This is a genomic window from Terriglobales bacterium, assembly GCA_035567895.1.
Lineage (GTDB): Bacteria > Acidobacteriota > Terriglobia > Terriglobales > Acidobacteriaceae > Gp1-AA112.
Map to the genome: position 1 here is coordinate 115,343 of DATMPC010000022.1, position 57,671 is coordinate 173,013.

Below are 57,671 nucleotides of genomic sequence, written 5' to 3' on the forward strand. Positions count from 1 at the left end.
GCTCGTGTAGTACTTGTAGTCGCGGCGGCCTTTCTGGTGATATCACTCATTGCCTTCTTTTTTGTTGGTGGTGAGTTCATGCCGGCATTGGAAGAAGGTAACTTGTGGATTCGCGCAACCCTTCCACAGGATATTTCTCTGGAAGCAGCCTCCGACCTCGCTCAACGCTTCAGCGCTGAGATTCGCAGTTTTCCTGAAGTGACACAGATAATTTTTCAAGTGGGAAGGCCCGATGATGGAACTGACGTAAGCGGCTTCAACAACGTTGAGATCTCTGCCGATCTCAAACCTTTAGGCGAGTGGCCGCACGGAGTGTCCAAGTCGAGCCTGATTGCGCAAATGGAGAAGCGGCTAGCGATCTATCCAGGCGTTGACTTCAACTTCTCCCAAAACATTCAAGATAACGTTGAAGAAGCAATGTCAGGGGTGAAGGGTGAGAACTCGCTCAAGCTGTTCGGCGACGACTTTGATGCGCTCACACAAAAGGCGAACCAACTGGCGAAGATCATGGCGCAGGTTCGTGGAGTGCAGGATGTCGGCGTGTTCCACGTAAATGGCCAACCCAACCTCATCATCTCCCTGGACCGGAGTAAGGCAGCCCGTTATGGCATCCTGCCCGCGGACGTAAATGCCGCTGTGCAAGCGACGATTGGAGGCAGTCCGGTAACGCAAATCATCGAGGGCGACCGCCGCTTCGACATGACAGTGCGCTACTTGCCTCAGTATCGCGACTCACCTGAATCGATCCGAAATATCCTGCTGCCTGCGCCCGATGGCTCGCGAGTTCCCCTTGCTCAGGTTGCGGACGTCTACCTGAAACAGGGTGCGTTCCAGATTTATCGCGAAAACGACAAACGTTATATTCCCGTGAAGTTCAGCGTGCGTGGTCGCGATCTCGCGGGTACCATTCAGGAACTCCAAAGCCGCATCGAGTACGAGGTAACCCTGCCTCAGGGCTATTCCTACGAATGGGCAGGAGAATTCGATAGCCTTCGCCGCGAGCAGAAGCGACTCAGTCTGATCGTCCCCATCAGCCTGGCCTGCATCCTCGTCTTACTTTTCATTCAGTTTCACACCTGGCAGGACTCACTCATCGTAATGGCGATCCTTCCCTTCGCTGTCACCGGGGGAGTATGGTCACTCCTGCTATCTCGCACTTCTTTCAGCATCTCCGCCGCCGTGGGATTTACCTCGCTTATTGGAGTCGCAACTCTTGGTGCGGTGGTGTTTCTCGCTGGAGTACGCAGGGCACAACTCGAGTCAGGCAACGAGCGCGGGCTTGAGGAAGGTTGCCGCGAAGAGATGCGACCAGTGCTCATGGCCTGCATGGCAGCCGGTCTGGGATTGCTGCCTGCCGCGATCTCGTCCGGAATCGGAGCCCAGGCACAACAACCACTTGCCCGCGTCGTGGTTGGTGGAATGCTCACTACGCTACTCGCAGTACTGTTCGTCCTTCCGTTGTTTGCGAGGCGCCAGCGAGGCTCACAACGCGATCAAATGCCATCCACCCCGGAACCAGAAGAGCTGCGCGTCTAAGAAGTGGCTTCCGCAAGCTTGCATTGGCACTTTCCTTGCACCACAATCAAAGTAAGTTTTTACTTACTTTCATGAATCCAGTCTCCAACCGAGGGAATCCAAGCACCATTCAGGTATTGGCCTAACGCTGATGTTCTGTCACGCCCGTCGTTGTTTACCCGGAAAAATCGGCTTGGCCATCAGGCATCTATCTGTGTTTGCGCTCCGTTCGCGCTGAGCTTAAAGCTTTTCAGCACAAACAACTTAGACAATGACTGGGAGGAAGAATGAAAGGGTCTGGTTCTATTTCGCAAGGCATTAGAGCCGGCCGCTGCATCGCCGTCTTGTTAGTCGTCATGGCTGAGGCGAGCACGACTTATGCCCAGCTTGGTCAGGAGGCGCCTCGACCGGTCACGGCCGCAGGTACCGTTCAAACTGCCCCTCCTTCAGTGCTCCTGTCCCCTGCGCCTACTGCAACCTCTGGGACCTCTGCGGATCCGTTCAGCGGGAGTGTCATATCTGGAAAAGCCACCGACGAGGTAATTTCGGTATCGCTCAGAGACGCCATTAATCGAGGACTTAAGGCAAATTTGGGGGCGTTGTTGACGGAACAAGGGATTACCGGCGCACGTGCTCAGCGCTGGCGCGCGTTGCAAAGCATGTTGCCGGATGTGACTGCGCGAGTTGGCGAGAGCGTCCAGCAGATCAACCTTGCCGCACAGGGAATCAGATTCCCAGGCGTACCGGCGATTATCGGTCCCTTCTCGAACTTCGATGCTCGTGCATTTCTCACTACTAATGCTGGCCTCACTCAGTACGAGAGCATCCGTTCTTCAGTTGAGAATCTAAGGGCATCACAGTTCTCCTATCGCAATGCCTTGGAACTAGTTGTGTTTTCTGTCAGCAATGCCTACTTGCAAGTGCTCACCGCGGGCGCAAACGTGGTCAATGCGCAGGCGCAAGTGCGAACCGCACGAGCGATCTTAGATCAGGCCAAACAAATGCATCAGGCAGGCGTAAGCGCCAAAATCGATGAGTTGAGAGCAACGGTCGAGTTGCAAGCACGACAACAGGATCTGATTGTTGCTAAGAATAATCTCGATAAATCCAGAATTACCCTGGCACGAACGATTGGACTGCCTTTGGAACAGAAATATGAGCTAGCTGATGCCTTGCAATTCATTCCTGCGCCACCTATGACTCAGGAGGAGGCGCTGCATCGCGCGCACCAAGGCCGCTTTGACTATCGTCAGGCGCAGGCGCAAGTGCGCGCAGCCGAGTTGTCGGAACGCGCCGCACGCTTCGAGCGGCTTCCAATTCTCTCCTTTAGCGGAAACTACGGTGACATAGGCATTAGCCCGGGCAGCTCGCACGGCACCTTTGTTGCCGCTGGAGGTATTCAGGTTCCAATATTCGAAGAAGGGCGCATTCGCGGAGACGTTTACCAGGCGCAGGGGAACTTGAAGCAAAGTAAAGACCTGCTGGCCGATCTCGAGGGTCGTATCAACGCAGAGATCCGGACTGCATTCCTGGACATAAACGCTACGTCGGAGCAGGTGCAGCTCGCCGACTCTACCGTGAAGTTGGCAGAGGAAGAGCTTGCAGAAGCGCGCGAGCGGTTCGCCGCAGGCGTGACCGATAATCTCGAAGTCGTCCAGGCACAAGGCTCTTTGGTGAACGCGCAAAATCAGTATGTCTCCAGCCTCTATGTTCACAATTTGGCGAAGCTGACATTGGCTCGGGTTGTAGGCGAAGCCCGGCAGAACGCGGCAACCTATCTTGGAGGAAAGTAATGGCTGCAACGCAAGACGAACGGTTAGAGACCATTGAGGAACAGAATCGCTCCACAGATGGTGGCGCGCGCCGGTTGCAAGCTGTCGAGACTCCAGTGCGGCCAAGCGCAACCCTGGCTCCTGATGATCAGGAGAAGCCGCGCGAAGAAGAAGAAGCCGCAGCACGGACCGCACAACGCAAAAATCGGCTGAAGAGGTTCGCACCGCTCGTCTTGGTGATAGCGGCACTAGGCACGCTGCTCTGGTGGCTGCACGCACGGCAATACGAAGACACCGATGACGCGCAGGTAGACGGTCACATCAGCCAGATCGGATCTCGCGTCGCTGGCTACGTTAAGGCCGTGAACGTTGAGGACAATCAGGAAGTTCAGGTCGGGCAGATATTGGTCGAGATCGATCCTCGCGATTATCAGGTCGCTCTCGATCGGGCGAGGGCGGAACTCGCCGACTCACAGGCACAAGCGGTAGCAGCGAACTATAGCGTCCCTATCACGTCGGTTGCGACCAAGAGCCAAATTGAGTCGGCTGAAGCGGACGTTAGAAACGTGCAATCTGGAGTTGCAGCAGCTCACAAGAACCTCGATGCCGCGCGCGCCAAGCTGCAGGGCGCCATCGCCAACAACGTGAAAGCGCAAAACGACGTACAGCGGTACAAGGGTTTGGTCGAGCGCGACGTAATCTCCAAGCAACAGTACGACGCTGCTGTAGCTGCTGCTGAAAGCACTTCCTCCGAAGTTCAGAGCTCTCAAGACAATGTAGTCGCCGCTCAAGAGGCGGTTACGCAAGCCGAGGCCCGCGTTGTACAGGCGCAAGCCAACCTACGCAATGCCGGTACCGGCCCAAGGCAGGTGAGCGTAACCCAGGCTCGAGCTACCTCAGCTCAATCGACAGCCGCCAAAAACCATGCAGAGCTGGAGCAGGCGCAGCTGAATCTTCAGTACACCAACATCATTGCACCAAGTCACGGAATTGTCGGCCACCGCACTGCGGAGGTCGGACAGTACGTGCAACCAGGGCAGGCGCTGATCTCGCTCGTGGACATCGACAACGTCTGGATTACAGCAAACTTCAAAGAGACGCAATTGCGACACATGAAGCCTGGACAGCCTGTCGAGGTCAAGGTCGATGCCAGCGGACGCAAATACAACGGCACAGTGCAAGCGATTGGCGGAGCCAGCGGATCCCGTTTCAGTCTGTTTCCTCCCGAAAATGCAACCGGCAACTACGTGAAAGTCGTGCAGCGAATTCCGGTTCGCATCGTGCTCGATGCTGACCAGAACAAGGATCACCTGCTGCGTCCGGGAATGTCAGTCGTACCCAGCGTGAGGGTCAGGTAGAGACGCAGCATGCTGCGTCTCCACCATGCAGCTGAAGTAAACCTTGGGTCCCTGGTTTTCCCATATGTCCTCTTCAGACGCAGCGTGCTGCGTCTCTACCAAAGCTACGGCTTATGAGCACAACCTCACAGGATCTTGAAATCCAGCAGTTCGCGGCGCCGGCACACGCAGAGTGGCGCCCCACCCACAACCCCTGGGCAATTGCGCTGGTGGTCACCATGGCGACATTCATGGAGGTGCTCGACACGAGCATCGCCAATGTCGCTCTGCCGCACATCGCCGGCACTCTCTCAGCCACAACCGACGAGAGCACCTGGGTGCTGACTTCCTATCTGGTCTCGAACGCTGTAGTGCTGCCAATCAGTGGATGGGCGTCAGACATGATGGGACGCAAGCGGTTCTACATGACTTGCGTCGCATTATTCGGCATTAGTTCCCTGCTCTGCGGCCTTGCTCCCAGCCTTCCGTTGCTCATCTTCTTTCGTGTGCTGCAAGGCGTAGGCGGCGGCGGACTAGCTCCGAGCGAGCAGGCAATCCTCGCAGACACGTTTGAGCCACGAAAACGCGGCGTGGCATTTGCGGTGTACGGCATGGCCGTAGTGCTGGCCCCCGCTATCGGTCCAACGCTCGGTGGCTGGATCACCGACAACTACAACTGGCGCTGGATTTTCTTCATCAATGTTCCCGTCGCGATCGTGTCGTTGTTCCTGACCAATCGACTGGTCGAAGACCCACCGGAACTTGCCCACAAGCGCAATTCGGGAATCAAGATCGATTACATCGGACTGGCGTTGGTTGGAATCGGGCTGGGCTGTCTTCAGGTCGTTCTCGATAAGGGGCAACGCGACGACTGGCTGCAATCCGATTTCATTCTGTCCTTCTCGATAATCGCCGGCCTCACCATCGTTGGAGCAGTCATTTGGGAGTACTTTCAAAAAGATCCCATAGTTGACGTGCGCATGTTCAAGAACCGCAACTTCGCGCTCGCCTTTGTCATGATGACAATGCTGGGCTTTGCGCTGTTCGGTACCACGGTGCTCATTCCGCAGTATCTCCAGACCCTTCTCGGATACACCGCACAGCGCGCGGGGATGGCGCTCTCTCCCGGCGGTCTTACCGTTATGGCGCTTATGCCGCTGGTCGGCTATCTCGTTTCGCATTACGACGCACGCTGGCTGATCGCCATGGGATTTCTTGCCTGCTCCGCCGCCCTGTTCCACATGATGGAGATGAACCTTGGTTTGAGCTTCGGAGAGGCCGTGCAGCTCCGGGTCTTCCAGGCGGCGGGTATTGCCTTCCTCTTCGTGCCCATCAACACGATGTCCTACGTTGGAGTGCCGCGCGGAAAGAATAACCAGGTGTCGGGCATGGTGAATCTGGCCCGAAACGTGGGTGGAAGTGTCGGGATCTCAATCATTGAGACCATGCTGGACAGGCGCTCACAGAAGCACCAGAGCGACCTGGCGTCGCATCTCACTAGCAGTAGTCCGGCGTTCCAAAGCCAGATCTCAGCCATGACGCAGGCAATGGTTAATATGGGCTACAGCGCTGCCGACGCATCCCAGCGCGCCTACAGCATGGTGTACCAGCAGGTGCAGCGGCAGGCGGCTGCTCTGGCCTACAACGATGTGATCTTTGTGTTTGCCATAGCTTGTGCCATCATGGTGCCACTCGCATTCTTAATGCAGAAGAACAAGCCCGGCGCTGGCCCTGGCGGAGTGCACTAGGTTGGCCGGACTGCACGCGAGGTGCAGCATGAACATTCGCAACATCACAATCGACCGGGAAGTCGGATGTGGCGGAGTAGAAATCGCAGCTCATATCGCCCGCCGCCTGAACTGGAAGCTCATAGACAAGTGCCTGATATTCGACATCGCCAAGATGGCGAACGTCGACGTGGAAGCCGTTAAGAAGCTAGACGAACATCCTGATCCCTTACTCACCCGTATGAGCCGTCTCTTCTGGGGCGGAGGCGCCGAGCGCGGCATGGTGAATCCCGATCACTTCGACTGCAAAAAGATGACGGAACTCACGCGGACAGTGTTTCTGAAGGCTGCGGATGAGGGAGACAGGGTGATTGTTGGCCGCGGGGCTCCCTATATCCTTGCCGAACGAGAAGACACGTTTCATGTCTTTCTCTATGCACCGCGCGACTACAAAATTCAAAGAGTTCGCAAATACTGCACTTGCGACGACCACGCAGAACAAGTGATCGATACCGCAGATAACGAACGGGCGGCGTTTATTCGTCAGCACTTCCACATCGAGTGGCCGGAACGGCACGTCTATGACTTGATGCTGAACACGACGGCTGGCGAAGACTGGGTGGTTGACACAATCCTTCAAGCCGCGAGGCTCACACAGCCGGAGCCCGCGCTAGTCGGATAGCGTTACAGTTGCGCAGCCCTGACTTTCCCCTTACACTGCCCGAATGCCCAAAGCAAGTGTGCTCGCCGCTCTAGTTGTGCCTTTTTTGTGTGTATCGTTGATTGCGCAGACCTCATCCGACCAGGCAAGCACAACAGGAAATTCTGGCCAAACTGATTCTTCAAAGGCGAAACACAAAAACCCTCTCAGTCTCGATCTCCCGAATTCGCTGGTGGTCGAGGGACGCGACACGAAAACCACTCCGCTCACGACGGGGCAAAAATTTGCACAAGTCCCGAAGAATTTTTTCAACCCATTTACCTTTATCGCCGTCGGAGCTGAAGCGGGGATTGATCAAGCCGCTGACTTCCATCATGGATACGGGCAGGGCGCCGAAGGATTTGGTAAGCGTTATGGTGCCGATCTCGCGGATACTGCCACAGGTCAGCTTTTCGGAATTGGAGTATATCCGTCGATCTTTCACACAGATCCGCGTTACTACCGTATGGGAAGCGGCTCATTTTTTTCGCGGACAACGTATGCCGGGACCCGGGTCCTTGTAACCCGTACCGATTCGGGTCGCCGAATCCTTAATTTCCCTGAGATCCTCGCCAGTGCCACCTCGAGCGGAGTTGCACGATCGTATTATCCCGACGACGAGCGCACCGCTGGTGATTTTGCCGTGTCAATGGGGACAAGGATTGCTTTTGACGCGGCGTACAACTTCGCCAAAGAATTCTGGCCCGACGTTCGCAAGCATCTCTTCGGCCATAAGTAGCCTGTAACGTAGTCGCAGTCTCCGAATCCCATCCTGCAGAAAGCTGCGATGAGCGAACCAAAACAGGAAATCTGGCTCATACGTCACGGCGAAACCGAGTGGTCTGCCTCGGGCGCGCACACATCCCGTACCGATCTACCTCTGCTTCCGAGCGGAATCAAGCAAGCAGAAGAACTCAAAACGAAACTACGCGGACGCAGATTCGCGCTGGTGCTCGTGAGTCCGATGCAACGCGCGCGCGAAACGGCCCGCCTTGCCGGCTACGCCGATCAAGCTGAGATCACCGAAGATCTGAAGGAATGGGACTACGGCCAATACGAGGGCAGCAGCACTGCACAGATTCGCCAGGAGCATCCGAACTGGTCTCTATGGCACGATGGTGTTGCAGGAGGCGAGTCGGTGGACCATGTTGGACTCCGAGTGAAGCGCGTCATCGATCGATGCACGAAAGTGAGCGGCGATGTTGCCCTCTTCGGACACGGCCACGTCCTTCGAATATTGACTGCGGTCTGGCTGGACCTTCCCCCCGCCGACGGAAGATTGTTCGCCCTGAATACTGCGACCATCAGCGTCCTGGGATATGAACACGATTACAAAGTGATCCGCCGCTGGAATTGTCCAGGCGTTTGATGCACCGGTACTGTCAATTGCCCCAGTAACCTCGCGAGGGCAATTGCCAAGCTTCCTGATGCCTTCCAAGTCTTTGTCGAGCTAGCTAAACCATTGCGTCTATTAATTCCTAATTTATCCACAGAAAATATACCTGTTAATCAGATCGACAACACAGAGCGCTGGACAGTTACCCCGCTCATGATTTTCCTTGGGGTTTACGCAAACTAAGGTTTACTTTGAGTTAAATACTGGGATGAGACGGTCATTAACTATTTAGCGGACCGATCGAAGCGCGACGTCCACCAGATCACTTAGAAGGAGCTCCCGCGTCAATCAAGCAATCGGAAATTATTTTCGAGCCAGCCGAGAAGCCCGGATTCCTCTTTTGGACCGGATCGCAATACGCCTGGCGAAGCTCTGCCACTAAGTAGAGACGCAGCATGCTGCGTCTCTACCATGGTGCCATTCATTTCCTGCGACCTTAACGCGCACCTATCCGTCTAAAATGGACATAGTCGCGCAATGGCAGATTCCCATCCGGAAGAAGAGGTACTAGGAAAAGCGTATGACAGCCGTTTGATGAAGCGGCTGCTCACCTACCTCGCTCCGTACAAATGGCAAACGCTTGTCGCGATCGCGGCCATTCTAATCAAAGCTGGCGCTGACGTTCTCGGACCGTACCTCACAAAAGTCGCTGTCGACAAGTACCTGGCAGACAAGCACGCCGCTGTACGTCCTCATTTCCTTGATTCCTGGCTAAGCTTGCGGCCATTGGTTGGCATCGGACAAATTGCGGCGCTCTATCTATCGCTTCTTCTCGTTAGTTACTGCATGGAGTTCCTGCAGACCTACTACATGCAATGGGTGGGACAGAAGGCGATGTTTGATTTGCGCAGCCAGATCTTCGCGCATTTGCAGCGGCTGCATGTGGGATTCTTCGATCGCAATCCGGTTGGACGATTGGTCACCCGAGTTACCACGGACGTGGATGCAGTGAACGAAATGTTCACATCGGGTGTGGTGTCAATCTTCGAAGACGTGTTTGTGCTTGCCGGCATCATCGGGTTCATGTTGTGGATGAAGTGGTGGCTCGCATTGATTACTTTCGCGGTGCTGCCTCTTATCTTCTGGGCGACGATGATCTTTCGTCGCAAAGTGCGCGAATCTTACCGTCGGATTCGGACGGCGATCGCTCGCATTAATGCTTATCTGCAGGAGCACATAAGCGGAATCGTTGTGCTCCAGCTCTTCAACCGTGAAAGACGCGCCTATAGAAACTTCGAAGAAGTGAACGCCATGCACATGGAGGCTTTCAAAGACGCCATCATGGCGCATGCTGTTTACTACCCGGTTGTCGAAATCTTGTCAGCGATTGCTATCGCCTCGGTAATCTGGTTTGGCGGAGGGCGAGCCCTGGTGGATGCTGCCCTTCTGGGGACAGTCGTCGCTTTCATCCAGTATGCCCAACGCTTCTTCCGCCCAATTCAGGATTTGAGCGAAAAGTACAACATCCTGCAATCCGCCATGGCCTCGAGCGAACGCATATTCAAACTGCTCGATACCGCTCCCGCAGTGGTGAGCGCAGCCAGGCCGCGCCGCGTCGATGGCCCCGGACGCATCGAGTTCGAGAATGTCTGGTTCGCTTACAGCCGCGAGCAGCCCAAAAAGCGCGACACCAATGGCCAACCCCATAGCGAACTAGCTCCCGAAACGCCGGCAGACCCTGAATGGGTGCTGCGCGACGTGTCCTTCACTATCGAGCCAGGAGAGACGGTGGCGATTGTCGGCCACACCGGAGCGGGAAAGACCACGATCATCTCGCTGCTGCTGCGCTTCTACGACATTCAACGCGGCGCAATCCGCATCGACGGCGTCGACATCCGCGACATGGACCTCGCCGAGTTGCGCCGCCGCTACGGCGTTGTACTCCAGGATCCATTCCTCTTCTCCGGCACTATAACCGACAACATCCGCCTGGGTTCAAAATGGGTCACTGACGAGATGGTGGAGCGTGCCGCCGAAGACGTAAACATCGCCGACTTCATCCGCACTCTTCCCCAGGGCTTCCGCGAGCCGGTACGCGAACGCGGCAGCACGCTCTCCACCGGCCAAAAGCAACTCATCTCGTTCGCACGCGCACTCGCACATCAACCTCGCATCCTCATCCTCGACGAAGCTACCTCCAGTGTCGATACCGATACAGAACTCCGCGTCCGAGAGGCCCTGACCCGCATGGTCGAAGGCCGCACCTCGATCATCATCGCCCACCGCCTCTCGACCGTGCAGCGCGCCGACAAGATTATCGTCATGCACAAATCCCAGCTCCGCGAGATGGGATCCCACCAGGAGCTGCTCGCCCAACGCGGAATCTACTGGAAGCTTTATCAACTGCAGTACAAAGACCAGGAGCTTCCCACTGTCTCTGGCACGCTTATCGGCGGCGAAACAGCCCGCCAGCGGTAGCCTGTGGGTGAATCGGAACTTCGAGGACCGCCTGCCGCTTGCACCCCATCTGCCACAGAATCGGCGTCGCCGGGGGCTTTGTATTGGCCGCTCACTTCACTCCAATCACCCTGTGGCTCGATCACCCGATTCCCCCATTGAGTGTCTTTCACTCAACTTTAACCATCTCCCTCTTGACAGCTGAAACGCCCGCTCTTACAATTAGCACTCGTTAGGCATAAGTGCTAACAGCGTCCTGTGTCCTCCTCGTTGCAGACGCTGCTGCGCTTAGAAATCGCCGTGAACGATAACACAAGCTCTCATAGTTTCAACAACTTGGAAGTACAACTTCAATACTTAGACAATTCACAAGGAGTCGAATACAGACATGGCAAAGTTGACCCCGTTGCATGACCGCATCCTGGTTCGCCGCATTGACGAGGGCGAAACCGTTCGTGGCGGCATCATCATTCCCGACACTGCGAAAGAAAAGCCGCAGGAGGGTGAGGTGATCGCCGTTGGCGCAGGTAAGAAGAACGACGAAGGCGAAAGGCAGCCCGTCGATGTGAAGGAAGGCGATCGCATTCTCTTCGGCAAGTACGCTGGGAACGAGATCAAGATCGACAACGAAGAATTCCTGATCATCCGCGAAGAAGAAGTACTCGGCATTCTGACCGGTGCAGCGAAGTCGGTAAAGAAGGCAAGCTAGGCGCGCTTCGCGCGAGCAGTCGGCACTCAGCATTCAGCCAGTGAAACATTCTGGCGTGAGCTGAGCAGCCTAGAAGCTTAGGAGCTCAGAAGCTCCGCAAGAATTGCCGCTTCGGCGGCACGAAAGTAAAAGTATAGGAGATAAGCAATGGCTAAGCAGATCGTACATGGCGAGGAGTCGCGTCAGGCGATTCTCCGCGGCGTCAACGTATTGGCTGACGCAGTGAAGGTGACGCTCGGTCCGAAGGGCCGCAATGTCGTCATCGAGAAGAAGTTTGGTTCGCCGACCATCACCAAGGACGGCGTGACCGTAGCAAAGGAAATCGAGCTGAAGGATGCGCTCGAGAACATGGGCGCGCAGATGGTGCGCGAGGTCGCTTCCAAGACCTCCGATGTTGCCGGCGACGGCACCACCACCGCGACTGTGCTGGCGCAGGCGATCTTCCGCGAAGGCGTGAAGACGGTGGCTGCCGGCGCCAACCCGATGGCGCTCAAGCGCGGCATTGAAAAAGCCGTCGCCGCCGTCGTGGGAACCGTCGATGAGGAAGGCAACCGCAAGGGCGGGGCTCTTAGCCAGTTCTCGAAGCCGGTCACAGGCGACATGATCGCTCAGGTCGGCACCATCTCTGCCAACAACGACGAGACCATTGGCAAGATCATTGCCGAAGCGATGAAGAAGGTCGGCAAAGACGGCGTAATCACGGTCGAAGAGTCGAAGACGATGGAGACTCAGCTTGAAGTCGTGGAAGGTATGCAGTTCGACCGCGGCTATCTTTCTCCGTACTTCGTCACCGATCCGGAGCGCATGGAAGCCGTGATGGAGAACCCCCTCGTTCTCATCTACGAGAAGAAGGTCAGCTCCATGAAGGACCTGCTCCCGTTGCTCGAGCAGGTAGCCAAGAGCGGCACCCCGCTGCTTATCATCGCGGAAGACGTGGAAGGCGAAGCGCTCGCGACCCTCGTGGTCAACAAGCTGCGCGGTACCCTGAACGTCGCTGCCGTGAAAGCTCCTGGCTTCGGCGATCGCCGCAAAGCCATGTTGCAGGACATCGCAATCCTCACCGGCGGCAAGGCCATCACTGAAGACCTCGGCATTAAGCTCGAGAATGTTCAGGTCGGCGACCTCGGCAAGGCAAAGCGCATCACCATCGACAAAGACAACACCACCATCATCGAAGGCAAGGGCAAGACCAACGAGATCGAAGGCCGGGTGAAAGAAATCCGTGCTCAGATTGAGAAGACCACCAGCGACTACGATCGCGAGAAGCTCCAGGAACGTCTGGCGAAGCTCGTGGGCGGCGTGGCGGTGATCAAGGTCGGTGCCGCTACCGAGACCGAGATGAAGGAGAAGAAGGCCCGCGTTGAGGACGCTATGCACGCAACTCGCGCAGCCGTTGAAGAGGGCATCGTTCCCGGCGGTGGCGTGGCGCTCGCGCGCTGCATCACGGCCCTCGATGAACTCGCTAAGACCCTGAGCAGCGAAGAAGCGATCGGCGCACAGATCGTAAAGCGCGCGCTTGAAGAGCCTCTGCGTCAGATCGTCGGCAACGCCGGCGAAGAAGGCGCCATCGTGATCGGCAAGATCCGCGAGTCGAAGGACAACAACTTCGGCTACAACGCCCAGACCGGCAAGTTCGAAGACCTGGTCAAGGCCGGCGTGATCGATCCCACAAAGGTCACCCGCACGGCTCTGCAGAACGCTGGCTCCATCGCTGGCCTCATGCTCACCACCGAAGCCCTGGTAAGCGAACTTCCGGAAGAGAAGAGGGAAGCTCCCGCTCCAGGCGGCCACGGCGGCATGGGCGGAATGTACTAAAGCAATTGGCCGGTTTGCCAACCAAAAGCCCCGCAGAAATGCGGGGCTTTTTATTGCGGACGTGCTTCCGGCGGCGTCTCCGGTTTTCGGCAGCTTCCCACCGTGACAAAAAAAACCTTCTCTCCGACGGTATTCGTTGGTAGCGAAGGAATTGGAGGGTTGCGTGAACCCAGATATCCGTCGGGTCAGGATCAATGAATCGCATGCAAGTAGCCACGGACAGGTTCCCTGCTATTTCCCTGCTAATTGCCTGGTCAATTGCGATTCCCCTGTATTTATGCGGCTCGCGCGATTGAAGATTTTTTTCGCGGGAAAAATTCCCTGCCATCTTCCCTGCTTCGGGAATTATCGTTTCAGTCGCAGATCGCCCGATGCTCGGCCGGGAACAGCGAGGTCCCTTCGTTACGCTCCCTCATTTTGCACAGGTTTCTAGCTGGTACATGTCCTTTAGTACACCGCACTTCCGGCATCTCTGCGACAATTCACAAAACCATCATCATCATGAACCGAGAGGCTGCATGCCCCCAGTAACAGCCGGTCCGAAAACGGTTCTGTGTGTCGACGACACACCATATGTCCTACAGATGCTGGACATGTTCTTGACTGCTGTGGGATATCGCGCGGTTCCCGCGTCGAACGGGCGTGAAGCCCTGGAACTCGCCAATAAGATCTCGCTCGACGCCGTAATCCTCGACTACGAAATGCCCGAGCTCAATGGACTGGAGGTTGCGCAGATCCTGAAGGCCGCGCACCCTTTGTTGCCGATTCTGATGTACTCTGCCCGCCATCCACAGACGGAAGCCAGCGCTCCGGGAGTTGTGGACGCGTACGTCGAGAAGGAACACCCGCAAGCTCTGGTGATGGCGCTTGCGCGCGTCTTGAACGATCCCCCTCCGGTACTCGTGCGACGGAGATTTCCCCGGTTTGCAACATCATCGAGAACCTTTACGTTGCGCTTCCCTGATCGGGAAACAGAGAATGCCGCGTTTGAAGGTACGCTGAGAGATCTTGCCGAGGGTGGTTGTGGCGGACAGGTGGATGCCCAGATGGTGCCGGGCGAACTGGTCTCTCTTGCCTTTGGAATCCCGGAATGCGAGATCACGCTGGAGTTGCGGGCACGAGTCCGCTATCAGAACGCGGACTCGCACGGGTTTGAATTCGTGGATCTCACAGCGGCTCAACAGAAAGACTTACAGCGTTGCCTGCACGTGATTGCAGCTGCCTGAGCTGCGGGGCGAAGGAACTTGGATCTGTTCAGCTCGCGTGTGGAAGGCGCTCTTCGGGAACTGGAGCCGGCCTTCTCAGGATTAGAAATGTTGCGGTGCCGAGGATGATCAGCAAAGTCACGCCAAGTGACAGCCACAGATACTGCCCGGGATGTCGCATGTAGCGAACGATGCGGCGGCCGTAGTGCGCAGCTATGAGCGTGAGCAAACCGTAACGGATGGCGCGACCCAGGAACACAGTAAGAAAGAACTTGCGCAGCTTGTATCCGAATGCGCCGGCAGCCAAAAGAAACATCGACGTGGGACACGGCGGCGGCGATACCGTGGATACGAAGATCGCGCCTGATCCCCAACGCTCGAGAGCGTACTGCACCTGGTGCGAGCGGCGCGCACCGAACTTCTTCTCAATCCAAGCGAGGCCGGTTTTCTGCCCGAGCTTGTACGTTAAGTATGACCCGATCATCGCTCCCAAAGTGGCCATGCTCGCGTAGTACAACCACAGATCGCTATGCCGCGCGGAGAGATACGCAGTGAGAATGTCGAGGCTGCCGAAGGTCGGAAGCGGGGAGCTATCGAGGATCGCGAGCGGAACCAGGCCTATACCGCCCCAATGCGCGAAGAAACGGAGCATAGTCGGATTACTGGCGCGCGGGCGTTGTTGCGCCAGCACCTTTGCCGCTTTGCCTAGAGCCGCCGCGTTGAATACGCTCGAAAGCAATCTGCTCCTTAGATGCCCCTAACTGACATTATCGACATCTGGTCTTGTTAAGTATTGCTAACGAAGGAACAAGCACGTTCGTAGTCCCACTTTGTTCGGACCCTATTCGTGCATGATAGTTGCCGCTCAGTAGAGACGCAGCAGGCTGCGTCTTCTACTGGAACTACTGTGCTATAGAATCTCTGCCGATGATGATCAAACGGCTGCTGTGCTCTCTTGCATTGTTCGTAATTTCTCTTGCTCCTCTGCCTGCAATTGCGTGGGGCTGTGAAGGGCATCAAATCGTTGCTCTGATCGCAATGAAGCACCTTCAGCCCCAGGTTGCAAGTCAGGTGAATGCTATCTTGGCTGCAAGTCCGGTGGCGTCCACGCTTCGCCACTTTTGCCGCACGTCGGGGCTACCGCCGATGGTTGAGGTTGCGAGCTGGGCTGATGATGTACGCGCTGAACAGTCGGACACAGGCCCACTGCACTACATCAACATTCCTCTTAACGCTACGCGCGACAAATACGACATCAGCGATGCCTGCAAGCAGGGCTGCATCGTCGACGCGATTACGAAATACACGCAGCAACTCAAGGCCGGCAATGACGCAAAAACTCGCGCAGATGCATTGCGCTTTCTAATTCATTTTCTGGGAGACATTCACCAGCCTCTGCACGACGAAACCAACGGGGATGAGGGCGGCAACTGCGTTCCGGTGGAGTTCGAGGGTGAAGAGCCCCGCGTGACTAACGCGCAAAAAGAGGAATATTTCCCCAATTTGCACTCGGTCTGGGACACCGGCATTCCGCAGAGCATGCTGGCCTCGCACGATATGACCGTTGAGGAGTTTGCTGATTTCCTCGACTTCCGCTTCCGTCCGCGCCTCCAGCGCTGGAACTCAGGTCAGGCCGCGGATTGGGCATGGGAAGGCCACGATCTGGCCTTTAGCGCCTATCGTGCGTTGCCGGCAAACCTGCCGCGCGACATCAATCCCCAGGCGACATCCTGCTCAGACAACAATCACATTGCCAAGCGCCTGGCGGACCTGCACATGGTGCTGGGGGAACGCTATGACAACGTCTCCCACCCGATTGCCGAGGAGCAACTTACAAAAGCGGGAATCCGCCTGGCAGCCCTGCTAAACGCAGCCCTCGGTAAATCATAGGCACCGTTACCTTGGTTACCCTCGCTGAGGTAGAATCTCGGATTCCAGTAAGCCAGCCGTAAATCCGACCGCCAGACCGCATCGTTCTTAGGGAGAGGAAATGAGCACGGCGCCGAGCGCCAAAGATCAGCCGCAAATAACGGATTCCATGCTGATATCGAGAATCCGGGCAGGTGATGAGGACGCGCTCGCCACTCTACACGACCGCTATTCCCAGGTTGTTTACTCAGTAGCGTTGCGCGTGTTGGGTGAGACCACACAGGCGGAAGACATTTTGCAGGAAATTTTTCTCCAACTTTGGCGGAATCCACAGACGTTCGATTCCAATCGCGGCAGCCTCGGGGCGTGGCTCGCGGTGATCACACGTCATCGCGCGATTGATCAGCTGCGCCGCCGCCGTCCTGAGTCTGACATCGAAGATGTAATCGTCGCGGTGGATACGCGGATTGAGCAGACAACTGATCGCAACATGGCGATTGCGAAAATTCGTGCCGTCGTGGAGCAATTGCCTGCCGAGCAACGCAAGCCGTTGGAGATGGCATTTTTCGAAGGGCTCACCCATTCAGAAATCGCCAGCAAGACTGGGGAACCGCTGGGAACAATCAAGACGCGAATTCGCTCAGCACTACTAACTCTACGAAAGGCACTCGCCGCATGAGAGACCATCAACAGATCACCGACGATCTGGTGCTGTACGCCCTGCGCGAGCTGCCTGAGCAGCAGGCCTTGGAAGTCCGTCGGCACCTTGACGATTGCCCTGAATGCCGACGTGAGCTGGGCGACCTGAATTCGGATATGGCATTACTGGCCTTGTCGAGCGTGGGACCGGCCCCGCCACAGCGTTCACGCGAACGCTTGCTAAGGGCGGTAAAGGCAGAGCCACGCCGTTCTAAGAGCATCGTGATGCATCGCCCATGGTGGAGCTTCGTGCCATCCTTCGCAGCCGTTCTTCTCGCCATCTTTGGCTTGATGCTGTGGCGGGAAAACACGGGACTGCGACGCAAACTGGACGCTTCGCAGCAGGCTTCAGCACAACGGCAGGCCGATTTGGAGCGCGCCCAACTGGTTTTGGATACATTAACTTCACCAGAATCAAGCCACTTCGCTCTGGTGGCTACTAAGTCGCAGCCAGTTCCGGAAGGGCGCGCGAGCTACATGCAGAAGACCGGCACGCTGGTCTTCACCGCTCAACACCTCCCAGCGCTGCCGCCGCAGAAGGTCTATCAATTGTGGTTGATACCGGCAAGTGGCTCAGCGCCAATGCCGTTCGGCACATTCAAACCGGACGCGCAAGGCAATGCCTCGATGATCAAGCCGAACATGGACAAGGCTGCACCCAAAATGTTCGCGGTGACGATCGAGCCAGAAGGCGGCAGCCAAACACCCACCATGCCCATCGTGATGGCAGGGGCTTAGAACCCCTTTTTTTTACCACGGAGTACACGGCCGGAGATGCGACGTGTTCCTATCAGTACCAATACCTCGGCGTCGCCGATGTATGGCTTACGAGGCCATTTTGCGAGCTTGGTCCAAGAATCGAATTAGCGAACAGTCGTAGAATACGAATTAAAAGCGATTACGCGCCTTCTGGCGCGTTCTTAGGCGCTGAATGTACCCCGGGACGCCAACCCATGCTCCCGGATGCCCTAAAACGAATTCCAAGCGATTTTCCCGATTGGGTAAAATTCTCCTTCGCGAGGGCCCGGTATTAAATGAGGATGCAGCCGATCCATTCGTGAAGCGAGCCAATCCGACCACTGGCGCAATTTTTGAGGTCGTTTAGGCGTGATTTCGGGGCACAAAAACGTGCCTTTTGGGACAGAAATCGATGTTTTTCTGCTAAGTTAGCCAGAAACCAGCTCGCTAGCGACCAAGTCCCTGACGCTCCACTTGTCCTCCGTGGCGAATTACTCTTACTTAAACTCTGCACCCGGGGTCTTCGGCATTGGCCGATTGCCCATTCGATCGCGCCAAAGAATCGCATTCAGTACACCCGCGTCGGCTGCGTCTTCACGAGAAAAGTCGAGATTAGCCGACTGCTTGGCGTCTGGTCCTTTCGGCGGATTCATCTTGTATAAGAGGCCATTCTCGCGATTCCGCCTATCAGCCGCAAACGGCGGTTGATCACCTTTGCCGGAGAACATGGGCGCCATCACAGCAGCATGGGAGTCGTTGTTGTTCATCGGTGGAACACCGAGCAGTGCCTCGATGGTGTGCACCATGTTCACGGTTGTGTAGAAGGTGTGATCGACAGATGGCGTGCCGCTCGGCTGCCGCGGCGAAAAGCGGCTGATCGCCCAGGCGATGCTGCGATGAGCGTCCACGTGATCTGCTCCGTTCTGTGCGTCGTCCTCCAAGACGAAGATCGCCGTGTCCTGCCAATAAGGACTGTGCGAAACAGCGTCCACCACACGCCCCAATGCAAGATCGTTATCGGCAATCGCGGCTGCAGGTGTGGCAATTCCCGGTTTGGTCGCCGAAGTATGGTCGTTGGGCAGACGCAGAAGAATGAACTGCGGCATCGTGTCGCGTCCTGCCGCGCGCTTCGCAACAAACCGATCGAACTCGTTGAGAAATTCGTCGGCACGAAGCTGATCGGGAAAGTGCAAATTGAAATCGGGAAAGCGCGGATCGAAATGCCCCACCAACTCGGGTTTCACCGCAATGTTCTCCGAAATCATTGGAATCTCCCAAGGCCATGGGCTCTTACTTCCGTGCGGCTCTCCTAGATAGTCCGGCAAAGCGTCACCAGGCTTTATCGAGTTAATTGGACAAGGCTTGCCTTGAGGAAGCGGGGTGCCTTCCTGTGGCATAGCTTCGGTCTGCCGCTGATTGCAGAACTTCGTGGAGATGAATTCCCCGTAATGACGATATGTAACGCCATGGCGCGCGAGATTGCCCCACAAGTAGCCGGTTCCCGGCTCGTTGACATCTGGAATGTGTTCCTGAATTGGATACCGCTCATCGACCACGCCTTCATAGTCGTACGTTCGCTCCTTACTGCGATAGTCGATTTGCCAGGTCTGCTCGGTGTAGTCGCTAGTAATAGCGGCGTTTGACCACACGTGCCCGTCGCCAGAAACCTCTCCACTGTCATAGAAGTTGTCGAGCACGCCAAATTGCCGCGCCAGCTTGTGCTGGTTGGGAGTGACTTCTTCGCCATACATTGTGAGCGAGGGATCTCCGTCGCCTGCTCCGAGATCGCCAAGAATCTGGTCGTAGGTGCGGTTTTCCTTGATCACGTAGATTACGTGCTTGATAGGATTGCGCCCCGTGGCGAACGCAATCTGGTCCGAGTTTCCACGCATCAGATTGCTGGCCATTACCTCTTCAGTCCAACCTGCGAGATGCGAGTCGATGTCGGCGATTGGGAGGCGCGCCAGCGACCCGTGCAATAGCGTTGCGATGTAGCCCGTACGATCCTTCCCATCGACCTTGCCAGCGAGTCCCTTATTGGGACCTGTTCCCTTTCCTTTTCCAGTGGCGATAAACAGTTCGCCGTTATGAACTGCCAGCGCCGTCGGATACCATTCGGTCGGAATAAATCCGCGCGGTTTCGAATTGGGACGTGGATTGTCGAAGACGGTGACAGCATCGGAGCTTGCATTCGCAACAAACAGCCTGTTTCCGTCGGGAGTGAGGGCCAGCGCAATGGGGAAATTGCCTCCGTAACGTTGCTCTGGAAGTTTCGTGCTGAGGTAAAAGACATTTCCACTCGCGCGGTCGATCACTGCAACTTCGTCGGTATTGGCTAAAGCTACGTAGAGGCGCTTCTCATCTGGACTAAGCAGAAGCGCAGTCGGATGCGATCCCGCCTTCTCGACCTGCGACGGAAGGTGAAGCTCAACCATTCGCTGCAACTTTCCAGAACCGAGATCCAGCTCAGCAACCCGAGAGGCGTTCCACAGGCTGACGTAGCCGGTACTCCCGTCTTTGGTCACGAGAGTTGCGAATGGATATGAACCCGGCACCGCGCGATACACAGAGAGGTCAATTCGGCGAATCTCGTTCGAAACTGGATCAACGATCTCGGCCGCATCGGATAGATTGTCCGCAACCAGAAGCAGTTCCTTACCCTCTTGCTGGAAGGCGGTAATTCCGGTCGGAAACGGCACGGTAAAGCCCGGTCCAGTGCCAGGCTCCTCGTCCGGATCTTCAGGAGCGGTCTTCGGCGGAGCGGGCCGTCCCGAGGCTGGAAAACGAATGAATCCGAGGGGCGTGATGCTCCCATCAGCAAAGTCGTAAGTAGCAATGCCGCTGCCAGTGTTGCCAGCGTCCTTGCCCGCTGGATCGGTCATCGAGCTCATGCTGGCATAGAGCTTTTTTCCGTCCGGACTGAATGCCAGTCCGTAGAAGTACGTCTGGTGAGCATGGCGCTCGAGGCGGGCGTCGGGAAAGTCGGTAAGCTTGTCAGTCGCTATGTTAAGAATTGCTATCGACTGCTTGTAATCGGACTCGAAAGTTCCGTAGCCATCGTTTAGCAGAGCCAAATACTTGCCGTCCGGCGACACTGCGACCGCCGTGGGAAAGCTGTTAGTTGATTGCGGATTGCCGGGAACATGCTCCAGTAGCACTTTGCTGCTGGGGAGAACCAGCCGACCATTCTTTTCCGAGAAACCCTGAAGAATCCGGAGCCCAAGACCGCCCGTACAGAGGATAAGCACTACTCCGAGTAGAGCTTTTTTCATAGCAAGCGATGGTAAATGAAGTTCTTAAACGGCTCGTGAAATTCTGGGTCATCCATATTGCTATTGTGGAGTTGCGGTCGAGTAGCTAAACTTCCCTGCAACTTTCCCCCGGCCTAATCAGATGAGTAAGCGTGTTCTTCAGTCGGCCTGCCTCGCCGTCTTGCTTTGGATCATCTCGTGCGGAGGCGGCGACCAGCCACAGCCGACGCCCGCTCCTCCTCCGGGCCAGCAGACCAACGCGGACCAATTGACAGCTCAGGACGTCCAGAAGGTGGTTACGGCCGCGGCGGCATCGGTGAATGTCCCAGTTGCAATAGCTGTAACCAATCGCCAGGGAAATATTCTGGCTGTCTACGTAAAGCCAGGCACTCCGGCGACCGCGATCGGGAACTTCGGATTAGCCACAGACACGCGGGAGCTCGCAGTTGGATTGGCCCGCACGGCGTCGTTCTTTTCCAATGATCAGGCGCCTCTGTCGTCGCGCACGGTGAGGTACATCAGCGGCATTCACTTCCCGCCAGGCATTACCAATGTTCCCAACGCCGATCTCTACGGCATCGAGAACACAAATCGCGGATGCCCATTCAATACGACCTACCTTCCCGGCAAGGCTCTGCCGCCATCCCGCTCGATAGACGGAAGCGCCAACGGGACCGGTATCGTGACCGGCAAGGCCAATCTGTTTGACTCCGATCCGAACGCAGTTCTCGGCGGCGGAGTTCCCATCTTCAAGAACGGAAAGCTGGCTGGTGGTGTTGGCGTAGCTGGCTCCAGCAACGACGCCGACGAGTTCGCGGCGTTTTCCGGGATCGCCGGTGCCGGACTTGTGCCAAACGTTGCTCCTCCGGGCGTGGTGATCATCGGCGGCATCGCGCTGCCATTCGTGCAGAATCAGGTGCCGCCTCCGGGCATTAGTGCGGGCACGGCCAACGGCTCTTTCCATGTTGGACCGAGCGACAGTCCTGGCCCAGCGCCCGATGGCGATTTGATCACGAGGAAAGCCGGAGCGAACGGTCTGACAATTCAAGACGTGAACAGCATCGTTGACACAGCCATCAGCGTGGCCAATAACGAGCGCGCCGTCATTCGCTTGCCCGACGGTTCACCAGCACGCTTCATCTTCGCCGTGGCCGATCTCAATGGCGATCTGCTCGCACTGTATCGCATGCCGGACGCGACTATCTTTTCCGCCGACGTTGCCGTTGCAAAAGCCAGGAACGTAATCTACTTCTCCAGCGCGGCGGTCGATCCTCAGGATATGCCAGGGGTGCCTCCGGGAACAGCAGTAACGAATCGCACAATCAGCTTTGGAGCACAGCCATTTTTCCCGCCTGGCATTGACGCGAACCCTCCCGGCCCATTCTTCAACTTGTTTCTCTTCGACGTCGCACACCCTTGCACGAATGGACATCAAGCGCCGAATCAGTTCCAGAATGGGATTGTCTTCTTTCCCGGCAGCACTCCGCTTTACAAGAATGGTGTGATGGTTGGGGGATTCGGAGTGAGCGGCGACGGCGTCGACCAGGACGACTTCGACACGTTCGGCGCGGCGCAGCAATTTGTACCTGACGTAAGCAAGCGAGCCGATAGCATCGAATTGCCCGCCCCCGGAGGCCCTGTGCGACTACCTTACTTCAAGTTCCCGAGGAATCCGACGCTGTTGGGTACGCAGGGATCTGGGAGCCAATAGCTGGGCTTTCCCGCTCAAGCCAACCTCCCTCCTAAAGTAATCCAGTGCCGCGTTCTGGGCGGCACGACTGAAACTAGCCTGGAGTGAAACTCCGGGGAAGGTCGTTCTTGTACGAGTCCCGCGTCTTTAGCGGGACGGCTGAATGGATTTGCGTCGGAAGAGCGATCAGCCGTCGGGCTAGAAAGCCGCGACTCGATGGGAGAACACCTTGACACCCGGGGTTGCACCGCCGGGCTATTCTCATCCGTGTCGCACACAGCGCGACACTCCTGGTCACAACAGGAAATCTTTCGGGTCTCGTCGCGGAGCACACCCAAGTTGAGAACCCTGCGGATTAGTCAAAGCGCTTTCATACCCTCAGCTTCACGGCCTTCTGCGAAGCACCAGCCTTGAACGCTACAGCTGATGATGCCTTCGACAAGTCACCACCATCCACTGTGATGCTCCCACTCGCCGCACCCTCCACCTGAAGGAAGGTTTGGGCGGCCGCAAGCAAGCGTGTAGCCGTCAGAAGCACGTCGTGCGAGTCGATGAACCGAAGCGTCGATTCAGACTCTTTGGTTCCCTGCACGCTGAAACCGTTCACCGCCGCGTCACTCACGTGATCAAAGACTACTGCCGGACGAGCCTCAGTGCTGGCAACCTCAAAGCGCACGTTGCTCAGCGTTATTCCCCGCACGTTGCGCACAAACAGCGCGTAGGAAGGTAAGATTCCGGTCTCGAAATACTCGCCGGCGACCTTGGGAACATCGCGCAGCACGGCCTCCTCGGCGGTACCGCCGCCCGGAAACGTTACGTGCACATCGTCGAACGTAATCTTCTCGAGCGTTCCTTCCACGCAGTTCAGCGAAATACACGATTTCACTTCCGCGGGCCGATATCCACTGGTGAAAGGCACATCAGCCAGTTGCACGGGAACAACGACAGTGGCGTGAATGTTGCTGAAAGAAATATTGCGAACAACACCGGGTGGACGGGAGTCCTGTGCTCTCGATTCCGGCTGAGCAGTCGGAGTACCTGCTGCAGCGAAAGCAGGCGGCTGTTGTGAACGTCTCGGCTGCTGCCCGACGTTGATCGCGATCGGACCAGTCACGTTCTTCATTACCAAATTGGAAAATGACATGTTTTCGAAGCGGGCTCCCGATCCGCAATGCATCTTGATTGGGCATCCATATGTTTCGTAGATCAGGCAGTTTGAGACTACGATGTTCTCAGCTTCACCCCCTCCAAAACGGAACACAGACCAGCGCGTGCTGAACGAGCAATTAGTGACTGTTACGTACTTACAACTGCCGAACAGAGCGCAGGCATCGTCCTGGCATTCGACCGTGCAGTTGCTGATATGAACGTGTTGCGCGCTGATGAAGTGAAATCCATCGTTGTTGCTGTTCACACGATTGTGGATATGAATGCCGGTCAGGTTCACATAACTCGACTGAATGATGCGAATCGAATGATAGGCGCTCTCGAGGAGCGTTATGTCTCGCACCGCGATGTTCTTACATTGATGAAACAGGAGGTGGTAAGGACGATTATTCCCACCACGGCCAGATGGTGGCGGAACGCCTCGCGTGGGACTGTGAAACTGAAAGCCCTGCCCGTCGATTGTTCCCGGACCTTCGATGGTGAAATTATCCGCATTCACGGCGAAGATGAGCCCGACGTTGCCATCGTTCAGCGTGGAATCACCGCTGAGCGGAATCGCGTCGGCTGCGTGATATTGCTTTCCATCGGCGCTGCCAAGTAGTTTGCCCTGAGCGGCGATATGAAGCGTCACGTTGCTCTTCATCTCAATCGTGCCGATCACGAACACACCTGCGGGCACAAGTACCGTTCCACCCTGATCTTTGTTGCAGGCATCGATCGCTGCCTGTACTGCTGCGGTATCGAGCGTCACCGCATCGCCTTTCGCACCAAAGTCGCGGATGTTGTAGGTGCGCGTTCCGAGATCGTGGCTGGAGCTGCTGGAAGGCGCTCCCGTTTGCGCCATCATGTTGGTGACACCCAGCACGCCTGAACCCACCGAGGCCGTAGCTGCAAGGCTTAGCCACTTACGTCGCGACAGCGAAACTTCATTCGGGTGGGTCATCGTCATCCCTTGTTCGTCCTAGTAGCACCAGGGGCAACAGCTTATCTTCCCTTCTATCCTTTGAAATGGTGTTATCTGGCAAGCAGAGGCATTAGGGAAGGGCATCGGCTTCAGCCGTGCCGTGGAAGAGGACCGTTGGACGGCACGGCTAAAGCCGATGCCCCTCCCTGAACCAATGCGCATATTTGTGAAACCAGCACCGGTGTGAGCCGTTGCATTATGCTTGTTCGGCTCTCCAGATCGTTGCAGCGAGAGAGGCGAGGAGAATAACTCGATGAAAGCTTTGTTCTGGCTGGGACTGGTTGCGGTGATCGTCGGAGTAGTGTTGCTTTTCGTTCCCATTCCGCATACTGAGAAGCATGGACTAAAGGCAGGTGACGTATCGCTCGGTGTGGAAACACGCACTGAGGAGAAGATTTCTCCTGCAATTAGCGGCGTGATTGTACTGGCGGGAGTAGGCTTGATGATCGCTGCCAGAGGCAGATCCTCGTGAGCCGCGAAACAGTGCCGCGCCGACGGCGCTCGTCTTAGGCCAACAGGCCCAAGGCTTACGGTATTGGGCTGAGAAATGCCGCGCTGCGCGATTTCCTTGTTGCTCACTCATGGCGGGTGCTCGATAGAGCTGTTCGCTATCTGCGCCATTCATGGATCAGATTGGCGACGAGTCCAGTCCACCCGGTTTGGTGGCTTGCCCCGAGTCCCGCACCGGTGTCTCCGTGGAAGTATTCGTAAAAGAGCAGGTAGTCGCGCCAGTGCGGATCGTCCTGGAATTTGCGGATATTTCCATTCACTGGACGCCGGCCTTTTCCATCACGCTTGAAAAGATTGATCATGCGATTCGCGATTTCCTCGGCCATGATCGCAGGAGTAATCAGCTTGCCGCCGCGGTGGATGCCCCAGTGCGGGCCCATGGCATCGCCAAACTTCTTGAGCGACCGAATCAGAAGATAGGAGGTCGGAAACCAGATCGGCCCGCGCCAGTTGGAATTGCCGCCCTTGATCTTGGAGTCGGCTTCTGCCGGCTCGTAGCGTACTTCCTTATTTCCGAAACGGAACGGATGCCGCTCATGGAATTTTGAGAGGCTGCGAACGCCATAGTCGGAGAGGAACTCATTCTCGTCCCACAAGCGTTCGAGTATTGCCTTGAGCTGATGCTCTTCCAAAATGGAAAGCACATGCAGTTCAGTATTCTCGCGCGCATCGGTGTAGCATCCAACCGCAAGGTCAGGACGCTCGCTCAGAAACCACTTCACGCTCGCCAGAAACTCCTGGTGGCGGTCGAGTTCGCGCGAATTCACAACTTCCGTCGCGTACATCGGGATCAAGCCGACCAGCGAACGCACGCGGAACTTGTGAAACTCACCGCCAGGAAGACGCAGAACGTCATAGAAGAAGCCTTCGCGCTCGTCCCATAGCGTATAGCGTCGCCCGCCCATGTGCTTCATCGCCGAGCCGATGTAAATGAAGTGCTCGAAGAACTTGATGGCGAGACTCTCGTAGACCTTGTTTTCTTCCGCCAATTCCAGCGCTATGCGCATGAGATAGAGGCAGAAGAATCCCATCCATCCGGTGGCGTCCGACTGTTCGAGGACCGCTCCTCCTTCCAGCCGTTCGCTGCGATCTATGACAGCGATATTGTCCAGTCCGAGGAAGCCACCCTCGAAAACGTTGTTGCCCTGGCTGTCGACCTTATTCACCCACCAGGCGAAGTTGATCAGCAACTTATGAAAACATTTCTCTAGAAATTTCTTGTCGCCGACTCCATGACGCTCGAGGTCGCGGTTGTACACACGCCAAACCGCCCAGGCGTGCACCGGCGGATTCAGATCGGAGAACTCCCATTCGTAGGCGGGGATCTGTCCGTTGGGATGCTGGAATTGCTCGAAGAGCATTACCCAGAGGTTTTCTTTTGCAAATTCCGGATCCACTAGGGCGAGCGTCGTGCACTGGAAGGCCAAATCCCAGGCTGCGAACCACGGATACTCCCACTTGTCCGGCACAGACAGGATGCGCATGGAGTTCAAGTGTCGCCAATGGTGATTGCGGATCGTCTTGCGCGATTGCGGCGGAGGAAACTTGCGGTTGTCGCCTTCGAGCCAGAGGCTGACGTCGAAGAGGTAAATCTGCTTGCTCCAGAGCATTCCGGCGAATGCCTGGCGCTGGATCATTGTTTCGTCTTCGTCCGCGCGCTCAGGATGGACGGAATCGTAGAACTCGTCTGCCTCGTGCCGCCGTGCCTCAAAGACCTTCTCGATATCCTTCAACGGAGAATTCCGATGATCCGGCGTCAACCGCAAATACAAAACGTGGGATCTGCCGGAGGGCACGTTTGCGCGATAAACCATGCAAGCCTTGGTTCCCAACTCTTCGTGACTTACGCAGTCCTCGCCATTGACGATGTAGCGGTGGAACGCATCCTTCGTGTGCCGCCGGCGACTGATGTTTCCTGGGCCGTAAACTCGTTCAGCATTCGTCTCATTATTGGTAAAGAGCAATTGAGCGCCTTTTGGCCCATAAAGAAAGCGATTGCCCACCGAATATTCGAAGATCAGATTATGGAGACGGTCGGCGCCGCTATCATCGGCCCACAGGACTGAGCATTCGTCTTCTATGCCACGCAGGATCGTTGGCTCTCGCCCCGGTGGATCGGTCCATCCCCAGGTGTTGCGGAACCAGAGTGTGGGAATCAAGTGGAGTTCGGCTTCATCAGGTCCGCGATTGAAGGCTTCGATCTTGATGCAGATGTCTTCCGCGTCGGCCTTGGCGAATTCGACGAAGACATCGAAATATCGATCTTCATCAAATACTCCGGTATCGATCAGCTCGTATTCCGGGCCGCTACCTCCGCGCAGGCGATTCTCTTCAACAAGTTCCGCATATGGGAATTCCGACTGCGGGTACTTGTACAGCATCTTCATGTAGCTGTGGGTGGGCGTGTTGTCGAGGTAGAAGTAGTACTCCTTTACGTCCTCACCACGGTTGCCTTCCTGGGAGGTGAGGCCGAAGTAGCGCTCCTTCAGGATGGGATCGCGTCCGTTCCATAGCGCGAGGCCGAAACAGAGAATTTGGTAGCGATCACAGAGTCCTGCGATAGCGTCCTCGCCCCAGCGGTAGGCCTTGCTGCGAGCCATATCGTGGCTGAGGTAGTTCCACGCGTCGCCACTTGGGCTGTAGTCTTCGCGGACGGTGCCCCAGGATCGGGCGCTCAGGTATGGACCCCAGCGTCGCCAAGGTGGAACGAACCCCTTGAACGGAGAGTACAGCCGTTCCTCTTCGTTCGTGGCTACGCGTTTGGTCTGGACAACCGGCTCGTTCTCCAGAGTGGCCGTCTCTGACTTCGCAGCGCGTTGGTCCACACCAGTGGACTTTGCCAAGGGACCCCTCCTAGGTACCAAGTCGACTTCCGCAAGGCTCTGAAATTCGGGGAGAGCGATTGTACCAATCCCACTCTTGTTGAGGCAGTGTCTTGTGGAAGTCCAGGCTTCAGGGGATATCTCAGGCCATCAGCGAAATTCCCCGGAGCGCCGGGCGCCCTCGCCGGGGAACGTTGAAGCCGAGAATTCCAAAAGATTCTCCTATGGCCAACCTGCGCCGCCGAGGGCACCCGGCGCTCGTTTCTTCAACTGTCTGCACGAAGACACGTTCGTGGCGTTGAAGTACTCATTTACAATTCCGGCCCGACTCTTTCTCGTCGATGAGGCTCAATGCGAAGGCTGACTCTTGCAATTCTGCTGATCCTTATTTCTCTGTTTCCCCTCAACGCCGCACAAAACGACAATTTCTTTGGCTATAGGCACGAATCCGCCGAGGTGGAACATGACTGGGAGACAAAGTTCCGGGCGATTCCCAACTCCGCTCTGCAGCGCGAGTACATGCAGCGGATGAGCGCCCGTCCACACCATGTGGGTTCTCCATACGACAAGGACAATGCTCAGTGGATCCTCGGTAAGTTCAAGGAATGGGGACTCGACGCGCAGATCGAGACCTTCCATGTCCTATTCCCCACACCGAAGGATCGTCTGGTCGAGATGGTTGCTCCTACTCAATTCCGCGCGAAGCTGGAGGAGCCGGCGCTGGCCGTTGATCCAACCAGCGGACAGAAGTCTGAACAATTGCCCACGTACAACGCCTATTCCGCGGACGGCGACGTTACGGCTCCCCTCGTATTTGTTAATTATGGTTTGCCCAAGGACTATGAGGGCCTCGAACGGTTAGGCATTTCAGTCAAAGGCGCGATCGTTATCGCCAAGTATGGAAACTCATGGCGGGGCATTAAGCCAAAAGTCGCCTACGAACATGGCGCAGTTGGCTGTCTGATTTATTCCGATCCAGATGATGACGGCTATTTCCAGGAACCTGTTTTTCCCGAAGGTCCGATGCGTCCTAAAGACGGTGTGCAACGAGGTAGCGTGATGGACTTCGTGCACTACCCCGGCGATCCGCTGACGCCGGGAGTTGGCGCGACCTCCGACGCAAAGCGCCTCCGACGCGAGGATGCTGAGACGATTACAAAGATTCCAGTCTTGCCGATCTCTTACGCGGACGCCCAGCCGCTGCTGCAAGCTCTAGCTGGACCAATGGCTCCCAAGGAATGGCGAGGTGCTCTGCCTCTGCCCTACCACGTCGGTCCCGGTCCAGCGAAGGTTCATCTACGCGTGGCAGCAAACTGGGACATCAAGCCCGTGTATGACGTCGTGTTCAGGATTCCTGGATCGACCGATCCAGATACTTGGATTGTTCGCGGGAATCATCACGACGCTTGGGTGAACGGCGCCGAAGATCCTGTTTCGGGACAGATCGCACTTCTGGAAGAGGCGCGAGCGCTCTCGCTGCTGCTCAAGCAGGGTTGGAGACCGAAGCGCACGATCGTTTACTGCGCGTGGGATGGTGAAGAGCCAATGCTGCTTGGTTCCACAGAATGGGCCGAATACCATGGACAAGAACTGCAGCAGCACGCCGCGATCTATATCAACACTGATGGCAACACTCGCGGCTACCTCGACGCAGGTGGATCTCACTCGCTGGAAGCATTCGTCAATGAGGTCGCCAAGGATGTGCGGGATCCGGAGAAGCAGATTTCCGTGTGGAAACGCAAACAGGCTTCAGAGATCGAATCCGGCAATCCCGATGAACGCAAGGAGGCCAGACAGCGCGCGGATCTTCGCATCGATCCTCTAGGCTCAGGAACGGACTTTACTACGTTCCTTGATCACCTAGGTGTTGCTTCTCTGAACATCAGCTACTCAGGCGAAGACAATGAGGGCATCTACCACTCGATTTATGACGACTTCTATTGGTACACGCACTTCTCTGACACTGAGTTTGTTTACTCGCGCGCTTTGTCGCAGACCATCGGTACGATGGTCATGCGCTTCGCGGATGCTGACGTTTTGCCCTATCAGTTCACCGACTTCGCCGACACCATGAAGAAGTACACCGATGAACTGAAGAAGCTCCTGAAAGATCAGCAGGACGAAGCGAACGAGACGAATCAGAAACTCGACGATGGTGTGTATACGGCAACCTCTGATCCGCGACGTCCAACCGTCGCTCCAAAACGCGCAGAGGTACCGCCGTTCATCAACTTTTCCCCGCTTGATAATGCAATCGCTGCCCTCAGCAGCAGCGCCGAGAAGTATCAGAAAGCCTCGTCTGGCTTGCAGAAGACAGACGCAAGCGCAAGCTTGGAAGCCTTGAATCGTTTATTGCTGCAGAGCGAACGCCGCCTGACTCTAAATCAGGGACTCCCACGCCGTCCGTGGTACAAGCACCAGATCTATGCGCCGGGCTGGTACACGGGCTACGCGCCTAAAACGATGCCGGGAGTGCGTGAGGCCATCGAGGAGAAACGCTACAAAGAAGCCGAGGAGCAGGTGCTGAACGTTGCCAAAGTGCTTCAGGCTGAGTCGGAGCTAATCGACCAGGCCACCGCCGAAATTGGAAAAATCAAGTAAAACTCACTTGGGATTGGCGATGAACTTGTAACCGACTCCGCGAACCGTCAGCAGATGTTTGGGTTTTGATGGTTCCGCTTCGATGTAGCGTCTCAATCGCACGATAAAGTTGTCGATGGCGCGGGTGTCGGTGTCTTCGTGGAGTGACCAGACATCTTCCAGAATGGATTTGCGCGAGACAACCTTCCCTTCATTGCGAATCAGATGTCGTAGCAGCTCCGCTTCCATCACAGTAAGCTGAATTGTTTCCTTCTTCAGCCGCAGCTCCAACGTAGTGAAATCGATGCTCTTGCCGTCAAAAGAAAATGTGCTCGACTCCTCCGAGTTCGAAGCTCTCTCTTGCGAACTGTTAGGTTCAACCCCGCTTCCCCACTGTTTGCGGCGCATCAACCCGCGAAGGCGAGCCACGAGAATGGCTAATTCAAACGGCTTGGGAAGATAGTCGTCTACCCCGGCCTCGAAGCCGCGCAACACGTCCTCGGGACGGCCGCGGGCAGTGAGCATCAGAACGGGAACATACTGTTTGGCGTTGCGGAGCTGTGAGACTACTTCGAAACCTGAGATGCCCGGGAGCATCACGTCGAGAATCACGGCGTCCACTCCACTGTCAGCGCGCAGCAGACGCTCAAGCCCAGTCTCGCCGTCGCCCACGACCTCCGCATCGATGCCCTCTGCCTCGAGGTTGAATTTGAGTCCACGGGCGAGATGTTCTTCGTCTTCTACGATCAGCACTCGGCTCATACGACTCGCGGAAGCTGGAGAATGATAGTTGCGCCGCGCCCTGGCCCTTCACTCTCGGCGAAGGCATTGCCGCCGTATTTCTTTGCGATGCTGCGCACGATAAACAGTCCCAGGCCGCTTCCCTTCACGCGCGCTACTTCGCGGTCGGCAACACGATAGAAGCGCTTGAAAACCTGCTTTAGTTCGCTGCGAGGAATCCCAATACCGTTGTCGCGCACCCGCACAGAAACATTTTTATCTGTGTCGGCTCGGAGTTGTACCTCGATATCGACTTTGTCGCCCGAGTACTTAATCGCGTTGTCTAGGATATTGGAGATGGCAGAGCGCAACTCCTCGCGGTTAGCAGTCACCTTCGGCGAACCCTGACTGCTTTCTACCAGCAGGCGCAAGGACTCGGCTGAAAGATGATGATGAGTACGTGCCTCGTCAAGACATTCGCGGACGAGCTTCTCCATATCGACAATATCTTCCAGCTTGTCGCGACTGTGACCAAGTTCGGCAGCTTGCAGCACCTGCTCTACGGTCTTAAGCAGCCGGTCGGAGTCTGAGAGCATGACGCGGTAAAACTCGTTCCGCTGCTGCTCGTCGACTTTGCGGCTCTGGAGTGTCTGCAGATAAAGCCGAATGGAGGTGAGGGGAGTCTTCAGTTCGTGGGTGACGGCATGAAGGAAGCTGTCCTGCTTCTCGTTGCGCCGGATTTCCCGAACCAGGAAGATCGTATTCAGTACCAGCCCGGCGATAACAATGCCGAAAAATATGACGCCGAGAATCAGTGTCCCAAGCTCGCGCCAGTTGATCACGATCCAACTGACGTTCAGCGTGACCGCGGCCGCGATCACACACGAACTCAACGTAATGAAAAACGCGATCGCTTTGCGGCGGCTGGTAACTCGCATCTAGTGGAGCCCTACGTTTGAGTTTAGCGCAGACCCTGATCTCTGGCAGCTTGCGGAAAATGGCCATGCAGTCTCAAAACTGTCATCCTGAGGCCGGTTTTGGCCGAAGGACCTCCCGGAATATTTCGGATTTGATTGTTGCGTCCTGGCTCTTCGGCCAGAATTCTCGTAAAGAGCCTCGAAACGGCAATTCAGACTGATGCATTGCGGGAGATCCTTCGGCCAACATCGGGCCTCAGGATGACAGTTCGCAATTGATGCACAACTCAATTCCTAATAGGCCAAAAAATAAAAGTTCCGGCCGCGTACGACCGGAACTTCATAAGTAGACCCGAGGGAGGAAACTTAGGCCGAAACCAGCTCCGGCTTTGCCCCTGCTGCGAGCTTTTCTTCCTGCTCGCGCAGCTTCTTCGGCATGTCGACCACCTTGACATCTTTCGCAAGGCCAATCGCTTTGAGCATGCATATGCCGTAGTAGTTCAAATCGACTTCGTACCAGGCTAGGCCATGACGCGCCGAAACCGGATGAGCATGATGGTTGTTGTGCCATCCTTCACCGAAAGTCACCATCGCGACCCACCAGTTGTTAGTAGAGTCGTCCTTGGTGACGAAGCGCCGGCTACCCCACATGTGTGTAGCCGAATTCACCAGCCAGGTGGCATGCAGTCCGACGGTCACACGGAAGAAGATGCACCACATGACGTAGGTCCAGCCCCCCACAGCGAGCAGAATTAAGCCCAGCGTGGTGAGCGGGACCCAATGCCACTTGGTCAACCAAACGTGAAACTTGTCGCGACGAAGATCGGGAGTGTACCGTTCGAGTTCCGGATTACCGTGGTGGAGAACTTCGCCACTGACGATCCATCCCATGTGCGCCCACCAGCCGCCATCACGCGGACTGTGCGGGTCGCCTTCGCGATCGCTGGTCTGATGATGTATGCGGTGCGTGCCTACCCAGAATATCGGTCCACCCTCAAGAGCGAGTGTGGCGCAAGTGGTGAGGAAGTACTCAAGCCATTTCGGAACCTTGTACCCGCGATGCGTCAGCAGCCGGTGATAGCCCATCCCGATTCCGAAACTCAGAGAGAAGTACCAGAGAATGGCGGTGACAAGCAGCGCCTTCCAACTGAACATGAACAGTGCAGCGATCGCGCCAATGTGGAAGACCGCCATCACGAAGGCGGTATACCAGTTGATTTTTCCCCGCTTCGCCGAATAAATCTGCGAAACCGCTGGTTTGCCAAGAGTGTCAGGTGTAATGATTGCGCTCATAGTCTCCGTTTGCAGCCTCAACAACATCTTTCAACATAACAACCGCAGAATAAGAGCCGTGTAATAGTTATGTAATACCGCTCGTCCCTGATTACCGAGGTAATACCAAGCGCTGGCCGCTGATCTCCTATCCGCGGAAATGGCGCAAAGAAAATCGCAAAATATGCCCAAATCCGCGCTAATCGTCGGCGGTACTGGATTAGTCGGCTCGAATTGTCTCCAGTTCCTGCTTGCCTCGCCAGAGTACGCAAGCGTCACGGCTTTGGTGCGCCGGCACACAGGAATTGACCATCCGAAGCTGCAGGAGCAGATCGTCGACTTTAACAATCTGGGAAATTTGTCTACGGCCGACGACGTTTATTGCGCTCTTGGAACGACTATCAAGAAAGCGGGATCCCAGCCCGCATTCCGGCGCGTTGATTTCGAATATCCGTTCCACGTTGCTGAAGGCGGCCTTGCTGCGGGCGCCAGACAATTCCTGCTTGTGTCCTCAGTAGGCGCTAATTCTGGCTCAAGCAACTCTTACTTGCGCACGAAGGGCGAGCTCGAGGATGCACTGCGAAAACTGTCGTTCGGAGCGTTGCACATCTTTCGCCCCAGCTTCCTGATCGGAGAGAGAAGCGAACAACGCAGTGGCGAGCGCGTCGGCATGGTTCTCGCCGAAGCTCTGAAAATTGCAATGGTTGGAGGACTTCGCAAGTATCGTCCAATTCATGCCAACGCCGTCGCACGCGCAATGGTCAATGCTGCGTTGTCTGGGAGCTCTGGAGCTCGCATTTACGAGTATGACGAAATGATCAAATTGGCAGGCGAATGATCGGATGGTGGGCAGTGCAGGACTCGAACCTGCGACCTCCTGCTTGTAAGGCAGGCGCTCTAACCAGCTGAGCTAACCGCCCCGATCGTGAAGCTAACATGGCGGGCTTTTCTGACGGTAGCACACGAACTTCACACGGAGCAATCCGGTGGTTAATGCCCTTCCTCTAAGTCTCTGGTTTGCAGACATTAAGCGCGCAAGCATGGTCCGCGGGTGCACCTTCTGTTTACATTTCGGGCATCCTTCTGCTCGCGTCTGGCAACTAATGCGAGTGAAAGTTAGTGCCGTCCTTCTATCCCCCGGGTGCTCGCATTAAGTTCGCTGTCACCAAACACGTCGGCCATAAAAGAAAGCAAGATCAAGGAAAGGTGCAATGGGCATGAAAGCCATCCTGTTTGTCGACGATCATGAAGTGCTGGCCCGCTTGAGCTGCGAGATCCTCGAAATGCAGGGCTACAAGGCGGTTAGCGCGTATAGTGCCAAAGAGGCGCTGGAGAAATTCAGCCAGCAGGATTTCGACATTCTGGTCACCGACTTCCGCATGGACGGCATGAACGGAGTTGAACTTGCCCATCGTATCCGCGAGAAGAGTCCAAACACCCCGGTAATCATCGTGACGGGATACGGTCCCGTCGACGGCGGGAAAGATGTGAACGCCTGCCTGCAGAAGGAAGATCTGTTTCCTGCACTGCTTGAAAAGATCAAGTTCTATCTCGGCGAAGGCAACGGAGTCGCCCGAACCGATGAACCGGCAAGTGTCGTCAGTTCATAACCAGCTTGCCCTCCCCCAAGACCGGCCTCCGCCTCGGCGGAGGCCGTGCCGTTTTAAGCAATTGCTAAACTGACTTCTCATAATGCGCCGTCTGATCATTAACGCTGACGACTTTGGCATGACCGCTGGCGTAAATCGCGCAATCGCTGAGGCTCACCGTGCAGGTCTAGTTACTTCGGCTACGGTCATGGCGAACGGGGCTGGAACCGACGACGCCATCGCAATCGCATCGCAGCATCCGTCGCTACGGACCGGATGCCACGTCGTCCTGGTTGATGGCAAGCCGTTGTCGAAACCCGATAACGTGGCAACGCTTATCGGCTCGCGCAACGGCACTGGCGCAAGGTTTCGAAAGGGAATCTCTCACCTGGTTATAGCGTCTGTGGCGGGGCAGGTACGCACTGCGGATGTTCATAAAGAAGCCGCCGCCCAAATTGAACGGCTGCAGGCTCGTGGGCTATCGTTGTCCCACGTAGATTGCCACATGCACTCGCACATCCTGCCGGAGGTGTTGCGCGGAGTGCTGCGAGCTGCTTGCGATCACCGAGTGTCAGCGATCCGCAATCCCTTCGAGCCAGCATGGTCAGTAGCCGCGACCCATAAAGGTTCCAGCTTGCGCTCATGGCATCGCTCTGCACAGGTAACCGCCTTGCGCGCGCTTCAATCCCAATTTCGTCGTGCAGTCGACCAACACGGAATGAAGACGGCGGATGGAACCATTGGAATTGCAGTAACTGGGCTGCTCGATCGGAATCTGCTATCCCGTCTGGTTGAAGCCATGCCGGATGGAACTTGGGAACTTGTGACGCATCCCGGATACAACGACCATCAACTTATGGAAACTACCACTGAATTGAAACAGTCGAGGGCAATAGAGCTCGAACTCCTGACTTCCCCGCAGACTCTCGATCTACTTCGCAAGTCCGGCATCCAGCTAATCAATTACAGCGATTTATGAACCATGTCATTGCGCGGATGCAATCCACCGCAATGAATGTTTCGCCATGCGCTGGCACCGCGGCTTAGGCGGAGGGCTCACTCAAGTTCGAGCTTCATCCAAAACGTGTGCGCCTGACCGGGCGGAATGTCGATCCGGCGGTCGGTATTGATCGTGTTGTTCGGCCCGGTAAACGGCTCGATGCAGATGAAGTCCTTGCCGGGCTGTGACCAGAACTGAAGGTGACGCATCTCAGGCGAGAAGCTGAGCGTCATTGGCCCGAGTTGAGGGATGCGGAAATTGGCGCGCCCATTCGGTGGCGCAACGACTCCAAAGTCGAATTCGCGCTCGTTGCCAAATTGAGTGCGATCCACGGCAGCCACACCGGTTTGCACATTGCCCTTCTCATGACCGGCACAGTTGAAATAAGGATGCCATCCGGGCGAGACCGGCATCGGCTGCTCACCGTTGTTGAAGACGCACAGCTCGATTTCAAGACCGCACGGCAGAATTGTGCAGGTTTGTTCCGCGAAGAAGTGAAACGGGTACGCTGTCTGGTCGGATTCTTCTGGCACAAGCGCTAAACGTAGCCGCCATGGCTTCTGCTCTTTTATCTCCCATGTCCGATTACGACCAAAGCCATGTTGGCCCATCTTCGTGCCGGAAACGTTCAGAATGCCGTTCTCCAGCTTTCCCGCATAGGGAAAAAGCACTGGAATACCACCCCGCACATTCTTGCCGGGATCGTCGAAGGTTGCGCGATCGATGTAGAGGACTTGCTTGTCGCCGATCTGAAGACTCGATACAAGAGCACCTCGGGCAGGCGCAATCGTCGCCTGCACATCACTATGGCTGATTCTGATTTCCTCGAAAGACAATCGCGCTCCCGATTTGTGATTTGGTTTTACTGTCCCAAAACGATTCGCTGAATACTGCTAGCGCAACCGGTCTGAGGATCGCAGTCGATAAGCACGCCGTTCAACCGAACATCGCCGCGAGCGGCATCGAAGCGATTGGGCATGCTGGTTAGGAATCGAGCCAATACCTGCTCTTTTTCGACACCAATCACACTATCATGCGGCCCGCTCATACCGACATCCGTCTGATAGGCTGTCCCATTCGGTAACACCCGTGTATCTGCCGTGGCAACGTGAGTATGCGTGCCGAGGACGGCTGTTACACGGCCGTCGAGATACCAGCCCATGGCGATTTTTTCCGAAGTCGCCTCGGCGTGCATATCCACGAGAATCACCTTTGCTTTCGTTTGCCCGAGCAGTCGATCTGCGGTTCTGAATGGGCAATCGTTCTGGACCATGAAGACTCTGCCTTGCAGGTTCATTACGGCATAAGCCACGCCACTGCGCGTCACTCCTTCGTAGTGCCCGCTGCCCGGAGTGGTAGCAGGATAATTCGCGGGACGCAGCACGCGCCGCGCGGCCGAGTTGCCATTCTTCATTCCCGAATCGAGATACTCGCCGATCTCCTTCTTGTCCCACACGTGATTGCCGGTCGTGAGCACGTCCGCACCAAGTTCGAAAAATTCCTCACAAATTGCAGGCGTAACACCGAATCCACCTGCGGCGTTTTCGACGTTAATCACGAGTAATTCAGCTCTGTTGCTCTCGACGAGATGGTGCACATGCTCGCGCACGATCTTGCGCCCCGGACTGCCGAAGACGTCGCCGATGAAGAGAATTTGCACTCGTCAGGATAACAGGCGATTAATCTGGTGTTTGGGCCGAGCACAACCAGGGGCTCTGTTCCAGAACGGACGTTCACTCCGCGACCTCGGCTTCACGCAGGAAATCGTAGTTCCCTGCAGGATCGGGATGGAGGTTTTTCACCCTCGCGGTGTGCACGACGACGTTGTCCAACGACCACAGGTTAAGCGAAGGCAGATCATGCAGCACTTGCTGTTGGATCTTCGCGTAGATTTCCTTGCGCTTGCCCTGATCTAGTTCAACCCGCGCCTGTTCGATCCACGCATCAACCTGCGGATTCGAATAATAGCTGCGGTTGGCGCGGCGCGGAGCAAAGCTTTTGCTGTCCAGGATGTACTCGAAGATCTCCGGATCCTGGTTGGCGCCTCCTACCCATCGCAGTGTGTATATCTGAAACGCACCTTTCACGACGTCCGCGTAAAACGTAGCGAATTCGAAGGTTCGGACTTCGAGATCGATTCCAACGTCGTGTAACTGTTGCTGCAGGATCACCGCCAACAAGCGGCTGGTCTCTTCAGTGGAGGTCTTCATCACCAGATGCAGGCGCTTGCCGGCCTCGGTTGAGTAACCGGCTTCCTTCAGCAGTTCCTTTGCCTTCGGCACGCCTCGCTGATACGGACTCAACGTACTGTCGTATGCCCAATGCACTTGAGGAATCACGCTCGCGACAGGTCGCACCGTGCCGCGCCATAGGTATTGGATGATTGGTTGCACATCGATAGCGTAGGCAATCGCCTGGCGCACGCGAACGTCGCTCAGTACAGGATCCCGCAGGTTAAAGGCCAGGTATTGAACCGATGTGCCTGGAGCTTGCTCAACGACCAAACTTTGATCGGCGCGCAACGAACGCACCATATCAGCGGTAAGAGCATTGATCTCGACATCTGCGCTTCCCTTGCGTAATTCGAGGGCACGCGTGGTTGTGTCGGGAACGACTGCGAAGCGAACGCGTTCCACTTTGGGCTTATCTGCCCAATACTCATCGTTGCGGACGATGATCACTTCATTGTCTTGCTCATTTTTCACGAGCTTGAATGGCCCGCTGCCCACCAGATGCTGACCGAAGCTCTTATCGCTGCCATAAGGAACGATGCCCATCGCACCATCTGAAAGATTCCATGGAAGTCCCGAATCGGGGTCTTTCATGTGAAAGATCACCGTTTGGTCGTCAGGAGCCTCGATATTGGCTATGTGCTGATAGCTCGTAGTCGCTGTCTTAGAGCTCACTACGGTCCCATCGGTCATCGAGTCGATGCTCCACTTTACGTCTCGAGCCCCGAGCGAACGTCCATCATGAAAGCGAATTCCCTTGCGCAGATGAAAAACATAGGTCAGTGGATCGCGAATGTCCCAACTCTCGGCTACCCAAGGCTGCAGATTGAAGTGCTCGTCCTTACGTACGAGGGAATCGAACAGCAGTTCGTCAATGCGCTCGGATTGAGCGTCTGTACCGATGCGTGGGTCCAGGTTTGCCGGACTGGACTCGATGAGCAGCGTGATCGTCTTGGGGTCGGGACGATTACGCGAACAGCCGAGGAATAACGTCGCCAGGAGCGACACGCAAACTGCAGCGTGTTTCATACGTACTACTTCTGTGAAACTCATGGATAACTGATCTTCCCCAGCACTACAGCACGCCTTGCTCCAGTGGCACTTGGCACATTTCCCGGCTGCCGATGCCATGTTTGATACGCGAGCAGTGCAAATGCTACCGCCTCTTTGGCCTGACTAGGCAAGCCCAGGTCATCAGAGGTGAGCACGCGAAAGCCGAGGGGCTGAACCTGCTCGGAGATCATTTTCATGAGAGTTCGGTTCTGCACGCCACCACCGCTGGCAACGTACTCAGCCTTTCGCTGCGGAAACGGCGTCGGCAACTTGAGCATCGCAAGCGCCTGCCGGACAGCCGCACCGATTGAACTTGCGGTGAGGGCAGTGGCAGTGGCCAGAACGTCAAATTTATCAGCTCGCGGGCCACACCAGCGCAGAAACAGTGCGACGAATTCACGCCCGAATTCTTCGCGCCCTGCGCTCTTGGGCGGCTTCCGTCGAAAGAAGGGATGCTGCAGGGCTCGAGCCAGCGCGGCCTCAATCACTGTTCCTTTTGCAGCAATGGCACCGTTCACATCGTAGTGCTTGCCGAAGAGCTCTTGAGCGCAAGCGTCGATGACCATATTTCCGGGACCGGTATCGAAGGCTATGACGCGCTCCATTTTTTCAACGTGGGTTGCGGAAGGAATGATGGTCAGATTGCCGATGCCTCCGAGATTTTGCAGAACCCGCAGCTTGTTAGGGTGAGCGTAGTAGGCGACGTCGAGCAACGGAACCAGAGGCGCCCCGTTGCCTCCCATAGCCATGTCCGCGGGCCGAAAATCAGAAACAACCGGAACTCCAACACGAGCAGCTAACACCGCACCCTCGCCGGTTTGCCACGTTGTCGTGATCGGCCGTCCTAGAAAACCGGCTGCCGTGCCCTGATGATAGAGAGTCTGGCCGTGGCAACCGACGAGGTCGATGGCGACGCTCTGGTTCTTGACAGCTTTGGCCACAGCTTCGGCGTACAGCTCCCCCAACAAGAAACTTAAGCGCGCAAGATCGGCGACGCGCCCAGAACGCGCATTCATGGCAGCGAGCACCGCTTTGCGCACTGCGCTGGGGTAGTCGAAGTGGTCGTGGGCAATTAGCCGAAGACGAAGCGTGGAACCTTTGCCAACGATCCGAACAAGTGCAACGTCGATGCCGTCCGCCGACGTACCGCTCATCACACCGGCTACGATCATAGCCGGCCAGCAGCCGACTCCTTTTCCACTTCGCGGGCGAATTCCTGCATCTTCTTTCTCAGATTCTCTGTCTCGGCGGACGTGGGCTCCTGTGCCATCGTCTGCTTAAGTGCCTTGCTTGACGCTTTGAGTCGCAGCACACGATCGGCAGCACGAGTAACAATGTCCGCAAATTTACGATCGCGCTCCGCCTCCTGAAGCACCGCCTCGTAGCAGCGCCAGACGAATTCTTCCTTCTGGCAAACGAGAAATATGTCGGCTCCGGCTCGCAAGGTTCCCAGTGCCGCGCCTTCCATTGAGGCTGCAGCCAGCACCCCGCCCATTTCGAGATCGTCGGAGATCACCAGGCCACGATAGCCGATCTTCTCTTTCAGCACCTCATTGATCCACGCACGAGACAATGACGCAGGCGTCTTCGGATCCTTCTTCGAAGCCTTCGGATAGGTGGCATGAGCGACCATTACAAAGGGAACGGCTTTGCTCAACTCGCGATACGGTGTAAGATCCTCGGACCAGAGCTGATCCCAGGTGCGTTGAATCGCCGGCAGCTCTTTATGAGTATCGAGATCAGCACCTCCTAATCCGGGAAAGTGTTTCCCGCAGCCGAGGACATTTGCAGCCGTAAGCCCTTTCAGAAACCGCTGAGCATATCGGACTACCTGCTTGGGGTCGTCAGACACCGTTCGCGAGGTTAACACGTTGCGTGCTTCGGGCAGATCGAGATCAAAGACCGGGGCGAAGTCTACGTTGAATCCAAGCGCACGAACCTCTTCGCCGATGATGCGTCCATGTTTTTCAAAGAGCTTCTCGGAGTCTGTGCGGAAAACATCGGCCGCTGAGGGAGCTGGCGCAATGATGTTTCGCAAGCGATCGACAGTGCCGCCTTCCAGGTCTACACAGCGGAGCAGCGGCGTTTTGACCGCGGTCTGGCAGATCCGGAGCAACTGCGCGCATTGATGCGGCGATTGGATGTTGCGCGCGAAAAGGATTACGCCTCCGGGATGCATGCTCGTAAGCAAACGCCCGGTGGCAGCAGAGACTTCGGGGCCCTCGAGGCCCATGATGATCAGTTGTCCAACACGATGACGCAGCGGGAGTGACGAGGCTCTCATGTGGTACGTCGAGTGTAAGACACGCTGTCGGGTTTCGGCTATGGCGGCGGCAATTACAACGGCTTAGTCAAGCTGCTTCCTCAATTCATCCAACAGCGTAAGCGCCTCGATCGGAGTTAAGCGATTCACGTCGATCTCTTTTAATCGATCGACGATCTGTTGCGAAAGAGGCGTGAAGATTGCAAGCTGAACCGAAGAAGATTGACGTGCTTCGTGGCCCTCGAGCCGTCGTGCAGACTGCCGCTCCTGGCCCTCATGCTGAATCAGCACTTCCCGGGCGCGGCGAATTACGTCGACGGGCAATCCAGCCAGTTTGGCGACTTCAATTCCGTAGCTCTTGTCGGCAGCGCCAGGTTCCACTTTGCGCAGAAAGACAATTCCTCCAGGTGTCTCTTTGATGGAGACACGGTAGTTCTTCACCAGCGGGAGTTCCTCGCCCAGTACGGTGAGTTCGTGATAGTGAGTCGCAAACAGTGTTTTTGCTCGCGTAACGGAGTGGAGGTATTCAAGTGTCGCCCATGCCAGCGCGAGGCCATCGTACGTAGCTGTGCCCCGACCCATTTCATCAAGCAGAACGAGAGAGCGTGGAGTTGCGGTATTGAGAATGGCGGCGGTCTCGGTCATCTCAACCATGAAGGTGGAGCGGCCACGCGCGAGATTGTCGCTGGCGCCGATGCGCGTGAAGATGCGATCGACGATGCCGATCCGAGCGGCGCGTGCCGGAACAAAGGATCCCATCTGCGCCATAATGACAATCAGTGCGGTTTGTCGCAGATAAGTAGACTTGCCTCCCATATTGGGCCCGGTGAGCAGCACGATCAGCTCCGATTCGGGACTAAGAAGCAGATCGTTAGGCACGAAGCGTTCCGCTCCGCTCATGACCTGCTGTTCGACAACGGAATGGCGTGCTTCCACAAGTTCGATCACGCCAGAATCGTCGAGGGCAGGACGAGCGTACCCGCGCTCGGCTGCGATATTCGCCAGGGCCAGCAGAACATCGGCCTCAGCCAGAGCCAGAGACGTTTGCCGGATCCGTTTTGCCTCACCCGCGATCGCCGTGCGTAGTTCCGCGAAGAGACGCCGTTCGATCTCGACGATCTTCTCTTCGGCCTCAAGGACTTTGGTTTCGTATTGCTTCAGCTCCGGCGTGGTAAAGCGCTCAGCGTTGACCAGCGTTTGCTTGCGTTCAAAGTCGGCAGGAACCAGATGCAGGTTAGGCTTCGTGACCTCGAGGTAGTAGCCGAAGACCGAGTTGAACTTGATCTTCAACGAATTGATGCCGCTGCGCCGACGCTCACGCTCCTCGATCTGCGCGATGTACTGCTTGCTGTTGCGGCTCAAGTGGCGCAGCTCGTCCAGCTCTGCGTCGACTCCGGCCCGAATAACGCCGCCATCGCTGAGAGACAGTGGTGGCTCCGGAACGATCGACCGGTCTATGCGCTCGCGCACGTCGGAAAGTGGATCGATAAGAACGCTCAGCTGCTTAAGACGCGGAGCATTCAGGCGTTCGAGGCCGAGTTTTATTTCGGGAAGATACGCGAACGAAGCTGCCAACGCCAGCAGGTCGCGCGCATTCGCCGTCTCCAGAGTTACGCGACTCAGCAACCGTTCGAGATCGAGCACGCCTTCCAGCTTGCGACGCAGCTCCTCGCGATGAATCGTGTTTCCAACCGCCTCTGCCACGGCGCCTTGCCGCGCTTGAATCTCTGCTAATTCGATTGACGGACGCAGCAGCCATGAACGAAGCAGCCGCTTCCCCATCGGAGTGAGCGTTGCATCGAGCGTGCGAAACAATGTGACTTCGGGCCCGGTGCTAGAGAACAGTGGCTCGACAAGCTCCAGGTTGCGAACCGTGACCGCGTCCAGAACCAGGCAATCCTGACGGTCGTAGAAACCGATGCGATCAACGTGGTCAAGCGTTCCCCTTTGTGTGCTGCGAACGTAATGAAGTATCGCTCCGGCGGCTGTGGCCGCTGCCGGACGCGTTGCGAGTCCAAAGCCTTCGAGCGAGAGCACGCCGAATTGGTTTTCAAGAAGGGGAATGGCGTAGTCGGGCGAGAACGCCCAGTCCTCTACGGGTGTCTCCGTAAACCGCCGGTTTCCAGAGAGTGCCGCGACCTCGGTGTCCGTGGCAGCAAAGAGCGGCAACGCCGCGGGATAGAGTACCTCTCGCGGACGCATGTGTCCGAGTTCTTCAATTAACCGAGCACGATCCTGGAGCGCAAATTCGGTCGCACGAAATTCGCCTGTCGAGAGATCGAGGGCCGCGAGGCCGGCGCGATCTCCGAGCTCGGCGATAGCTGCGAGGAAGTTGTTTTCCTCAGAGGGCAGACTCGCGTCCGTGCTTGTTCCGGGCGTGAGGACACGCGTGACCTCGCGGCGAACAATTTTCTTTGCGACCTTCGGATCCTCCATCTGCTCGCAGATAGCCACGCGAAATCCTTTGCGCAGCAACTTCGCCAGATATCCCTCGGCAGCGTGGTAGGGGACGCCACACATAGGAACGGCCAGTTCTTTTTCTTTATTGCGCGACGTGAGCGTGATTTGGAGCTCGCGTGAGGCGACTACGGCATCGTCAAAGAACAGCTCATAAAAATCGCCGAGCCGGAAAAATAGCAGTGCGTTGGGATGTTGTTTCTTGATTGCGGCGTACTGCCGCATGAGAGGGGTCGAAGCTTCGGTCACTGATGGAGATTATCCGCTATAGGAGAGCAAGTGTCAGCCGAGGATCGCTGTTGAAATCGCGGTTGAATTCCCTGCGATTGAAAGCAGCATGGAGCCAATTTGCTGCACTGTGGAGACGCAGCACGCTGCGTCTCTACGTCGACCGATGCCCTACGACTAGCGCAAAGCCGCGTTCAAGCGCTTCATGGCTGCCGCAAACTTAAGAGCATTGTAGGCGGAAGGATTCTCTAACTGTTGGAAGAGGCCGTTTATGGCGGTCCTTACTTCGCCTCCGCTGGCTCCTCCCGCCTTGGCGTAAGCAATGTAAATCGAATCCAGCGCCATAGCTGCCTGCTCCGCGGCGCGCTCTCCCTGATCAGCAATGTAATCAGAATCTCCTGAGATCGCGCGCAAGAGACGAGCAGTTTTCTCGCGATCGAAAGATGCAGTGCGGAGTTCGTCCGCCAACCTGCCGGCTAGACTACCCGCCTGATCGGCGAGCTGTTCAACCTCTGTTCGGTTCGGCTGAAGCGAGCTCACCAGCGCTCCAAGCTTCTTCATCGTGTTCTGAAGTTCCTTGGCGGTATTTGCGTCAACCTCGTTGGCCACGTGCTGGAAGACGACCACGCGCGACAAGTTGTACGCAGGATCCCCCGCGCGCCGAGTCTGGTAGTACCCACGGCCTCCTCTGGGGCTTTCAGTCGCGCTGCGCAACCGCCAACTTTCGTCGGGTGGCGTCAGGCTGTGATGACAGGCAAAGCAATCGAGTTCACCATACTCAGGCCAAACCAAACCCTTTTTCCCCTCAGTTCCCTTCACTCGGCGAGCCAGCCGGCTCATGCTCTCTTTGAGTTGAACTGCCTGCCCGACGCTCCATTGGCGCACCCCAAGCAGCGGATCCTTGTCCGCCTGCTCTGGATGTCCCGGAACCTTCTCCACCCAGTGGACCGGCTCCACGGCCTGGAACGAGTCCAATTCAAAAACCAAATCCGGGTGCCCCGCCGCGATCATCTCGTGGTCAACATACTTTTCGGCCGTTCCCAGATGGCAGGTAAGGCATTTTGCTGTTCGCAAAGTCAGATTCTTGGTGTCGTACATGCCCGTCGCGACGGATTTCTCGTGTGGCCAATCGCGAGCAGTGTGTGGTCCTAACCATTGTGATGACGGACCGTGACAGTTTTCGCAGCTGACACCGTCATTGATATCGAAGTCCCGAGCCTTCTCCGCATTGCTGGCATAAAGAGCATGACAAACGAGACATTTAGGGGCGTGGGCTGCATCGGCAGCGCCTAAGCTGGCGGACCCAAGGATCTTGGCAATTCGCTGGGAAACAGAGTTATTAAGGACGTTCCAAGCCTTCGCGTGCTTGTCCTGAAGAACCCAGGTGCTGTACTCGTTTTGCAAGACCTTGGTCTGCAGCCGTACTTGAATCGATCCGTGGCAGGCCGTGGCGCTGCAGGATCCGGGTCCAACGTACCGCGCCTCTGCCGCCGAAACCGACTGCAGGAAACCAGGCTTATCCGCGGCTTGAGATGTAAGCGGGAGCAGGAATGACAATCCGACGCAGAGTCGAACAACAGCAGTGGAGCGAGCAATGGAGCAACAGCACAGCCGTCGATTCATTTGTGCGTATTCAACACTCGGGGGGAAGGATTTAAAGGTGTGTGTCCTTATACGCTCGCAAACTATAGAAATCAATTCAGAAACAGTGAATTCGATTCGCAGCGATTTTTTCTTCCCATTCCAAATCAATTCTTTACCCGTGCACAGCTCTTTGTTATAGTCCGCCTCTGACTTCGCGAAGAACTTGTTTGTTTCCCCACTCCCCCGGGACGTGTTTCTGCGCGGGTCCAAGGTCATCCCTGTGGCGATTCCCGGTACTTCACTGGCCCAACCGAGTCCAACGGCGCACAATACCGACGGCATTTTTGAGGACCTTAAAGCGATTCAGCGGGAATATGGGTACCTGCCCGCCGAAAAGCTTCAGGCGATCGCCGACGCTCGGTCTATGCACGTTCGGGAAGTTTTCGCTGTAGCCAGCTTTTACCCGCACTTTCACCTCACAGCTCCTGCGCGCGTCGATATTCGTGTGTGCACCGACATGTCGTGTCATCTTCGCGGCGCAAACGTCCTAAAGAGGCAGATCCAAGACCGCCTCTACGGACATTCCGGCACAGATTGCAGCATCCGGGAAATCTCATGCCTCGGTCGTTGCGATGGTGCGCCCGCAGTGCTTATCTCCAGTAAGACTGAAGAGCAGATTTACGACAACATCACGAGCGATCGCATCGCCGATGCCGTTGTACGAAATTTGAGTGGAGAGCCGCTGCCCCACACGCGTCCCGAGCGACTGCGGCAGGAACTGCATTCCGATCCGTACGTTGGCATGCCGAAGTATCGCGTTCTGTACAGCCTTGTTCAGACGGGCGACTTCGCCGGTGTGATCACGCTGCTAAAAGCGAGTGCCCTACGCGGCATGGGCGGTGCGGGATTCCCTACCGGAAACAAATGGGAGATAGTTCGCAACTGTGTGGACGACGAGAAGTACGTAGTCTGCAACGCCGATGAGAGCGAACCCGGCACAATCAAAGATCGCTTTATCATGCAGCACCTGCCCCACCTGCTGGTCGAGGGCATGATCATTTGTGGGCTGGTCACTGGCGCGAAAAAAGGAATTCTCTACATCCGCCATGAGTACGAGCATCCGAGAGACGCTTGCCAGGATGAAATCGATGCCTGCTACAAAGATGGACTGTTAGGCAAAAACGTCCTCGGTTCCGATTTGGATTTCGACCTGAGCATCTTCGTGAGCCCTGGCGGATACATCTGCGGAGAAGAAACCGCGCTAATCGAAGCCATTGAAGGCAAGCGCTCGGAGCCGAGGAACAAGCCTCCGTTCCCTGTTTATCAGGGCTTATGGCACAAGCCCACTGCTTTGAACAACGTCGAAACGTTTGCCTTGGCGACCGTCATCCTCGCTCGCGGTGTGGACTGGTTCAAGAACTACGGGCGCAAGGGCTCTCCTGGCATCAAGTTCGTTGGTATCAGCGGTGAAGTCCTAAATCCGGGAGTTTTTGAAGTTCCGATGGGAATTACCTACGACGAACTCATCAATGGTTACGCGGGCGGCCCGCTTCCGGGAAAAACCATCAAGGCGTTCGCTCCTTCCGGACCTTCCTCGGGATATTTGCCGGCCTCCATGCTGAATCTGCCACTCGACTGGGACACGATGTCGAAGCCGCCTGTAAGTTCCATGGTGGGATCCGGAGCTATTGTCGTTTGTTCCAACGAAGCTTGCATGCTCGACATGGCATTGAACGCGGTGAAGTTCTACCGCAACGAATCCTGCGGCAAATGTGTTCCCTGTCGTGTTGGCTCGCAAAAGTTGGTCGACATGCTCACCGCCTGGACTCAGGGCAAGCAGAATCCTACGGACCTTCAAGCGTTGGATGAACTCAATCAGGCGTTAGCACTAACTTCGATTTGTGGATTGGGACAGATTGTTCCAGCGCCGATTCAGTCAGTGATGAGGCACTTTCGCGATGAGATCGATGCCCACGTCAAAGACAAAGACTGTCCCGCGGGTGTCTGCCGGATCGGAGGCTCGTGATGGCTCCGGCAAAGGAGATCACACTCACTATCGACGAGCAGAAAGTTACCGTTCCCGCCGGTACCACGATCTTCGATGCCGCTCGCATCAACGGCATCCCTATCCCAACGCTTTGCCACCAGCAAAACGAAACTCCAGTCGGTGTCTGCCGCGTTTGCGTCGTCGATGTTGGCGCGCGTGTGTACACCGCCGCTTGCATTCGCGAAGCGGAAAACAACATGGTGGTAAAAACCAACACCGACAAGGTCAAAGGCGCGCGCAAGACCTTGGTCGAACTGCTGATGGCCGATCACCCCTCGCCGTGCGCTCGTGAACAGCAGTCGGGCGATTGCGAACTGGAGACACTGGCGAAGAGCTACAGTGTCGGCACACCACGCTTTGCCAAGCGACTGACGCCTTCGCATCAGAAAGACGAGTCCTCGCTGAGCATCATGGTGGATCACTCCGCCTGCATCCTGTGCGATCGCTGTATCCGCGGGTGTTCGGAGATTCGCCACAACTTCGTGATTGCGCGTCAGGGCAAGGGCTATGCGGCGGCCATCTCCTTCGATGCTGACCTCCCGATGGGAAGTTCCTCGTGCGTTTCATGCGGCGAGTGCATGGTTTCCTGTCCTACAGGTGCGCTGACCAACAAGAAAGTCCTCGGCCAGCAGCTTGAACATGGCGCCACTCTCAGTGGGATGTCTGTTCAAGCCCAGGAATTACTGGAGTTGCCGGTATTCAAGGGAGTCTCCGGTACATTCCTCGAACTGAACAAGGGCGCAGTGGTAAAGCGCACGTATCGGAAAGGCGAGGTCATCTGCCGCGAAGGCGACTACGGTTCTACTGCCTTCTACCTGGTGGAGGGCACCGTGGACATCTTCATCTCCACACCACGGGCTCACGTTGATACCGAAGGCTCGCAAGACGGATTCCTGAGCAAGCTTGCCAGCAAGTTGAAGCCGCGCAAGGAACACCAGCGCGAGGAAGAAAATACCGCGCGCAAGTTTATCTACATCGATGCACCCGTCGATCTCGAATACGACCATCCGGTTGCGAAACTGCATGCTGGCGATCTCTTCGGCGAGATGACGTGCATGAACTTTTATCCGCGTAGCGCGACGGTAGTCGCGTCGGAAGACGTTGTTTGCCTCGAGATGCTGCGCAATGTGCTCGACGTCCTGCAGAAGAACAAAACGTTCCGTGCCAAGCTCGATGCCAATTACCGCGTTCGCGCGCTTGAGACTCACCTCAAGAGCGTTCCGGTCTTTACTTCTCTTACGCAGGACTTCATCGACCACCTTCGTGATCGCGTCGAACTGCTGCGCTTTGCTCCCGGCCAGGTGATCTGTCGTCAGGGCGATCCGGCCGACAGCTTCTATCTGGTTCGCATTGGTTTCATTAAGGTCAGCGAAGATCATCCCGGCGGGGAACTGGTGCTCTCGTATCTGGCCCGCGGAAACTACTTCGGCGAAATCGGATTGCTCTCTGATGAGGGCCGCCGTACCGCGACTTGTGCCGCTCTCGATCACGTGGAGGTCGTCAAGATTCATCGCGAGGACTTCCGCGAGATGGTGGGACGCTTCCCGCAAGTGCGAGCGAGCCTCGAAGCCGTGGCACGCGAGCGTATCGAGGAAAATCGCAGCCGCATGCATAACCTGCAGAGCGTGCCGGTGGACGACTTCCTGAAGCAAGGCTTGATGGACGCCCAAAGCCTGCTCGTGCTCGATCTGGATCGCTGCACGCGCTGCGATCAATGTGTGAAAGCCTGCGCCGACGCGCACGACGGTATTACCCGGCTCATTCGTGACGGCCTGCGCTTTGAGAACTATCTGGTAGCCACATCTTGTCGCCAGTGCCGCGATCCGCTGTGCATGGTGGGTTGTCCAGTGGGATCGATTCGTCGCCGCAATTCACTTGAAGTGATTATTGAAGACTGGTGTGTAGGTTGCGGCTTGTGCGCGAATAACTGTCCCTACGGAAACATCAATCTGCACGAATTCCCCGCTCCAGCCGGAAGCACTGGGCAAAAGGCCACTGTCAAGAAAGCTACTTCGTGCAATCTCTGCTACGACCATCCCGAACCGAGCTGCGTCTACGCGTGTCCACATGATGCCGCGCATCGTATTAATCCACCGGAGTTCTTCGGCCAGATACTGGGCGGCAAGCAGGTCGAAGGCGTGCCCTACAGCATGGCTCCCGGAATGATGGACCGAAGGAAGTAGAGTCGATGCTCATCGATCGAACACATCGACAGTGGTTCTGGGGCAGCGTGATCGGACTCACGGTGGGACTCGCAGTCTATATTCCCTATGCCCACTTCACCATCGGAGGAGCACGCGGTGGAACGATCATCGGCATCCTCTACGGGATCGTCGGTTTCGGCTTCATGATCTTCGCAGGCCTGCTAAGCCTGCGAAAAAGGTTCCCAGTCTGGCGCATCGGGCGCACATCCACGTGGATGCGCGGCCATATCTGGCTCGGTCTCATCAGTTATCCAATCATCTTCTTGCACTCGGGCTTTTCTTTCGGGAAAGGCACGCTTACGTGGTGGATGATGGTGATTTTCACGATCGTTTTTGTAAGCGGAATTGTCGGAGCAATTCTTCAGCACTATCTGCCGAAGGTAATGACCAAACAAATCCCTTACGAAACCATCTACGCGGAGATTCCAGTCATTCGCGGCCAGCTTTTGGACGAGGCTGATGTGAAGGTCGCCGAGGTAACTGGAGTCTCCATGAGCACCAACGCAGTCGCGACTGCGTCGGAAGACACGGGCGGCGTGATCGTAACGCTGGTGCAGATGGAAGAGGATATTCGCAACGAGTTAACCCGCTTTTACAACAACGAGCTGAGGCCCTTCCTGGAAAAGTCTGGGGGGAAGGCCTGCCCGATCAGCGATCGCGCAAACTCGGTGGCCCTGTTCGCTAATTTGAAGACGCTTTTACCCGATGAGATTCACCCAACCATCGTCGATCTCGAAAGCATTTGCGAGGAGAAGCGGGAGCTTGACCAGCAAATCGTATTGCATCGCATTCTGCATGGATGGTTGTTCATCCACGCTCCTTTGTCATTAGCTCTGCTCGTTATGGGAGCGATTCATGCAGTGATCGCTCTGAGTTACTAGCACGGAACCATGGCCCGGAAACGCACAGCCAAGAGCCTCGGACAACGACACGACTTCCACTACTTCCAAAGGTGGGGGCGATGGCGATTACTCCGTGCTGGGCTGATGAGCGCTCTTCCGGCGCTCGCCATCATTTGGCTCGTCGGCTATGCGCTCCAACGGAATGCGGCGCCTTACTCCAGCGGCCCGCTCTCGTCGGTGCACTCGTTTACCGGTAAGCGTTGCGATACCTGCCACGCACCAGCACTCAAGGCAGGATTCATAAGCGTTGGCTTCCGCAAGCATGTCAGCGATAAGGCGTGCCTCAGCTGCCATCAGGCTCCGGACCACCAGGCACTGCAGACGTTCACTCCGAACTGCGCATCCTGCCACAGCGAACATGTCGGATCGCAGCACCTGCGCCAGGCTACGGATGAAACCTGCGTGCAGTGCCACGGCGATCTCAAGGTAAAGAACGGCTCGCCGCATTATCAGACTGCGATCTATAACTTTGACGCAAAGCATCCCGAGTTCGCTCCCCTGCGCGTTGACACTCGCGATCCTGGCACTATCAGGCTGAATCATGCGGTGCACATGCGGGCTGGGCTACTTGGTCCGAACTCGCAGCCCGTACAGATGCAATGCCAGGATTGCCATCGCACGCCGGCCGAGCAAGGTGGACCTTGGAAATACGGACAGGCGCGCATGGTGGAAGCAGCCTTACACTCCCCAGATCCACATAATCCGGCGATGCCGCCCGAGCCAGTGCGTCCCGGAACGGGACGGGCCTACATGGCCGCTCCCACATTCGCGACCGCCTGCCAAAGCTGCCACGCGCTGCAATTTGACAGTCACTTCTCCGAATCGGTGCCCCACGATAAACCTGAAGTCGTACACGAGTTCATCGTGGGCAAGTTAACGGAGTACATCAAGAAGCATCCGGAGGCAGTGAATGAGCCGCCTCGTCCAATGCGGATTATGTTCGGTGGAACGATCTCTCGCGAGCCGCAGACGGCCAAGATCGCCCACAGTCCGGAGGAGTGGGTAACGCTACGCACTTTAGATGCCGAAACTCTGCTCTGGCACAAGACATGTCAACAGTGCCATTCACTCAAGTACACGCAAACCGATCAGAACGGGCTCGCGGGACTGCCCGAAGTGGCGCCGTCAAACATCAAACCGGTGTGGCTGCCTAACTCCGTCTTCAGCCACTACGCTCACGTCAGCATCGACTGCAAGTCCTGTCACACTCGCACGCTTACCAGCCAGGAAACAGCAGACGTCCTGATTCCCAGCATCAAGACCTGCCAGCAGTGCCATAACGGCGAGCCCACAAAGATCGGGCAGGCTCAGAATGGCTGCTTCCTTTGCCACCAGTACCACAACTGGAAGCAAAGAAATGAACCGTTCACTCCAACTCACAACCTGCAAGAACTGAGGGGTGCAAACGGCTCATCTTCACCATCTGGAGCGCACTCACAGCTCGAAGCAAGTACGTTCGGTTTTCATCTCCTGAAGTCCGGCTCCAAGTCCCGCTAATTTCACCTCACTCCGTTTCTGCGCGAAATTGTTATTCTGAAGTGACTCGTGTGTTTTCAACGGCTTCCGGGCTGCGAATGCTATCGGCCAAGCCTCAACGTAACTAACGGACATACGCTAACCAGATGCTATGGTTGTACTTAGCGTCCAATGAAGACTCCCCCAAAACGCAAATGGGCTTCCCGCGTTAAGGCGGCGAAGGAGAGAATCAGGGCTCTCCGCAGGCCTATCTATGTCGTTTCTTTGTCGTTGCTTGCGGCCGGTTTTTTTGCATTCACCTTCAGCGTCAATCGGCTCTATGCCGAGAAGCGGAGCCACCTCAGCGCCTACTGGTTCCAGCAGGGACAAGCGGAGTTAGAGGAAGGCCGCCCGCAAAATGCCATCCCTGATTTAAGGACGGCTCTTCTCTACTCGCACGAGAATTCTCGATATCAACTCAACCTCGCGCGTGCGCTTGCAGCCGCCAATCGCGTTCCGGAAGCCCGATCTTATTTCCTTAACCTGCTTGAGGAAGAGCCGGGTAACGGCTCGGTCAATCTTGAACTCGCTCGCCTTTCGGCCAAAGACAACGATCCAAATCAGGCCAGACGCTACTTTAATGGCGCGATCTACGGGGCGTGGGACACGGATCCCATTTTGAAACGGCAGCAGGTTCGGCAGGAGCTGATCAGCTTTCTCATCGCAAATGATCTCAAAACTCAGGCACACGGCGAACTGATGAGCTATACGGCGGAGATGCCGAGTACGCCGAACGCTCAACTCTGGGTAGCACGGACATTCACAAAACTCGGCGACGATCGCAGTGCTCTGGATTTCTTTGTTGCCGCTTCGCAAACGAACCGTCGAGACGTAACGGCGCTACTCGGAGCAGGCTGGGCAGCCTTTCGACTAGGTCGCTATCGTGAGGCAGTGGAGTACTTCAAAGGGGCGGAGTCGCTGCATGAAGATCCTTCGACACTGCAGATGATCGAGCTCGTGACCTCGGTGATCGAGCTCAATCCATTCGACAGCAGCATTTCCGCCGCGGAACGACGTCACCGGCTCATGCTGGCGATGGGGATCGCCGATCAGCGACTAAAAACGTGTGCCGACTCTCATGACGTTGATCTCGACACCGTCAGTGGCGATCCGCTCCAGCTTGCCCGCTCGCAGTGGAGCTATTTGAATCGACAGCTCCGTGGCACATACAACAATTCGGGACTCGTGCAATTGCTCGCCCCAGTCGCCTCGCTCATCACCAACATCGAGCAAAACGGCGGATGCGGCGCGCAAACGCCAAATGACCAGGCAATGCTGCGCATTTACCAAGGTGGAGGGGAGCTGCAAAGGTGATAGATACTAATGTCATCGCTCCGAATAGCCCACCTGTGATTGAAGACAGAGCTGCACCGGAGACGCCGGCGCAGGGCGAACGTTTCTTTCTATTACTCGCAATCTTCATCGGCATCTTCTCGGGACTGGCGGTTGTTTGCTTTCGCATCACGATTGACTTTCTTCGAATTGTACTGCTGGGTTCGTCCGTCACGCCTACCTTCCCGCGCATTCTCTTAGCACCTGCCCTGACCGGAATCGTGATCGCCCTGCTAGTCATGTTCGTTTTTCCGCGCGTGCGTGGCAGCGGGGTCAACCAGACCAAGTCTGCACTGTATGTCTACGACGGATACATCCCATTTCGGACCGCGATCGGAAAATTCATCTGCTCAGCATTGGCTATCGGTTCTGGCCAGTCCTTGGGTCCCGAGGATCCGTCTTTGCAGATTGGTGCCTCAATTGCCTCTGCGCTCGGTCGAAAGCTGGAACTCACGCGAGAGAGGTTGCGCCTAATTGCTCCGGTTGGCGCAGCGGCCGGACTTGCCGCCGCATTCAACTCACCTATCTCCGCAATCCTGTTTGTAATCGAGGAAGTCATTGGACGCTGGACAGCGGGATTTCTCGGAGCGGTTGTGCTGTCAGCCGTATCAAGCGTCGTGGTTGCTCGTTACTTCCTCGGATCGCAGCCGTTGTTCCGCATTCCGGAAGTGCAGTTCATCGCACCCAGCGAGTTGCTTGCGTATGCAGCCCTTGGAATTGTGGGCGCCTTTGCGTCGGTCCTGCTCGCAAAAGCAATTCAAGTGCTCCGTCCTCGAATGAAGGCCCTCCCGCGCTGGACGCAGCTTTTTCAGCCAGCGCTCGCAGGCCTGATCATCGGCGCGATCGCGCTCGCCGGACGTCCCGAGGTGATGGGAGCCGGTTACGAGTTTATCGATCAGGCGATGCATGACCAGTTTCCCTGGAAAATCCTTGCGATCCTTGCTGGTCTGAAGATCCTCACAACAGTGCTCTCGTTCGTCAGCGGGACACCCGGCGGAATGTTTGCTCCCACGCTATTCATTGGGGCCATGCTCGGAAGCGCCGTGGGCGGTGTCGAGCGGCACTTCTTTCCTCATCTGACACTATCGATCGGGACTTATGCGCTGGTAGGCATGGGAGTGCTCTTCGCGGGCTTCCTGCGCGTTCCCATGACTTCGGTCTTCATGGTGCTGGAGGTGAGCGGCAATTACTCCATTATTGTTCCGGTGATTCTTGCCAACACGCTCTCTTACCTGATTTCCCGAAACCTTCAACCCGTTCCCATTTTTGACTTGCTCAGCCGGCAGGACGGTCTCGGATTGCCCTCAATGGAGGAGCAACGCGAAGAGCGTGTCTTGCGAGTGGAAGACGCCATGCGCGCCGTCGACGTTCCCGTTATCGATTCCCAGATCCCAGCCGACGAAGCTCTTGAAATTGCAGAAAACCACGCCGCAGCTGAGATTCTGGTGGACGATCCTCCATTTGGTTGGTCGAGTCTCACGGTTGGAGCTTTGCGCGATGCAGTAGAGCAAAATTCCAGCGAGCCCACCGTTGCCAGTCTCCTCTCCGAACCGCACATGCCGCCGATCTACCCGGATCACAGCCTCGATTTTGTCTTGCGACACATTTCGCAATGGTCGTTCCTGCCAGTAACTCATCGTGCTAATAACCGAAGGATCGTTGGCTTGATCACGATGAACGATGTGATGAAGGCATTCGATAAGTGATGTCGGGATTTTCGTCCCGGGTTGAACGGCTTACCGTCATGACTCCGCCTCGTCTAATCCCTTAATGAAATCCAGGATTGCAGCAGCTTTACTACTCTTCTCGGCGTTCTCACTGGCACAGCAAACGTCGGACCACAACGCTGGCGTCGTCCAGCGCGGAGATGAGGTGATGGGCTTCTCTCACGACAAGACCACACATCGCTTTCGCCTGTACAAGGACGGTGGCAGCATCGAGGCGCTTGCCAACAATCCAACCGATGCGACAAGCCGCGACGAAATTCGCGAACACCTGCAGCACATCGCCGGCATGTTCAAGAGCGGAGACTTCAATGCTCCTATGTTGATCCATGCCCGCACGCCACCTGGCGTTCCCACCATGAACAAGCTGCGCGATCAGATTCAGTACCGAGTCGAAGAAACTCCAAATGGAGCGCGGGTTCGAGTATCAAGCGAAAATGCCAAGGCAGTTGCTGCCATTCACGATTTCCTCCGCTTCCAGATTCAGGATCATCAAACTGGAGACCCGACGACGATCAGCAAGGAATAGGAACGCAGTCGAGCCAGTGCACTGGACAAACGTTGTGCTTTTGTCCCAAGCCTTGCTGCCGCGAAGCAGCACTCTTTTTTGAAACTGTCATCCCTCGCGGCGCCCACAAATACGTGGAGCATTCGAAAATGCCGGCTGTTGCGGCGCGGGGGATCTGCTGTTGTGCAGAGTGACTGCATAACAAAAGCAGATCCCCCGGGCCGCGCTAGCCTCGATGGCTCATTCACATCAACGAGGCGGCCCGAGGGATGACAGTTTCTGGGAGGATTAAGGCTTCTCGGTACGAATGTCCAATCGCGCATACTGCAAGCTCAAATGCTCAGCTTGACGAGAGAACCAGTTGTGCAATTCACTACTCCGCGAACCTCTTCCTGACCTCTTCGATTTTCTCGCTCTTCCAAAAGCGCTTGTAGTTATCGAGTGACATGAAGGTGCGACTAAGCATTCGATCGATGTAAATAGTTCCGTTCAAGTGATCGATCTCATGCTGCAGGATTCTGGCGTACCAGCCGGAAGCACGAATCGTCTTTGGCTCGGCGCGTTCATCGAGGCACTCGACTGTTACCTCTCGTGAACGCGGCACCAGAGCCGTGAAACCGTCAAGACTCAAGCATCCTTCAAAGAACTCGATCGAAGGCTCACTGGCAGAAGTGATTCTGGGATTAATGATCACGTGAAACGGAACTGCTGTTCGCTCCCGCGCAGCCAGGTCACTTGCCGAGAGTTCGGTCCAATACTCCGGTGGATCTTCGATAATTGCGAGCTGTATCGGAACCCCTACCTGAGGAGCTGCTAGTCCGACACCTGGCGCGTCTCGCAGCGTGTCATGCATCGATGAGATCAACTCTTGAATAGGACCGGAAAGAATCTCTTCTGAACTGAGCGGCCGAGCCCGGTCGCGTAACACCGGTTCTCCAACTTGAAGGAGCTTGAGCAGCATTGTCATCGGGCAAGCGCAAAAGCGACGAGCGTAGTGCCATTCTCCCCAAGCTCAATCAGAAGCGAGTCTTCCAGGTGTTCGGGATCGGGCTTCATCTCGCAGGCGGCGATGTCTTCATTGCTCGCGCCGTGAAAACACAGCTCGCAGACCCCAAGGCCGCCGCCCTCGTTGCGGACTGGCGGTCCAAAGACGCGGCAAGTCATCGGCCGGAATTGGTAAAGATCGCAGGTGCCTGACTCCGGATCCAGCGCGGGACACACCTCTTCATCGGCAAAATCGAGGAATCGCGCCTCCCCCTGAT

General features: G+C 56.3%; 43 protein-coding genes and 1 tRNA gene (2 of these 44 running past the window's edge). 27 read left to right on the forward strand and 17 right to left on the reverse strand.

Translation table 11 applies throughout. The annotated features are described in order from the left end of the window. The 11 genes from VNX88_06380 to VNX88_06430 form a co-directional block, all read left to right on the forward strand. Positions 1 to 1,536: the end of a CusA/CzcA family heavy metal efflux RND transporter gene (locus VNX88_06380; GenBank protein HWY68273.1), read on the forward strand. The gene continues 1,560 nt to the left of window position 1, outside the view; only the last 1,536 of its 3,096 coding nucleotides appear in the window; its start codon lies beyond the left edge, outside the window; the stop codon is at positions 1,534 to 1,536. A 266-nt stretch (positions 1,537 to 1,802) separates the two neighbouring features. Beyond that, positions 1,803 to 3,308, forward strand: a complete 1,506-nt coding sequence (locus VNX88_06385) for a TolC family protein (GenBank protein HWY68274.1) — start codon at positions 1,803 to 1,805, stop codon at positions 3,306 to 3,308. Continuing rightward, on the forward strand, positions 3,308 to 4,645 hold the full coding sequence (locus tag VNX88_06390) for an HlyD family secretion protein (protein ID HWY68275.1): 1,338 nt from the start codon (positions 3,308 to 3,310) through the stop codon (positions 4,643 to 4,645). The genes VNX88_06385 and VNX88_06390 overlap by 1 nt, the downstream gene beginning before the upstream one ends. Before the next feature lie 113 nt (positions 4,646 to 4,758). Then, on the forward strand, positions 4,759 to 6,372 hold the full coding sequence (locus VNX88_06395) for a DHA2 family efflux MFS transporter permease subunit (protein ID HWY68276.1): 1,614 nt from the start codon (positions 4,759 to 4,761) through the stop codon (positions 6,370 to 6,372). 28 nt (positions 6,373 to 6,400) lie between these two features. Next, entirely contained in the window at positions 6,401 to 7,033 is a 633-nt protein-coding gene (locus tag VNX88_06400; GenBank protein ID HWY68277.1) for a cytidylate kinase-like family protein, read from the forward strand. Positions 7,034 to 7,076: 43 nt separating this feature from the next. Continuing rightward, positions 7,077 to 7,790 (forward strand): hypothetical protein, encoded by a 714-nt coding sequence (locus tag VNX88_06405; protein HWY68278.1) that lies wholly within the window; start codon positions 7,077 to 7,079, stop codon positions 7,788 to 7,790. 48 nt (positions 7,791 to 7,838) lie between these two features. After that, the gene (locus VNX88_06410; protein ID HWY68279.1) at positions 7,839 to 8,420 is read left to right on the forward strand and encodes a histidine phosphatase family protein; all 582 of its coding nucleotides are present in this window, start codon (positions 7,839 to 7,841) and stop codon (positions 8,418 to 8,420) included. 504 nt (positions 8,421 to 8,924) lie between these two features. Then, a complete protein-coding gene (locus tag VNX88_06415; GenBank protein ID HWY68280.1) occupies positions 8,925 to 10,865 on the forward strand; it encodes an ABC transporter ATP-binding protein in 1,941 nt (646 codons plus the stop codon). A gap of 367 nt (positions 10,866 to 11,232) precedes the next feature. Next, the gene (locus VNX88_06420) at positions 11,233 to 11,553 is read left to right on the forward strand and encodes a co-chaperone GroES (GenBank protein HWY68281.1); all 321 of its coding nucleotides are present in this window, start codon (positions 11,233 to 11,235) and stop codon (positions 11,551 to 11,553) included. A gap of 147 nt (positions 11,554 to 11,700) precedes the next feature. After that, complete coding sequence (groL, locus tag VNX88_06425) at positions 11,701 to 13,368, forward strand: chaperonin GroEL (GenBank protein ID HWY68282.1); 1,668 nt, start codon at positions 11,701 to 11,703, stop codon at positions 13,366 to 13,368. Positions 13,369 to 13,886: 518 nt separating this feature from the next. Then, a complete protein-coding gene (locus tag VNX88_06430) occupies positions 13,887 to 14,594 on the forward strand; it encodes a response regulator (GenBank protein ID HWY68283.1) in 708 nt (235 codons plus the stop codon). Between the two features lie 28 nt (positions 14,595 to 14,622). Here VNX88_06430 and VNX88_06435 read toward each other — a convergent pair whose 3' ends face one another. Continuing rightward, a complete protein-coding gene (locus tag VNX88_06435) occupies positions 14,623 to 15,312 on the reverse strand; it encodes a VTT domain-containing protein (protein ID HWY68284.1) in 690 nt (229 codons plus the stop codon). 188 nt (positions 15,313 to 15,500) lie between these two features. Here VNX88_06435 and VNX88_06440 point away from each other — a divergent pair, with 188 nt between their 5' ends. The 3 genes from VNX88_06440 to VNX88_06450 all read left to right on the forward strand — a co-directional run bounded on the left by VNX88_06440 (position 15,501) and on the right by VNX88_06450 (position 17,879). Next, on the forward strand, positions 15,501 to 16,463 hold the full coding sequence (locus VNX88_06440) for a S1/P1 nuclease (protein HWY68285.1): 963 nt from the start codon (positions 15,501 to 15,503) through the stop codon (positions 16,461 to 16,463). Between the two features lie 100 nt (positions 16,464 to 16,563). Then, entirely contained in the window at positions 16,564 to 17,121 is a 558-nt protein-coding gene (locus VNX88_06445; GenBank protein ID HWY68286.1) for a sigma-70 family RNA polymerase sigma factor, read from the forward strand. Continuing rightward, on the forward strand, positions 17,118 to 17,879 hold the full coding sequence (locus tag VNX88_06450) for an anti-sigma factor (GenBank protein ID HWY68287.1): 762 nt from the start codon (positions 17,118 to 17,120) through the stop codon (positions 17,877 to 17,879). The genes VNX88_06445 and VNX88_06450 overlap by 4 nt, the downstream gene beginning before the upstream one ends. A 497-nt stretch (positions 17,880 to 18,376) precedes the next feature. Here the strand turns inward: VNX88_06450 and VNX88_06455 are convergent, their stop codons facing one another. Then, positions 18,377 to 21,151 carry a beta-propeller fold lactonase family protein gene (locus tag VNX88_06455; GenBank protein ID HWY68288.1) on the reverse strand — a complete coding sequence of 925 codons (2,775 nt, stop codon included), beginning with the start codon at positions 21,149 to 21,151 and terminating at the stop codon, positions 18,377 to 18,379. Between the two features lie 121 nt (positions 21,152 to 21,272). Between VNX88_06455 and VNX88_06460 the strand changes: the two genes are divergently transcribed. After that, complete coding sequence (locus VNX88_06460; protein ID HWY68289.1) at positions 21,273 to 22,841, forward strand: heme-binding protein; 1,569 nt, start codon at positions 21,273 to 21,275, stop codon at positions 22,839 to 22,841. Positions 22,842 to 23,190: 349 nt separating this feature from the next. On the opposite strand, the gene VNX88_06465 is transcribed toward VNX88_06460, so the two are convergent. Further along, a complete protein-coding gene (locus VNX88_06465; protein ID HWY68290.1) occupies positions 23,191 to 24,930 on the reverse strand; it encodes a glycosyl hydrolase family 28 protein in 1,740 nt (579 codons plus the stop codon). A 274-nt stretch (positions 24,931 to 25,204) separates the two neighbouring features. On the opposite strand from VNX88_06465, the gene VNX88_06470 reads away from it, so the two are divergent. Further along, the gene (locus VNX88_06470) at positions 25,205 to 25,423 is read left to right on the forward strand and encodes a hypothetical protein (GenBank protein HWY68291.1); all 219 of its coding nucleotides are present in this window, start codon (positions 25,205 to 25,207) and stop codon (positions 25,421 to 25,423) included. Between the two features lie 136 nt (positions 25,424 to 25,559). On the opposite strand, the gene VNX88_06475 is transcribed toward VNX88_06470, so the two are convergent. Next, on the reverse strand, positions 25,560 to 28,304 hold the full coding sequence (locus VNX88_06475) for a hypothetical protein (GenBank protein HWY68292.1): 2,745 nt from the start codon (positions 28,302 to 28,304) through the stop codon (positions 25,560 to 25,562). Between the two features lie 330 nt (positions 28,305 to 28,634). Between VNX88_06475 and VNX88_06480 the strand changes: the two genes are divergently transcribed. Next, a complete protein-coding gene (locus VNX88_06480; GenBank protein ID HWY68293.1) occupies positions 28,635 to 30,884 on the forward strand; it encodes a transferrin receptor-like dimerization domain-containing protein in 2,250 nt (749 codons plus the stop codon). A gap of 3 nt (positions 30,885 to 30,887) precedes the next feature. Here the strand turns inward: VNX88_06480 and VNX88_06485 are convergent, their stop codons facing one another. From VNX88_06485 to VNX88_06495, 3 genes are all read right to left on the reverse strand, one after another. Beyond that, entirely contained in the window at positions 30,888 to 31,625 is a 738-nt protein-coding gene (locus VNX88_06485; GenBank protein ID HWY68294.1) for a response regulator transcription factor, read from the reverse strand. Next, positions 31,622 to 32,521 carry a HAMP domain-containing sensor histidine kinase gene (locus tag VNX88_06490; GenBank protein ID HWY68295.1) on the reverse strand — a complete coding sequence of 300 codons (900 nt, stop codon included), beginning with the start codon at positions 32,519 to 32,521 and terminating at the stop codon, positions 31,622 to 31,624. The genes VNX88_06485 and VNX88_06490 overlap by 4 nt, the downstream gene beginning before the upstream one ends. A gap of 345 nt (positions 32,522 to 32,866) precedes the next feature. Then, positions 32,867 to 33,793, reverse strand: coding sequence for a fatty acid desaturase (locus tag VNX88_06495; GenBank protein ID HWY68296.1), 927 nt, complete (start codon positions 33,791 to 33,793; stop codon positions 32,867 to 32,869). A gap of 163 nt (positions 33,794 to 33,956) precedes the next feature. Here VNX88_06495 and VNX88_06500 point away from each other — a divergent pair, with 163 nt between their 5' ends. Then, on the forward strand, positions 33,957 to 34,610 hold the full coding sequence (locus VNX88_06500; GenBank protein ID HWY68297.1) for an oxidoreductase: 654 nt from the start codon (positions 33,957 to 33,959) through the stop codon (positions 34,608 to 34,610). A 5-nt stretch (positions 34,611 to 34,615) separates the two neighbouring features. On the opposite strand, the gene VNX88_06505 is transcribed toward VNX88_06500, so the two are convergent. Beyond that, positions 34,616 to 34,692: transfer RNA gene (locus VNX88_06505), tRNA-Val, on the reverse strand. Between the two features lie 297 nt (positions 34,693 to 34,989). Here VNX88_06505 and VNX88_06510 point away from each other — a divergent pair. After that, positions 34,990 to 35,382 carry a response regulator gene (locus tag VNX88_06510; GenBank protein ID HWY68298.1) on the forward strand — a complete coding sequence of 131 codons (393 nt, stop codon included), beginning with the start codon at positions 34,990 to 34,992 and terminating at the stop codon, positions 35,380 to 35,382. Positions 35,383 to 35,464: 82 nt separating this feature from the next. Next, the gene (locus VNX88_06515) at positions 35,465 to 36,340 is read left to right on the forward strand and encodes a ChbG/HpnK family deacetylase (GenBank protein ID HWY68299.1); all 876 of its coding nucleotides are present in this window, start codon (positions 35,465 to 35,467) and stop codon (positions 36,338 to 36,340) included. 77 nt (positions 36,341 to 36,417) lie between these two features. Here VNX88_06515 and VNX88_06520 read toward each other — a convergent pair whose 3' ends face one another. The 7 genes from VNX88_06520 to VNX88_06550 form a co-directional block, all read right to left on the reverse strand. Further along, positions 36,418 to 37,197 (reverse strand): hypothetical protein, encoded by a 780-nt coding sequence (locus VNX88_06520; GenBank protein ID HWY68300.1) that lies wholly within the window; start codon positions 37,195 to 37,197, stop codon positions 36,418 to 36,420. 26 nt (positions 37,198 to 37,223) lie between these two features. Further along, complete coding sequence (locus VNX88_06525; GenBank protein ID HWY68301.1) at positions 37,224 to 38,021, reverse strand: TIGR00282 family metallophosphoesterase; 798 nt, start codon at positions 38,019 to 38,021, stop codon at positions 37,224 to 37,226. Positions 38,022 to 38,094: 73 nt separating this feature from the next. After that, entirely contained in the window at positions 38,095 to 39,621 is a 1,527-nt protein-coding gene (locus VNX88_06530) for an ABC transporter substrate-binding protein (protein HWY68302.1), read from the reverse strand. A gap of 20 nt (positions 39,622 to 39,641) precedes the next feature. Beyond that, positions 39,642 to 40,817, reverse strand: a complete 1,176-nt coding sequence (locus VNX88_06535) for an anhydro-N-acetylmuramic acid kinase (protein ID HWY68303.1) — start codon at positions 40,815 to 40,817, stop codon at positions 39,642 to 39,644. Beyond that, the gene (gene nagZ / locus VNX88_06540) at positions 40,814 to 41,929 is read right to left on the reverse strand and encodes a beta-N-acetylhexosaminidase (protein ID HWY68304.1); all 1,116 of its coding nucleotides are present in this window, start codon (positions 41,927 to 41,929) and stop codon (positions 40,814 to 40,816) included. The genes VNX88_06535 and nagZ overlap by 4 nt, the downstream gene beginning before the upstream one ends. A 63-nt stretch (positions 41,930 to 41,992) precedes the next feature. Next, positions 41,993 to 44,614 (reverse strand): DNA mismatch repair protein MutS, encoded by a 2,622-nt coding sequence (gene mutS / locus VNX88_06545; protein ID HWY68305.1) that lies wholly within the window; start codon positions 44,612 to 44,614, stop codon positions 41,993 to 41,995. 156 nt (positions 44,615 to 44,770) lie between these two features. Beyond that, complete coding sequence (locus VNX88_06550; protein HWY68306.1) at positions 44,771 to 46,216, reverse strand: multiheme c-type cytochrome; 1,446 nt, start codon at positions 46,214 to 46,216, stop codon at positions 44,771 to 44,773. Between the two features lie 241 nt (positions 46,217 to 46,457). On the opposite strand from VNX88_06550, the gene VNX88_06555 reads away from it, so the two are divergent. The 7 genes from VNX88_06555 to VNX88_06585 all read left to right on the forward strand — a co-directional run bounded on the left by VNX88_06555 (position 46,458) and on the right by VNX88_06585 (position 56,430). Next, entirely contained in the window at positions 46,458 to 48,203 is a 1,746-nt protein-coding gene (locus tag VNX88_06555; protein ID HWY68307.1) for an NADH-ubiquinone oxidoreductase-F iron-sulfur binding region domain-containing protein, read from the forward strand. Continuing rightward, positions 48,203 to 50,407 carry a cyclic nucleotide-binding domain-containing protein gene (locus VNX88_06560; GenBank protein HWY68308.1) on the forward strand — a complete coding sequence of 735 codons (2,205 nt, stop codon included), beginning with the start codon at positions 48,203 to 48,205 and terminating at the stop codon, positions 50,405 to 50,407. Before VNX88_06555 ends, VNX88_06560 begins: the two co-directional genes overlap by 1 nt. Positions 50,408 to 50,412: 5 nt before the next feature. Continuing rightward, positions 50,413 to 51,309, forward strand: a complete 897-nt coding sequence (locus tag VNX88_06565) for a hypothetical protein (GenBank protein ID HWY68309.1) — start codon at positions 50,413 to 50,415, stop codon at positions 51,307 to 51,309. Positions 51,310 to 51,318: 9 nt separating this feature from the next. Further along, positions 51,319 to 52,827 (forward strand): cytochrome c3 family protein, encoded by a 1,509-nt coding sequence (locus tag VNX88_06570; protein HWY68310.1) that lies wholly within the window; start codon positions 51,319 to 51,321, stop codon positions 52,825 to 52,827. Positions 52,828 to 52,977: 150 nt separating this feature from the next. Continuing rightward, positions 52,978 to 54,159: a tetratricopeptide repeat protein gene (locus tag VNX88_06575; protein ID HWY68311.1), complete on the forward strand. Its 1,182-nt coding sequence runs from the start codon at positions 52,978 to 52,980 to the stop codon at positions 54,157 to 54,159. Next, positions 54,156 to 55,883, forward strand: coding sequence for a chloride channel protein (locus tag VNX88_06580; protein HWY68312.1), 1,728 nt, complete (start codon positions 54,156 to 54,158; stop codon positions 55,881 to 55,883). Before VNX88_06575 ends, VNX88_06580 begins: the two co-directional genes overlap by 4 nt. Positions 55,884 to 55,947: 64 nt before the next feature. Continuing rightward, entirely contained in the window at positions 55,948 to 56,430 is a 483-nt protein-coding gene (locus VNX88_06585; GenBank protein ID HWY68313.1) for a hypothetical protein, read from the forward strand. A 352-nt stretch (positions 56,431 to 56,782) separates the two neighbouring features. On the opposite strand, the gene def is transcribed toward VNX88_06585, so the two are convergent. Next, positions 56,783 to 57,376: a peptide deformylase gene (gene def / locus VNX88_06590; protein ID HWY68314.1), complete on the reverse strand. Its 594-nt coding sequence runs from the start codon at positions 57,374 to 57,376 to the stop codon at positions 56,783 to 56,785. Next, on the reverse strand, positions 57,373 to 57,671 hold the 3' portion of the coding sequence (locus VNX88_06595) for a YkgJ family cysteine cluster protein (GenBank protein HWY68315.1). The gene runs 301 nt beyond the window's last position; the window shows 299 of its 600 coding nt (coding positions 302–600); the start codon falls outside the window, past its right edge; the stop codon is at positions 57,373 to 57,375. The genes def and VNX88_06595 overlap by 4 nt, the downstream gene beginning before the upstream one ends.

Coding starts and splice junctions, on each gene's coding strand:
- VNX88_06385 (HWY68274.1), top strand. CDS start 1,803: ATGAAAGGGTCTGGTTCTATTTCGCAAGGCATTAGAGCCGGCCGCTGC.
- VNX88_06390 (HWY68275.1), top strand. CDS start 3,308: ATGGCTGCAACGCAAGACGAACGGTTAGAGACCATTGAGGAACAGAAT.
- VNX88_06395 (HWY68276.1), top strand. CDS start 4,759: ATGAGCACAACCTCACAGGATCTTGAAATCCAGCAGTTCGCGGCGCCG.
- VNX88_06400 (HWY68277.1), top strand. CDS start 6,401: ATGAACATTCGCAACATCACAATCGACCGGGAAGTCGGATGTGGCGGA.
- VNX88_06405 (HWY68278.1), top strand. CDS start 7,077: ATGCCCAAAGCAAGTGTGCTCGCCGCTCTAGTTGTGCCTTTTTTGTGT.
- VNX88_06410 (HWY68279.1), top strand. CDS start 7,839: ATGAGCGAACCAAAACAGGAAATCTGGCTCATACGTCACGGCGAAACC.
- VNX88_06415 (HWY68280.1), top strand. CDS start 8,925: ATGGCAGATTCCCATCCGGAAGAAGAGGTACTAGGAAAAGCGTATGAC.
- VNX88_06420 (HWY68281.1), top strand. CDS start 11,233: ATGGCAAAGTTGACCCCGTTGCATGACCGCATCCTGGTTCGCCGCATT.
- groL (HWY68282.1), top strand. CDS start 11,701: ATGGCTAAGCAGATCGTACATGGCGAGGAGTCGCGTCAGGCGATTCTC.
- VNX88_06430 (HWY68283.1), top strand. CDS start 13,887: ATGCCCCCAGTAACAGCCGGTCCGAAAACGGTTCTGTGTGTCGACGAC.
- VNX88_06440 (HWY68285.1), top strand. CDS start 15,501: ATGATGATCAAACGGCTGCTGTGCTCTCTTGCATTGTTCGTAATTTCT.
- VNX88_06445 (HWY68286.1), top strand. CDS start 16,564: ATGAGCACGGCGCCGAGCGCCAAAGATCAGCCGCAAATAACGGATTCC.
- VNX88_06450 (HWY68287.1), top strand. CDS start 17,118: ATGAGAGACCATCAACAGATCACCGACGATCTGGTGCTGTACGCCCTG.
- VNX88_06455 (HWY68288.1), bottom strand. CDS start 21,151: ATGAAAAAAGCTCTACTCGGAGTAGTGCTTATCCTCTGTACGGGCGGT.
- VNX88_06460 (HWY68289.1), top strand. CDS start 21,273: ATGAGTAAGCGTGTTCTTCAGTCGGCCTGCCTCGCCGTCTTGCTTTGG.
- VNX88_06465 (HWY68290.1), bottom strand. CDS start 24,930: ATGACCCACCCGAATGAAGTTTCGCTGTCGCGACGTAAGTGGCTAAGC.
- VNX88_06470 (HWY68291.1), top strand. CDS start 25,205: ATGAAAGCTTTGTTCTGGCTGGGACTGGTTGCGGTGATCGTCGGAGTA.
- VNX88_06480 (HWY68293.1), top strand. CDS start 28,635: ATGCGAAGGCTGACTCTTGCAATTCTGCTGATCCTTATTTCTCTGTTT.
- VNX88_06485 (HWY68294.1), bottom strand. CDS start 31,625: ATGAGCCGAGTGCTGATCGTAGAAGACGAAGAACATCTCGCCCGTGGA.
- VNX88_06490 (HWY68295.1), bottom strand. CDS start 32,521: ATGCGAGTTACCAGCCGCCGCAAAGCGATCGCGTTTTTCATTACGTTG.
- VNX88_06495 (HWY68296.1), bottom strand. CDS start 33,793: ATGAGCGCAATCATTACACCTGACACTCTTGGCAAACCAGCGGTTTCG.
- VNX88_06500 (HWY68297.1), top strand. CDS start 33,957: ATGCCCAAATCCGCGCTAATCGTCGGCGGTACTGGATTAGTCGGCTCG.
- VNX88_06510 (HWY68298.1), top strand. CDS start 34,990: ATGAAAGCCATCCTGTTTGTCGACGATCATGAAGTGCTGGCCCGCTTG.
- VNX88_06515 (HWY68299.1), top strand. CDS start 35,465: ATGCGCCGTCTGATCATTAACGCTGACGACTTTGGCATGACCGCTGGC.
- VNX88_06530 (HWY68302.1), bottom strand. CDS start 39,621: ATGAAACACGCTGCAGTTTGCGTGTCGCTCCTGGCGACGTTATTCCTC.
- VNX88_06535 (HWY68303.1), bottom strand. CDS start 40,817: ATGATCGTAGCCGGTGTGATGAGCGGTACGTCGGCGGACGGCATCGAC.
- nagZ (HWY68304.1), bottom strand. CDS start 41,929: ATGAGAGCCTCGTCACTCCCGCTGCGTCATCGTGTTGGACAACTGATC.
- VNX88_06550 (HWY68306.1), bottom strand. CDS start 46,216: ATGAATCGACGGCTGTGCTGTTGCTCCATTGCTCGCTCCACTGCTGTT.
- VNX88_06560 (HWY68308.1), top strand. CDS start 48,203: ATGGCTCCGGCAAAGGAGATCACACTCACTATCGACGAGCAGAAAGTT.
- VNX88_06565 (HWY68309.1), top strand. CDS start 50,413: ATGCTCATCGATCGAACACATCGACAGTGGTTCTGGGGCAGCGTGATC.
- VNX88_06570 (HWY68310.1), top strand. CDS start 51,319: ATGGCCCGGAAACGCACAGCCAAGAGCCTCGGACAACGACACGACTTC.
- VNX88_06575 (HWY68311.1), top strand. CDS start 52,978: ATGAAGACTCCCCCAAAACGCAAATGGGCTTCCCGCGTTAAGGCGGCG.
- VNX88_06585 (HWY68313.1), top strand. CDS start 55,948: ATGAAATCCAGGATTGCAGCAGCTTTACTACTCTTCTCGGCGTTCTCA.
- def (HWY68314.1), bottom strand. CDS start 57,376: ATGACAATGCTGCTCAAGCTCCTTCAAGTTGGAGAACCGGTGTTACGC.